43 protein-coding genes (2 of these 43 cut by a window edge) are annotated in these 57,671 nt (G+C 69.4%); 20 read left to right on the top strand and 23 right to left on the bottom strand.

The annotated features are described in order from the left end of the window. Nucleotides 1–1,002, top strand: the 3' portion of a protein-coding gene (locus OG257_RS09305; RefSeq protein ID WP_329206420.1) for an MFS transporter. It extends 255 nt beyond the left edge of the window; only the last 1,002 of its 1,257 coding nucleotides appear in the window; the start codon falls outside the window, past its left edge; it ends in the stop codon at nucleotides 1,000–1,002. Between the two features lie 37 nt (nucleotides 1,003–1,039). Then, nucleotides 1,040–1,807 (top strand): SDR family NAD(P)-dependent oxidoreductase, encoded by a 768-nt coding sequence (locus OG257_RS09300; RefSeq protein WP_329206418.1) that lies wholly within the window; start codon nucleotides 1,040–1,042, stop codon nucleotides 1,805–1,807. A gap of 88 nt (nucleotides 1,808–1,895) precedes the next feature. Here OG257_RS09300 and OG257_RS09295 read toward each other — a convergent pair whose 3' ends face one another. Next, entirely contained in the window at nucleotides 1,896–2,942 is a 1,047-nt protein-coding gene (locus tag OG257_RS09295; protein WP_329206416.1) for an NUDIX domain-containing protein, read from the bottom strand. Nucleotides 2,943–3,116: 174 nt separating this feature from the next. Between OG257_RS09295 and OG257_RS09290 the strand changes: the two genes are divergently transcribed. Beyond that, on the top strand, nucleotides 3,117–3,269 hold the full coding sequence (locus tag OG257_RS09290) for a hypothetical protein (protein ID WP_329206415.1): 153 nt from the start codon (nucleotides 3,117–3,119) through the stop codon (nucleotides 3,267–3,269). A 19-nt stretch (nucleotides 3,270–3,288) separates the two neighbouring features. Here the strand turns inward: OG257_RS09290 and OG257_RS09285 are convergent, their stop codons facing one another. Continuing rightward, a complete protein-coding gene (locus tag OG257_RS09285) occupies nucleotides 3,289–4,233 on the bottom strand; it encodes an NUDIX hydrolase (protein WP_329206413.1) in 945 nt (314 codons plus the stop codon). 643 nt (nucleotides 4,234–4,876) lie between these two features. On the opposite strand from OG257_RS09285, the gene OG257_RS09280 reads away from it, so the two are divergent. Then, nucleotides 4,877–6,577 (top strand): serine/threonine-protein kinase, encoded by a 1,701-nt coding sequence (locus tag OG257_RS09280; RefSeq protein WP_329206412.1) that lies wholly within the window; start codon nucleotides 4,877–4,879, stop codon nucleotides 6,575–6,577. Continuing rightward, nucleotides 6,574–8,274 carry a serine/threonine-protein kinase gene (locus OG257_RS09275; protein WP_329206411.1) on the top strand — a complete coding sequence of 567 codons (1,701 nt, stop codon included), beginning with the start codon at nucleotides 6,574–6,576 and terminating at the stop codon, nucleotides 8,272–8,274. The genes OG257_RS09280 and OG257_RS09275 overlap by 4 nt, the downstream gene beginning before the upstream one ends. Before the next feature lie 412 nt (nucleotides 8,275–8,686). On the opposite strand, the gene OG257_RS09270 is transcribed toward OG257_RS09275, so the two are convergent. The 8 genes from OG257_RS09270 to OG257_RS09235 are packed head-to-tail and all read right to left on the bottom strand — an operon-like array spanning nucleotide 8,687 to nucleotide 19,201. After that, nucleotides 8,687–10,429, bottom strand: coding sequence for an ABC transporter ATP-binding protein (locus tag OG257_RS09270; protein WP_329206409.1), 1,743 nt, complete (start codon nucleotides 10,427–10,429; stop codon nucleotides 8,687–8,689). Further along, nucleotides 10,426–12,186, bottom strand: coding sequence for an ABC transporter ATP-binding protein (locus tag OG257_RS09265; protein ID WP_329206408.1), 1,761 nt, complete (start codon nucleotides 12,184–12,186; stop codon nucleotides 10,426–10,428). The genes OG257_RS09270 and OG257_RS09265 overlap by 4 nt, the downstream gene beginning before the upstream one ends. Continuing rightward, a complete protein-coding gene (locus OG257_RS09260; RefSeq protein WP_329206406.1) occupies nucleotides 12,183–13,379 on the bottom strand; it encodes an alpha/beta hydrolase in 1,197 nt (398 codons plus the stop codon). Before OG257_RS09260 ends, OG257_RS09265 begins: the two co-directional genes overlap by 4 nt. Beyond that, nucleotides 13,372–14,226 carry an ABC transporter ATP-binding protein gene (locus tag OG257_RS09255; protein ID WP_329206404.1) on the bottom strand — a complete coding sequence of 285 codons (855 nt, stop codon included), beginning with the start codon at nucleotides 14,224–14,226 and terminating at the stop codon, nucleotides 13,372–13,374. Before OG257_RS09255 ends, OG257_RS09260 begins: the two co-directional genes overlap by 8 nt. Beyond that, on the bottom strand, nucleotides 14,223–15,281 hold the full coding sequence (locus OG257_RS09250; RefSeq protein ID WP_329206403.1) for a FecCD family ABC transporter permease: 1,059 nt from the start codon (nucleotides 15,279–15,281) through the stop codon (nucleotides 14,223–14,225). The genes OG257_RS09255 and OG257_RS09250 overlap by 4 nt, the downstream gene beginning before the upstream one ends. Continuing rightward, a complete protein-coding gene (locus OG257_RS09245) occupies nucleotides 15,278–16,321 on the bottom strand; it encodes a FecCD family ABC transporter permease (RefSeq protein ID WP_329206402.1) in 1,044 nt (347 codons plus the stop codon). The genes OG257_RS09250 and OG257_RS09245 overlap by 4 nt, the downstream gene beginning before the upstream one ends. Continuing rightward, a complete protein-coding gene (locus OG257_RS09240) occupies nucleotides 16,318–17,304 on the bottom strand; it encodes an ABC transporter substrate-binding protein (protein WP_329206400.1) in 987 nt (328 codons plus the stop codon). The genes OG257_RS09245 and OG257_RS09240 overlap by 4 nt, the downstream gene beginning before the upstream one ends. A 31-nt stretch (nucleotides 17,305–17,335) precedes the next feature. Then, entirely contained in the window at nucleotides 17,336–19,201 is a 1,866-nt protein-coding gene (locus tag OG257_RS09235) for a siderophore-interacting protein (RefSeq protein ID WP_329206398.1), read from the bottom strand. A 129-nt stretch (nucleotides 19,202–19,330) separates the two neighbouring features. Here OG257_RS09235 and OG257_RS09230 point away from each other — a divergent pair, with 129 nt between their 5' ends. Further along, nucleotides 19,331–20,938 carry an AraC family transcriptional regulator gene (locus tag OG257_RS09230; protein WP_329206396.1) on the top strand — a complete coding sequence of 536 codons (1,608 nt, stop codon included), beginning with the start codon at nucleotides 19,331–19,333 and terminating at the stop codon, nucleotides 20,936–20,938. A 413-nt stretch (nucleotides 20,939–21,351) separates the two neighbouring features. On the opposite strand, the gene OG257_RS09225 is transcribed toward OG257_RS09230, so the two are convergent. After that, nucleotides 21,352–22,881 (bottom strand): helix-turn-helix domain-containing protein, encoded by a 1,530-nt coding sequence (locus OG257_RS09225; RefSeq protein WP_329206395.1) that lies wholly within the window; start codon nucleotides 22,879–22,881, stop codon nucleotides 21,352–21,354. Nucleotides 22,882–23,099: 218 nt separating this feature from the next. Continuing rightward, on the bottom strand, nucleotides 23,100–23,297 hold the full coding sequence (locus OG257_RS09220) for a DUF4236 domain-containing protein (RefSeq protein WP_329206393.1): 198 nt from the start codon (nucleotides 23,295–23,297) through the stop codon (nucleotides 23,100–23,102). A gap of 478 nt (nucleotides 23,298–23,775) precedes the next feature. Between OG257_RS09220 and acnA the strand changes: the two genes are divergently transcribed. Continuing rightward, nucleotides 23,776–26,490: an aconitate hydratase AcnA gene (gene acnA / locus OG257_RS09215; protein ID WP_329206392.1), complete on the top strand. Its 2,715-nt coding sequence runs from the start codon at nucleotides 23,776–23,778 to the stop codon at nucleotides 26,488–26,490. Nucleotides 26,491–26,561: 71 nt separating this feature from the next. On the opposite strand, the gene OG257_RS09210 is transcribed toward acnA, so the two are convergent. Beyond that, nucleotides 26,562–26,942 (bottom strand): nuclear transport factor 2 family protein, encoded by a 381-nt coding sequence (locus OG257_RS09210; RefSeq protein ID WP_329206391.1) that lies wholly within the window; start codon nucleotides 26,940–26,942, stop codon nucleotides 26,562–26,564. Beyond that, a complete protein-coding gene (locus OG257_RS09205) occupies nucleotides 26,939–28,342 on the bottom strand; it encodes an MFS transporter (protein WP_329206389.1) in 1,404 nt (467 codons plus the stop codon). The genes OG257_RS09210 and OG257_RS09205 overlap by 4 nt, the downstream gene beginning before the upstream one ends. A 127-nt stretch (nucleotides 28,343–28,469) precedes the next feature. Between OG257_RS09205 and OG257_RS09200 the strand changes: the two genes are divergently transcribed. From OG257_RS09200 to OG257_RS09190, 3 genes are all read left to right on the top strand, one after another. Further along, nucleotides 28,470–29,030 carry a TetR/AcrR family transcriptional regulator gene (locus OG257_RS09200; protein WP_329206388.1) on the top strand — a complete coding sequence of 187 codons (561 nt, stop codon included), beginning with the start codon at nucleotides 28,470–28,472 and terminating at the stop codon, nucleotides 29,028–29,030. A gap of 13 nt (nucleotides 29,031–29,043) precedes the next feature. Next, on the top strand, nucleotides 29,044–30,273 hold the full coding sequence (locus OG257_RS09195; RefSeq protein ID WP_329206387.1) for an ROK family protein: 1,230 nt from the start codon (nucleotides 29,044–29,046) through the stop codon (nucleotides 30,271–30,273). Between the two features lie 178 nt (nucleotides 30,274–30,451). Further along, complete coding sequence (locus OG257_RS09190; RefSeq protein ID WP_329206386.1) at nucleotides 30,452–31,816, top strand: alpha/beta hydrolase domain-containing protein; 1,365 nt, start codon at nucleotides 30,452–30,454, stop codon at nucleotides 31,814–31,816. A gap of 93 nt (nucleotides 31,817–31,909) precedes the next feature. Here OG257_RS09190 and OG257_RS09185 read toward each other — a convergent pair whose 3' ends face one another. From OG257_RS09185 to xylA, 5 genes are all read right to left on the bottom strand, one after another. Then, nucleotides 31,910–33,289: a GH1 family beta-glucosidase gene (locus tag OG257_RS09185; RefSeq protein ID WP_329206384.1), complete on the bottom strand. Its 1,380-nt coding sequence runs from the start codon at nucleotides 33,287–33,289 to the stop codon at nucleotides 31,910–31,912. A gap of 8 nt (nucleotides 33,290–33,297) precedes the next feature. After that, on the bottom strand, nucleotides 33,298–34,152 hold the full coding sequence (locus OG257_RS09180) for a carbohydrate ABC transporter permease (protein WP_329206383.1): 855 nt from the start codon (nucleotides 34,150–34,152) through the stop codon (nucleotides 33,298–33,300). A 5-nt stretch (nucleotides 34,153–34,157) separates the two neighbouring features. Next, the gene (locus OG257_RS09175) at nucleotides 34,158–35,129 is read right to left on the bottom strand and encodes a carbohydrate ABC transporter permease (protein WP_329206382.1); all 972 of its coding nucleotides are present in this window, start codon (nucleotides 35,127–35,129) and stop codon (nucleotides 34,158–34,160) included. An 11-nt stretch (nucleotides 35,130–35,140) separates the two neighbouring features. Then, nucleotides 35,141–36,403, bottom strand: a complete 1,263-nt coding sequence (locus tag OG257_RS09170) for an ABC transporter substrate-binding protein (protein WP_329206381.1) — start codon at nucleotides 36,401–36,403, stop codon at nucleotides 35,141–35,143. A 138-nt stretch (nucleotides 36,404–36,541) separates the two neighbouring features. Continuing rightward, a complete protein-coding gene (gene xylA / locus OG257_RS09165) occupies nucleotides 36,542–37,711 on the bottom strand; it encodes a xylose isomerase (RefSeq protein ID WP_329206380.1) in 1,170 nt (389 codons plus the stop codon). A gap of 326 nt (nucleotides 37,712–38,037) precedes the next feature. Between xylA and yicI the strand changes: the two genes are divergently transcribed. Then, the gene (yicI, locus tag OG257_RS09160; RefSeq protein WP_329206378.1) at nucleotides 38,038–40,266 is read left to right on the top strand and encodes an alpha-xylosidase; all 2,229 of its coding nucleotides are present in this window, start codon (nucleotides 38,038–38,040) and stop codon (nucleotides 40,264–40,266) included. A 54-nt stretch (nucleotides 40,267–40,320) separates the two neighbouring features. Then, entirely contained in the window at nucleotides 40,321–40,947 is a 627-nt protein-coding gene (locus tag OG257_RS09155; RefSeq protein ID WP_329206377.1) for a histidine phosphatase family protein, read from the top strand. Nucleotides 40,948–40,963: 16 nt separating this feature from the next. Here the strand turns inward: OG257_RS09155 and OG257_RS09150 are convergent, their stop codons facing one another. Next, complete coding sequence (locus OG257_RS09150; protein ID WP_329206375.1) at nucleotides 40,964–41,899, bottom strand: LysR family transcriptional regulator; 936 nt, start codon at nucleotides 41,897–41,899, stop codon at nucleotides 40,964–40,966. Between the two features lie 134 nt (nucleotides 41,900–42,033). Here OG257_RS09150 and OG257_RS09145 point away from each other — a divergent pair, with 134 nt between their 5' ends. After that, nucleotides 42,034–43,284 carry an MFS transporter gene (locus OG257_RS09145; protein WP_329206374.1) on the top strand — a complete coding sequence of 417 codons (1,251 nt, stop codon included), beginning with the start codon at nucleotides 42,034–42,036 and terminating at the stop codon, nucleotides 43,282–43,284. 19 nt (nucleotides 43,285–43,303) lie between these two features. Here OG257_RS09145 and OG257_RS09140 read toward each other — a convergent pair whose 3' ends face one another. Both OG257_RS09140 and OG257_RS09135 read right to left on the bottom strand, forming a co-directional pair. Continuing rightward, nucleotides 43,304–43,510, bottom strand: coding sequence for a DUF397 domain-containing protein (locus tag OG257_RS09140; protein ID WP_329206373.1), 207 nt, complete (start codon nucleotides 43,508–43,510; stop codon nucleotides 43,304–43,306). Beyond that, on the bottom strand, nucleotides 43,507–44,337 hold the full coding sequence (locus OG257_RS09135; RefSeq protein WP_329206372.1) for a helix-turn-helix domain-containing protein: 831 nt from the start codon (nucleotides 44,335–44,337) through the stop codon (nucleotides 43,507–43,509). Before OG257_RS09135 ends, OG257_RS09140 begins: the two co-directional genes overlap by 4 nt. Nucleotides 44,338–44,536: 199 nt before the next feature. On the opposite strand from OG257_RS09135, the gene OG257_RS09130 reads away from it, so the two are divergent. Beyond that, on the top strand, nucleotides 44,537–46,234 hold the full coding sequence (locus tag OG257_RS09130) for an LCP family protein (RefSeq protein WP_329206371.1): 1,698 nt from the start codon (nucleotides 44,537–44,539) through the stop codon (nucleotides 46,232–46,234). Between the two features lie 133 nt (nucleotides 46,235–46,367). On the opposite strand, the gene OG257_RS09125 is transcribed toward OG257_RS09130, so the two are convergent. Then, nucleotides 46,368–50,216, bottom strand: a complete 3,849-nt coding sequence (locus OG257_RS09125; RefSeq protein WP_329206370.1) for a GH92 family glycosyl hydrolase — start codon at nucleotides 50,214–50,216, stop codon at nucleotides 46,368–46,370. Nucleotides 50,217–51,008: 792 nt separating this feature from the next. Here OG257_RS09125 and ngcE point away from each other — a divergent pair. From ngcE to OG257_RS09095, 6 genes are all read left to right on the top strand, one after another. Further along, nucleotides 51,009–52,415 carry an N-acetylglucosamine/diacetylchitobiose ABC transporter substrate-binding protein gene (ngcE, locus tag OG257_RS09120; RefSeq protein ID WP_329206369.1) on the top strand — a complete coding sequence of 469 codons (1,407 nt, stop codon included), beginning with the start codon at nucleotides 51,009–51,011 and terminating at the stop codon, nucleotides 52,413–52,415. Between the two features lie 7 nt (nucleotides 52,416–52,422). Then, nucleotides 52,423–53,478 carry a carbohydrate ABC transporter permease gene (locus tag OG257_RS09115; protein ID WP_329206368.1) on the top strand — a complete coding sequence of 352 codons (1,056 nt, stop codon included), beginning with the start codon at nucleotides 52,423–52,425 and terminating at the stop codon, nucleotides 53,476–53,478. After that, complete coding sequence (locus OG257_RS09110; RefSeq protein ID WP_329206367.1) at nucleotides 53,475–54,347, top strand: carbohydrate ABC transporter permease; 873 nt, start codon at nucleotides 53,475–53,477, stop codon at nucleotides 54,345–54,347. Before OG257_RS09115 ends, OG257_RS09110 begins: the two co-directional genes overlap by 4 nt. Nucleotides 54,348–54,584: 237 nt before the next feature. Then, nucleotides 54,585–55,784, top strand: a complete 1,200-nt coding sequence (locus tag OG257_RS09105; protein WP_329206366.1) for an ROK family transcriptional regulator — start codon at nucleotides 54,585–54,587, stop codon at nucleotides 55,782–55,784. Nucleotides 55,785–55,903: 119 nt separating this feature from the next. Beyond that, entirely contained in the window at nucleotides 55,904–57,016 is a 1,113-nt protein-coding gene (locus OG257_RS09100) for a sugar ABC transporter substrate-binding protein (RefSeq protein ID WP_329206365.1), read from the top strand. A 192-nt stretch (nucleotides 57,017–57,208) separates the two neighbouring features. After that, on the top strand, nucleotides 57,209–57,671 hold the 5' portion of the coding sequence (locus tag OG257_RS09095) for an ATP-binding cassette domain-containing protein (RefSeq protein WP_329206364.1). The gene runs 326 nt beyond the window's last position; the window shows 463 of its 789 coding nt (coding positions 1–463); its start codon is at nucleotides 57,209–57,211; its stop codon lies off the right edge, out of view.

Genomic DNA, 57,671 nt, shown 5'->3' with positions numbered 1-57,671 from the left:
CTTGCCGTCTTCGCCCTCGGGCACGCGATCGCGGCCTTGAGCACCTCCTTCACCGTGGTGCTGAGCGCCCGGGTGGTGACCGCTCTGGCCACCGGCGCGTTCTGGGCCGTCGGCTTCGTGATCGCCACCACCGCAGCGGGCCCGGCGCGGTCCACGCGGGCGGTCGGCGTCATGATGGGCGGCCTCACCCTGGCCAACGTGATCGGTGTGCCGATCGGCTCGTTCGTCGGCCACTACACCGGCTGGCGCGGCCCGTTCTGGGCGCTCGCCGCCCTCGCCGTGCTGGCCGCCGCGTTCGTCGGCCGGTTCATCCCCCGCACCGAGCAGCGGGCCGAGGTCTCGGTGCGCGCCGAGGTCCGGACCCTTCGCCAGGGGCGGCTGTGGCTGGCGCTCGGCGCGGCCGTGCTGATCATGGGCGGGGTTCTGGCGACGTACACGTACATCACGCCGCTGCTGACCGACCGGGCGGGCATCCCGGCCGGTGCCGTGCCGCTGGTGCTGATCGCCTTCGGGATCGGTGCGCTGGGCGGCACCGCGATCGGTGGCCGTCTCGGGGACCACCGCCCGATGGTTACGACGATCACCGCGTCGGCGGCGACCTCCCTCATCCTGCTGGCCCTGATCCCCGCCTCCGACAGCCCGGTGGCCGCTGTGGTCCTGGTGTTCGGTATGGCGCTGGCCGGGTTCACCGTCAACCCGGTCGTCACCTCCCTCGCCGTCCGCTTCGCAGGCGACGCCCCCACCCTCGCCTCTGCACTGACCACCTCCGGCTACAACACCGGCATCGCCGTCGGCTCCCTCGCAGCGGGCCACGCGCTGGACTCCTCGCTCGGCCTGACCGGCCCGGCCCTGGTCGGCGCGGTCTTCGCCGCGCTCACCCTGCTGCCCCTGATCGCCCTTGCACTGCGCGGCACCACCGGCCCCTCCCGGATCGTCGCCCACCACACCACCGACACCGAACACCCGCGAACCGCGGACGCCACCGCGACGTCCGCGCGCTGAACTTCACGCCCGTACACCTTCGTTGGGAGCCACCGTCATGAACCCCACGTACGACTTCACCGGCCAGGTCGCCTTCGTCACCGGCGCCTCCTCCGGCATGGGCCTGGCCACCGCCCGCGCCTTCGCCGAAGCCGGGGCCGCCGTCGCCCTCGCCGACATCAACGAGGACGCCGTCAACGCCGCCGTCAAGCAGCTCACCGACGACGGGCACCAGGTCCTCGCCCTGGTCTGCGATGTCACCGACGAGGACCAGGTCGCCGCCGCCGTCGACCGCACCGTGGAGACGTTCGGGCGGCTCGACATGGCCTACAACAACGCCGGGATCATGCCCCCGCCCACCGACGCCGCCGACGAGAGCGCCGAGCAGTTCGACCGCGTCCAGGGCATCAACCTCCGGGGCATCTGGGCAAGCGTGAAGCACGAACTGCGCCACATGCGCACCCAGGGCAGCGGCACGATCGTCAACTGCTCCTCCCTCGGCGGCCTCGTCGGCAACCCCGGCCGCGCCGCCTACCACGCGTCCAAACACGGCGTCATCGGCCTCACCAAGAGCGTCGCCCTCGAATACGGCTCCCGCGGCGTCCGGATCAACGCCGTCTGCCCCGGCACCATCAGTACCCCCATGGTCGACGCCATGGTCGAAGGCGGGGAACTCGACCGCCACCAGGCCGAAGCAGGCCAGGCCATCGACCGGCTCGGCACCGCCGACGAGATCGCCCAGGCCGTCCTCTGGCTCTGCAGCGACGGCGCCAGCTACGTCACCGGCATCGCCCTGCCCGTCGACGGCGGCTACGTCGCCCAATAGCCACCCCGCCATCCCGCCGCATGCCCCGCAGCCGACTACCTCGTTGAACAAGGCAGGGCGACAGCCTCAATCCCGACAAGTGACTTGCCTAATGAAGGAGTTGGAAGTCGCCGTGGGTCTCCACCCACTCCAGTGGTGGCAGGTCCGCCACCCGCCGTACGAGCTCGCGGACGAAGGCCTCGTCACCGGACACGAGATGAGGTCGCGCCGCGGCGAGGTGCCGATCGGCCTTCACAACAGCCGGCCCACTGCCTACAGGAGCGTTGCGCGACGGAGCGCTCTCATGAATGCGACGGGCGAGCGCGCCGATCCGACGAAACACCAGGGGGCGTCCGGGCACCGCAGTGAGCACGACGGCCCGCAGCCCTTCATCGGCTGCCACCAGACGGGGTACGGCACGGCCCAGCGACGAGGCCCAGGTCCGGTACGCCCGGACCTCCCTCTGGTGGAAGCGATCGTTCTGGTGGACCTTGACGAACCACGCACCTCCCTCGGCGCCGTGCGCCCGCCACACCCGGCTGCTCTCCCGCGACCAGGAGACGTCTGTCCAGGCGGCGATGTGCCCGACGGCCTGCTCGGTGAACTCCCGCAGCCGTGTGTCCGGTCCGGACGTGCCGACCGCCGGCACGGGGCGACGCCGGTCGAGGGCAGCGTCGTAGGCGATCGGGTCGGTGGGCTCCTGGAAGTGCACGGCCATCATCTGGCCGGACCGGTAGGTGTCCAGCCCGGCCCGGCAGTACGCGACCATCGGATTCGGCAGGGCTTCCAGCGGAAACCAGCCCATCGCGTCGCACACCTCCGGCTCACGGACGCCGGGCGTGCCCTGCCAGGTGAGCACCTCGAAGAACATCCCGGTCCTGGACCGGCCACCGGGGCCGCGGTGGTGCACGGCGACCGCGAAGCGAACCTCCGCCGCGTCGATGCACACGCCGGCCTCTTCCGACGCCTCGCGGATCAGGGCGCCGACGACGTCCTTATGCGGTCCGTCGAGATGTCCGGAGACCAGGTGCCAATGGCCGGAGGCGTAGACGTCTCCGGCGCGGCGGGACAATAGGACCTCCGCGCCGGCTTCCCCGTCGCGGCGCAGAATCAGGTGGACGTCGATCGGTTCCCGGTGCCGCTGCTGCCCGCTCACGCTGCGCTCCTGAGCCTGCGGGCCAGCAGCACGGTGAACACCGCTCCCTCTCGCAGCACTCCGTCCCCGCTGTGGACGAGGCCGAGCCACTCCTCCCGGTCGTCCGCATGGGAACCCGTCGGGCAGGCGCCATTCGATCGGCTCGGTCTCCGGGCCGCTGGTTCGGACGTAGGCGTGTGGCAGCAGGACTTCCCGGCGCACGACCAGGAGGGCCTCGCGCAGTCGGGGGTCGGTGAGCACACCGTCACCTTCGAGGTGGGCGACCATCTCCTGCCGGGCGTTCCCGATCCGGTCACCGAGCGACTCACTGGGCCCGGAGTGGACTGAGGGTGGGGGGAGGGCCATGTCAGCGGGTCCTCCGCGCCACCGGGGTACTCAAGTCGTCCCACCCGAGTTCGGTGTACGTGGTGCCGGCGCGGATGCCGTCGATCGCGGCACGGGTGTAGGCGACCGTCACCTCCGGCAGGCTGTCCAGCGGCCACCATGTCCAGGCCGTGCACTTGTCGGGCTCCAGGACCTCCGGTTCGCCCGTCCACCGGGATGGTGCGAAGAACAACTGGATGCGGGGCTCGGCGTCCTGGTGGTCGTCGAGCAGATGCACGGTGTGCACGAGCTGAAGGTCGGCCGGGTCGATCATGAGCCCCGCTTCCTCGTACGCCTCACGGACCAGGCACGCACGTACGCTTTCCCGTTCGACGTGCCCCGCGAGTGCGTGCCAGGCGCCGCCTGCGAACGCCACGTCAGGGTGCCGCCGACCGAGAAGGGTGATGCCGTCGCGCTCGAGGAACAGGTGTGCGCCGATCACGTTCTTCACCGCTCCGGCTCCACCGTGGCCGCCGGCCGGGCGCGGCACGGGTACGGGCGAAACGGGTCGTTCGGCGTGATGGGACTTGATCGCCGCGTGGGCCCACGGGCACATGGAGAGCTGGTCCATGGTGGCTAGGCCGAACCAGGCGAACATGATTCCTTCGGACACCGGCAGTGAACGGGCATCCCCGTCCCAGCAGGCCGTGTAGAGGTGGATGTTCCCCTCGGCGACGTATGGGCCGTGAGCCGTCGTGGTGGTGTACGGAGTTACTTCGGGAAGGGCGAGACCAGTCTCTTCGAGGATCTCGCGGGCCATCGCCTCGTCCAGGCTCTCGCCTTCCTCCGGGGCCCCTCCGACCAGCGACCAGGTACCCGCGTCGCAGATCGGTTTGTGCGCGTCGCGCAGATGCAGAAGGTACTGGCCACGGCTGTTGACGATGATCACGGCTGTGCTGGCTGTGCTGGTCGTTCGCGCAGTGGACAAAGGGCTCACCTTCAGTGGGTCGCAGAGATCGAGGAGTCAGCGGAGGAAGGGGGCGGGGCGAAGCGTTCCTGGGCGTCTCCGGCTGGCCAGCCGTGCAGCGTGCGGACGGGGGCGGACTCGTCCGTGACGATGGAGTCATGCAGCGTGTCGAGGACGTGTACCGGGATATATCCGCGCCCAGGGCCAGCTTCCTGCACGAGCCGTGTGAGTGTGCCGAGTTCAGTAGCTGTCATCCGTCCGCGTGATCCCGGGTGCTGCAGAAAGTGCCGAGCGGCGCCGACGTGCTGCTCGAGTTCCTCGGCAGCAGCCGGTGGTGTGGGCTCATCCCGGAGTTCGGCGAAGTGGTTCGGAACGGCTCGAAGAAGAGCTGCTTGCTCACGTCGAGACTGGGGCCGGCACAGTCCGGTCCCTCCCTGTGGCGATCCGTCAGATCGTGGCCGAACTGTCAACGGCTGGCCACGCTCCATGGACGGGCTCACCGTGCCAGGCGTTACTACGGCGATATGTGCGTTGTTCCGGTGGCGCGCCCGAAAGTGCTCGGGTTCTCTGCGCTGAGGTGCACATCCTGAGGAGAAACTGAGCGCACACAGAGCGGATCGCGCAGTCGTACTATCCTGATCGACGATCGGGGGGCTGTTCGGCCATGAGTTTTTCGGAACTGCTGGAACCGCAGCGGACAGGGCCGTTCAGAACGGTCGCCGTGCTCGGCGAGGGCGGGATGGGCCGGGTCCTTCTCGGTGTCTCGCCGGACGGACGGCTGGTCGCCGTCAAGCAGGTGCATGCCGATCTGGCCGACGACGACGGGTTCCGCGCCCGGTTCCGGCGCGAAGTGGCAGTCTCGCGCCGAGTGTCCGGCGCCTACACCGCGCCGGTCCTCGACGCCGATGCCGATGCCCCCGTCCCCTGGCTGGCCTCGGCCTTCGTACCGGGCCCCTCGCTGAGCCAGGCGCTGGAGGTGGTGAGGGCGCTACCCGTCCCGTCCGTACGGCAGTTGGCCGCGGGACTGGCGCAGGCACTGGCCGACATCCACCGCGCCGGGCTGATCCACCGCGATCTCAAGCCGTCGAACGTGCTGCTCGCCGAGGACGGCGTACGGGTCATCGACTTCGGCATCGCACGGGCGACCGAGGGTCAGACCGCACTCACCCACGCCGGAGCGGTGCTGGGGTCGCCGCCGTTCATGTCGCCGGAACAGGTGCACGGGCGCGCGCCGACGCCCGCGAGTGACGTCTTCTCGCTCGGTGCCACCCTGTTCACGGCTTGCACCGGACTGCCACCGTTCCACGCTGACTCGGTGCCCGGAATCCTCTACAAGGTCGCGCACTCCGAACCCGACCTGAGTGCCCTCCCGCCGGAGCTGCACAAGATCATCGCCCCGTGTCTGTCCAAGAACGAGGAGGACCGCCCGACCCCAGGAGAGCTGCTGGCGCTCATCGGCGCCGTCGCCCCGACGACGCGCCCCTGGCCCGCGGAGGTCCACCGGATCACCGCCGCGCAGCGGACCGAGATCGACAGGCTGTTCAGCCGGCCGGACACCACCACCAGCACCGCCCCGGCACCGCGCACCCCGCCGCCCCCGCCCAGCTTCACCCCTCCCGCCGTCCCGCCTGCCTCTCCCCTCGGCGCCGGACCCGCCGGGGAGCCCGGCTCGTCACGGCGCCGCCGAGTCCTCCGGCTCGTTGCCGGAGGCGTTCTGGTGGTGGCCGCCGTGACGGCGGCGGCGTTGCTGTTGCCGGAGGGGGAGGAACCGAAAGGGAAGCCCATCGCCTCGGCCACCGCCCCGGAGCAGAAGCCGGAACCGGACACGACCTGGGCTGTCCCGACTCCGGGTACCACGCCGCTGTCGAAGGTCCCGGACAAGCACCCGGCGGATCTGCCGAACTGCGCGAAGGGCAGCAGCCCGGTGCGGGCGCCCTCCCAGTTCGATGCCCCGGAAGGGCCGGACAATGCGGAAAGAATGGTCTCCTCCCGCGACGACGGATCCGAAGGCGCCGCCTCCTTGATGAGCTGGTGCACATGGCACTCCCGCAGTGGCGACGAGATCAACGTGTCCTGGAGGCGCTTCGGGTCCGACCCCGAGGACGGGACCGGGGCCGAGCAGGCCAAGACCTACTTCGAAGGCTTTTTCTACCCGGGCAGCGGTCGGCGTGAGGACGTGGGCATCGGCGAGGAAGCGCTGTGGGTGACCGACAACGGCACGGACGCGAGCTGTGTGCTCCACGTACGGGACGTCAACCTCGTAGTGATCGTTGACGTCTCGGGCAGCACCTACCCGTCGGGCACGTGCGAGGAAATGACCACCGACCTAGCGGGAGACGCGTTGAGCGCGGTGCCGTCCCGATGAAGCCTCTGAGTACCTCCGACCCTGGTGCGGCCGGCCCCTACCGACTGCACGCCGAGCTCGGCCGCGGCGGCATGGGCAGGGTGCTGCTCGGCACCGGGGCCGACGGCCGGATCGTCGCGGTCAAGCAGGTACATGCCCGCCTCGCGGCCGACGAGGGCTTCCGCACCCGGTTCCGGCGGGAGGTGGCCGCTTCCCGCAAGGTATCCGGCGCCTTCACTGCACCGGTCCTCGACGCCGACCCGGACGCGGCCACCCCCTGGCTCGCCTCGGCCTTCGTCGCCGGCCCGTCGCTTGGAGCGGCGGTGGTGGCGGCCGGGTCGCTGCCCCCGGAGGACGTGCGAAGGCTCGCTGCCGGTCTCGCGGCGGCGCTGACGGCAATCCACCGGGCGGGTCTCGTCCACCGCGACCTCAAACCGGAGAACGTCCTGCTGGCCGAGGACGGCGCGCGGGTCATCGACTTCGGGATCGCACGGGTCGTCGACGGCGTCGGCGGGACGGCCCTGACGCAGACGGACCTCGTCATCGGCTCGCCCCCGTTCATGTCGCCGGAGCAGGCCGAAGGCCGCGAACCGACCGCTTCGGGCGACGTGTTCTCCCTCGGCTCCGTGCTCGTGCTCGCGGCCACGGGAAGCAGCCCCTTCGCGGGCGCTTCGACGGCCCAGTCGTTGTACAACGTCGTCCACACGGAGCCCGATCTGACGGCCGTGCCGGCCGAGTTGCGGCGGATCATCGAGCTCTGCCTCGCCAAGGACCCGGCGGCCCGCCCCACCCCGGCACAGTTCCAGGAGTTCATCGGGCCCGTCGCGCACTCCGTCCGGCCGTGGCCTTCGGCCGTGCACCGCATGATCGAGGACCAGCGGGCGAGCATCGACCGGCTGCTGAACGGCCACGAGCGCACGGTGGTGTCCGCCCCTCTGCCGTCGAACGCTCTGGCCTCGGCGCCTACGCAGACCGCGGCACGGCCCGCCCCTCCTGCACCACCGCCGGGCCGGCCGGGCATCAAGGTCCTCGCGGCGCTCGTGACGGCCGGCGTGCTCGCCCTGGCCGGGGCTGGAGCCGGGGTGTACGCACTGACGTCCGGGGACGGCGAGACCTCCGATCGACGGGGCGGCTCTTCGTCGGACGCCGCTGAGGGCGGGGCTTCCCCGGCCGCCGATCCGGGGGACGGCGGCGAACCATCAACGGGCGCCGAGCAGCGGCCGGATACGTACACGAAGGTGCCGCTCTGCGCGGAGGCGGCCAAGAACCTTCCGCTGACGGGCCGGGACGAGGACTCGGACCGCTACCAGGAGTCCGGCGACCGGGCGTCGAACGCCTGCTGGTGGTACGGCAGTTACGAGGAGGGCGGCGCCCGCTACCGCGACGAATCGCCGCACGCCTTCGTGGAGTGGGACATCAAGAGGTCGTCGAGCAGTTCCTCCGGCCCCACCGACAACGGGACCTTCTTCCAGCGCCAGATCTTCGACACGAGGGCGAAGGAGGGCAAGCGCGAACCGGCGCTCGGCTTCGGCGACGCGGCCTACTGGCGCGACCTCAACAACCCCACCGAAGCCCCCGAAACCAACTGCTCGCTGATCGTCCTCAACGGCAACCTCTCGGTGCGAGTGGACCTAGGCGGTGACGAACACCCTCCGGCACGCTGCGAGGCGGACGCCAAGAAGATCGCCGCGGCCGCGATCGCTGCCATGCCCGATTGAGGAGGTACGCGGGGCGTGACTGTGCGGTCCTGCGGCCCACGCCCCGCCGGTGTGCCTGGTGGAGCGGATACGTGCGTTGCACAAGGTGCAGCAGAACAACAGTGATCAGTGGAGGGCTGTGATGGTAGGCATCCGCAGGTCAGCTGGCATGTTGTGGTGTCGTGCCCCCTTGTCCCCAAGGGGGCACGACACCACGCCGGTCAGATGTCGCGCAAGAGAGACCAGTGAACGGTGACCTGTCGCGATGCGTGACTTATGGGCGCTGACCTGTGCGAATGACCTTTCGGCTGTTTCACGTTCGTGCTGCTTGATGGGGCCGGAAGTCCCAGAAATGTCCCAGGGGACTTCCACGGCTGACGGGTGCCTTTCGTATCTATTCGGCTCGGCGAATCCTGGCCTGGTCATGCTGTTGTCACCGAGCGGCCTCCCAGGCGGTCCACAACCCGGCGTACACACCACCGGCATCAACCAGCTCCCCGTGGGTGCCGGTCTCGATGATCCGGCCGCGCTCCATCACCATGATCCGGTCGCAGGTTGCTGCTTGGGAGAGACGGTGCGCGACTACGACTGCGGTGCGCCCGGCGAGGACGGCATCAGCAGCGCGGTCGAGCAGTCCGGCGTAGGTGGAGCCGGCCTCGGCGGTCGCTTCGTCAAGGATCACCAGATCAGCGTCGGCGAGCAGCAGGCGGGCGAGGGCGAGTTGCTGCGCCTGTGCGTCGGTGAGCGGGTGTCCGCCGACACCCAGCAGGGTGTCCAACCGGTCGGGGAGGACATCGAGGATCGATGAGGCGCCGGTGGCTTCCAGCGCTGCATGGAGGTCGCGGTCGGTGGCCCCGGGCGCGGCGAGGGTGAGGTTGTCGCGCAGGGTGCCCGCGAAGACGTGGACCTCCTGGGTGATCATCGCGGTACGGCTGGGGCGAGTCACCCTCCCGGCATCAGGTAGGTGGGTGCCGGCGACCACGCCGGCGAGCGTGGTCTTGCCTGCCCCGGACACGCCGACGACGGCCACGCGCTGACCGGACGGGATGGTGAGGGTGATGGCGTCGAGCACCCGTGGCCCCTCGCCGTAACGGAATGAGACCTCGTCGAGCTGTATGGCGGTGCTCGCGGCCTGCGCTGGGACATCCGACGAGCTGAACGGAATCGTGACGACCCCGATCATGCGGCTCAGCGATGCGAGGGCGGACTGGAGGGTGTCGATGACCAGCAGCAGCTGGTTGACCGGTCCGAGCAGGCGTAGCACGAGCAGCATGGCGGTGGTGGCGCCGCCGACGGTCGATGCGTTGTGGTCGATGAGGACGAAGCCGACGACGAGTACAGCGGCCAGGCTCAGGCACTCCCCGAGGTTGAGCCGGGCATTGAGCATGCTCAGCACGGTGCGTGCGCGTAGCGACTGCCTCGCGACCCGCCAGGAGTCCGTCATCACAGCCCGGTGTCGTTGCTCGGCGAGCCCGAAGCCGAGCACGGTGGCGTAGCCGCGCTGGGACTCGAGGATCTGCTGGGCACGCGCGCTCATCGCCGTGCGCTCGGCGCGGTAGACCCCCAGTCCGATGCGCAGGTACCACCGCACGGCCAGCACGTAGACCGGCAGTACGACGGCGAAGGCGGCCGCGTAGGGCCATTCCAGTGCCGCGAGCCCGCCCAGCGACACGACGATGGTGAAGGCGGTGACGGTGAGCACCGGGATCACGGCGGGGGCGGCGTCGGCGACCGCGGTGACGTCGTCGCTGGACCGGGATATCAGGTCTCCGGTGCCGGCGCGCTCGACGAGGTGCTGTGGGAGCGTCATGGCGCGGCTCACGAGCTGCTCGCGCAGCGCGGCGAGGATGGAGTGGTAGACGCGGGTGGCGAGCACGATCGTCAGCGCGGTGCCCGCAGCACCGAGGACTGCCGAGAGCGCCATGACGACCGTGGCCGTCAGCACTGTGGCGAGGTCCGCGGTGCCGGCCTGCACGCGGTCGACGAGGAATCCGATCGCCACGGAAACGGTCAGGTCGACGCCGGTGCTGACGATCCCCAGCACCCCGGTCGCGGCGAGCCGGAGCCGGTACCCGCGGCTGAGCCGCCACAGCTCCCTGGCCGTCTCGCGGCCGCTCGCGACCGGCAGCCCGGCATCGGAAGCCGCGGACTCGGGTACGGCGTAAGTGCCGCTCACTGTGCCGTCCTTGAGGTCGCGGGTACGTTGTCAGGCAGCTCGACGACGCGGTCGCAGGCAGCGAGCAGCGCCGGGGTCGAGGCGATCAGCAGCGTCGAGCGGCCTGCCCGGACACCGCGCAGCCGGCCCGCGATCGTGTGCTCGGTGACCGAGTCGACCGCGGTGGTCGGGTCGTGCAGTACGAGCACCGGCGCGTCGCTCGCCAGGGCGCGGGCGAGCGCGAGCCGCTGGCGCTGGCCGCCCGAGAGCCGGTTGCCGCCCTCGCCGACCGGGACGTCGAGGTCGGCCGCGAAGTCGTCGCAAGCGGCGGCCCGCACCGCGGCGTCCACCCGCTCGGGCGCGCCCGCGAGCACGGCGATGTTGTCGCGAAGGGTACCGCTGAACAGCGTGGCGCGGTGCGGCGCGACGGTGACCCGGGAGCGGTACTCGACCGGGGAAAGTTCCCGCGCCTCGATCCCGTCGAGCCGCGCCTCGATCCCTCCCTCGGCCCGCGGGTCCAGCAGCGCCTCGACGACACGGGCGGCGGTCCGGTCGTCGGCGCGCACGCCCACGAGCTCGCCGGGCTCGACCCGGATCGTCACGCCGGGCCCGCAGATGCTTGGCACGACCACGTCCAGTTCCGGCAGCGCGGCAACCTCCCGCCGGGTCGCGTCATCGGGCCCGGCCGTCGACGTGGCGTTGTCCCGCAGCACGTCGAGGACACGCACGGACGAGGCGCGGGCGCCGGCGAGGTTGGGGACGGATGTGCTCGCGATCGCCTGGATCTGCGGCAGCAGTGCCTGGGCGAGGCCGACGGCGGTGATCAGCCCGCCGATGCTGAGCTGTCCGTCCACGGCGAACCAGCCCGCCAGTCCCACCACCGCGGCGACGAACGTGCCGCTGACCACGCCCGAGCCCACAAGGAACCTCCCCAACAGGCCCGCGTTGCGCCTGGCGCCGACAAGGGTCTCCTGGCTTGCCTGCCGGTACCGGCCGGTCGCCTCGGCCTCGGCACGCATCCCCTTGATCACCCGGTAGCCGGCGACCAGGTCCGTGGCCTTTCCGACCGTGGACGCCAGCAGCTCCTGGTACTCGCGGGTGTCCCGGGAGAGCCGCTCGCTGAGCACGCCCATCGACCAGACCGCGACCGGCGCCCCGAACAGCACTACGAGTCCGAGCAGCCAGTGCGTCGCGAGCAGCGACACCGCGATGAATCCGATGGCCGTGATCCTCGAGACCGGGATGATCGTCAGGATCACCGCGTTGGACAGGCGCGCGACGTCGCTCGTCATCACCGAGACCAACTTGCCGCCCGGCGCACGGGCGGTGCCGCCGACCGGGTGCAGCACGCCCGTGGAGAGGGTGCCGCGCAGTCGGTGCTGGAGTACCTGGACCGCATGGGCGGTCAGCCGCAGCGAGAGCCTCGCCGCCGACGTCAGCGCGACGTAGAGGGCCACCAGCACGCCGAGCCACAGGACCAGCTGTCCCTCGTCCCCGGTGGCAAGGGCCCGGTCGATCGCGAGTCCCATCACCACCGGGACCGCGGACTCGCCCACCTGCCAGACGATCGCGAGCAGCATCGCGGGAACGCTGATCCGCCTCACCGAGAAGATCACGCGCAGCAGGAACCGGCCCGGGGTGGTCCCCGGCCCGCACTCGAACGGCCGAACACCGAGCGGCTCGGCGGGAGCGAGCAGGAGCACCGGCAGCCGGCGGGTCAGCGGTCCTCGCCCCAGTCCCGCGGTGTCGGCGCCCGAGAAGCGCAAGGGGTTCCTCATGCCTGGCTCCGATCCCCGCTGGGGAGCGGGAAGCACCAGAGCAGGGCATCGGCGAACATTCCTCGCCACCATGCGTAGTCGTGTCCCCCGGCGAACTCTCTGTAGAGGGTGTCGTAGCCCTTCGAGGTGAGTACGTGGCCCAGCCAGCGGCTGTGGGTGTTCGAGCTCTCCAGCTCACCGACGTCGTGGAAGATGCGGACCGGTGCCGTTTCCGCGGCCAGGCAGTCGGCGATCAGTGTCGGTACGGGGGTGCGGCGCAGCAGCTCGCCCGCCCCGGTGCCCCACCTGAGGGCGGGGTGGTACCCGCACGACGGGGACTGGAGGATGGCGTTGCCGAACGCGGTCGGGTGGTGGAGCGCTGTCCAGCCGGCGCACAGACCGCCGAAGCTCTCGCCGGCCAGCGCGACGTCACCGGGGTCCCGCGAGAGCGGATACCGCTGGTGGAGCCACGGCAGCAGTTCCTGGACCAGCATCCGGGAGAACACCGGGTTGCAGAGCAGCTCCTTGTCGCGCTGCGGTGCGGGCTGGCCGACGAGGACCACCGCGCAGGGTCGGACCAGCCCCGCCCGGACCAGTGCGTCGCGAACGCTGGGCGCGCTGTGGTCCGGTGTCCCGTCCAGGTGGATCACGAAGGGCAGCGCGCTCTCGTCCGAGAACTCCCCCGGGGGCATCGAGACCCAGATGCGGCGTTCGTCCCCCAGGAACTCGCTCGCCAGCACGGCTGTCTCGACCGCCGGGGCGGGCCGTGCTTCGGCCTGGTCGAGCCAGGGCAACGGCAGCGCGTCGGGCAGCACTGCGACCGAGGCCCCGGAGAACCGCTCCACCGAGCACTCGGAGAACCTCGGTGGCGGGTTGAACGGGTCCGGGACCCGTGCGTCCTCACCCGTCGGACCACGTCGTGCGAACACGTACGAGAAGCGCAGGTCGGAACGCATCCGCAGGGTGAGGACGCGGAACGGCGTCCCCGCCACCGGGGCGAACTCCGTGCCGATCGGGTTGAAGCCGATCCGGGGGCCGATGACGACCGAGAGGGTGACCGTCGTGTCGTCTCCGGGCTCGTCGACGAACGTCACGTCCACCTCGTCCGCGGAGACCCGCTCAATCAGCGGTGCGCCCCTCTCCCGGAGGTGTCGTCGGAACCTCTCCGGGCTCCACTCACCGGTCGTCAGCTTCTCGACCAACGGATCAGGCATTTCTCGCACTTCCTGCGTCGGGGTTGCCGGCGGACCGTCGTCGCGTTCGTTCGCGGCCGAGGGGCACCACCTGGGGGCTACCGGCCACCGGATCGGGCACCACCAGGCAGCGCAGCCCGAACACCTCCTCGACCAGCTCGGCCGTGACGACCTCCTCCGGAGTGCCCTCGGCGACCACGGCGCCGTCCTTCATGGCGATCAGGTGGGTGCCGTACCGGGCGGCGTGGTTCAGGTCGTGCAGTACGGCGACCAGAGTGTGGCCGAGGTGGTGCAGGTCGGTGAACAGCTCCATCAGCTCGATCTGGTGGGTGATGTCGAGGAAGGTGGTCGGTTCATCGAGCAGCGTGATGTCGGTGTGCTGCGCGAGCGCCATCGCGACCCACACGCGCTGGCGCTGCCCGCCCGACAGCTCGTCCACCAGGCGCCCGGACAGGTCGGTGACCGAGGTCTGGTGCATCGCCCTGAGCACGGCCTGCTCGTCGTCCTCGGTCCACTGCCGGATGAACCCCTGGTGGGGGTACCGTCCCCGGGCCACGAGGTCGGCGACGGTGATCCCGTCCGGGGCGATCGAGGTCTGCGGCAGCACTCCGACCCGCCGCGCCACGTCTCTGGTCTTGTACGAGTGGATGTCGGCGCCGTCGAGGACGACCTGCCCGACCGACGGCTTCAGCAGTCGGGACAGGCTGCGCAGCAGGGTGGACTTGCCGCACGCGTTCGGGCCGACGACGACCGTGAACGACTCGTCGGGGATCGCCACCGAGAGGTGCTCGGAGATGGTCCGCCTGTCGTAGCCGATCGTCGCCGACTCCACGCGCAGGCGCGCGGTGCCGGGCGGGGTTGCGCTCACAGGCGTCTCCTGGCTTCGCTGAACAGCAGGTGTCCGAGGTAGCCGCCGCCGAGCACGACGGTGACGATGCCGACCGGCAGCGGGGTGGGGGCGACGTGCTGGGCGAGGTAGTCCGACGCCAGGCACAGCAGCGCCCCGACGAAGGCGGCGGGGGTGAGGGTGATCCCGGCGGTGCGGGCGAGCCGGCGTCCGATCTGCGGGGCGACCAGGGAGATGAACGCGATCGGCCCCGACGCGGCCGTGACCGTCGCGGTCAGTGCCACTGCCACCAGGATCAGGCCGAGGCGTACGGGCGCGACCCGTACCCCGTGCGAGGCGGCCGCGTCGTCACCCAGCTCCATCTGCCGCATCGGCCGGCTCAACATCCCGGCCAGCAGCAGGAGTACGGCGATGCAGGCGCCGCCGACGGCGACCTGGTCCCAGGACACGCCGTTGAGCGACCCGGCACCCCACGCTGCCGCGGACATCGCCTGGTCCAGGTCGGCCTTGAGGATCAGCCAGGTGTTGAGCGAGCTGAGCATCGCCGAGACGCCGATGCCGACGACGATCAGCCGGAACCCCTGCACCCCTCGCCGGTGCGCGAGCAGGTACACGGCCACGGCGGTGGCCATCCCGCCGAGCAACGCCCCGCCGACCAGCTGCACGTAGGTGCCGTTGACGACCAGGATCACGATCAGTGCGCCGGTGTAGGAGCCTTGGGAGAACCCGACGATGCCGGGGTCGGCGAGAGGGTTGCGCAACAGTGACTGGAAGACCGCCCCGCTCACACCCAGGGCCGCGCCGAACACCAGCGCCGCAACCACCCGCGGCAGCCGCCACTCGACCACGATGTCGCGGACGATGTCGGTCTCCCGGCCGGTCAGCGCGGAGAGCACCTGCCCGGGGCTCAGCGAGTACGAGCCGGTCATCAGCGCGAGGACCGCCGTGGCGGCGACCGCGAGCGCGAGCACCGCGCAGACGACGACCGAGCGCCACTGGAGACGTACCGCGATCCGCCGGCGCCTCAGCACCAGCACCCGCCGCCCGAGGTCCACCCGGGGGATGTGCGTGTTCATAGTCCGCTCGATTTCTTCCGACGCACCAGCGCGACGAGAACGGGGGCGCCGACGAAGGCGGTGACGACACCCACGGGGATCTCGCCGGGTCGCATCACGACGCGGCCGAGGATGTCGGAGACCAGCAGCAGGCTCGGGGCGAGGAGGATGCTGTAGGCGAAGATCCAGCGCTGGTCCGGGCCGACGATCCAGCGGGCCACGTGCGGCACCATGAGTCCGACGAATCCGATGGGTCCGGCGATCGCGGTGGCGCCGCCGGCGAGGAGGGTGAGCGCGGTCACCGCGAGCACACGGGTGCGTACCAGCCTGACCCCTTGGGCGACCGCCAACTCGTCGCCCAGAGCCAGGGCGTTGAGCGGGCCCGACACCGCGAAGGCCAGGACGAGTGCCACCGCGAGGAACGGCAGGATCGGCCACACGACGTCCAGCGGGCGACCCGCGATCGCCCCGGCGTTCCAGTTCCGCATCGCGTCGAAGGCGTCCGGGTCGGTCAACTGGAGCCCCTCCCTTGCGCCGCCGAACACGGCACCGACGCAGACCCCGGCGAGCACCATGACCACCGGTGAGTGGCCCTGCCGTGTCGACCCGAGGGCGAGCACCAGGAGCGTGACGACCAGCGCCCCCGCGAACGCGAACCACATGTAGCCCCGGACGTCGCGGACGCCGAGCAGGCCCACGGCGACCGTCACCGCGAAGGACGCACCGGCATGGACGCCAAGGACACCCGGTTCGGCCAGCGGGTTGCGGGTGAGCGCCTGGATCAACGCGCCCGACAGGCCGAGGGCGACGCCGACGACCAGACCCACGATCGTGCGCGGCAGCCGGAAGTCGCGGATCGCGAACTCGTCGATGTCGGCCGAGGAGTGGAACAGCGCGTCCCACACCGTTGACGGCGCGATCGACGTCGACCCGATCATGACGCTCAGCACCAGGAGGGCCGACAGCACCACCAGTGCGACGACCAGGCCGAGCAGGCGACGACGCGGTCCGGGCACCGTCTCGGTGCCCGGACCGTCCTGCCGAAGGGCGAGGGCTGTCACTGCTTGGCGGGGAGGGTCGCCAGTGCGCTGTCGAGCGAGTCAAGGTACTGGATGACGGGCCCGTACGAGTTGTTGCCGGGGCAGAAGACTCCCAGCGCTCGATCGGAGCGAACGGCGGGCAGCGCCTTCCAGGTGTTGGTCTTTACCACCGGCGCGAACGGCTCTGTCGGCCGGCCGTCCGCGTCCACGGGGTAGGTGACCACGTCGTACTTGGACAGTTCACCGATCTGCTCGAACGGCAGGGACTCGTAGGCCAGGGGGTCCTTGCCCTCGGCCGCCTCGGGGAGGTCCAGGCCGATGTCGTCCCGGGCGATCTCGGAGCAGCCGATGTCCGCGATGTAGAACGTTCCGGGATCGCTCCAGTCTCCGCGGGAGACGTCGACGAACGAGGTGTCCTTGATGATCTTGCCGTAGGTCTTCTGGATCTTGGCGACCTTGTTCTTGAACTCCGCCTTCTGCCGGCTGAGCGCGTCCGAGACGTTGCCGGCCTCCGCGATGGCGTCGGCGAAGGCCTTCCACTCGGTGTCGAGCCCCCAGTACACGGTCGGGGCGATCGCCCCGAGCTTCTTGCCGACCTTGTCCCAGTCATTCGAGTGGAACTGGACCAGGATGAGGTCCGGCTTGAGAGCGGCGAGCTTCTCGAGGTCCACCTCGCCACCGTTGCTGCCGATGATCTCGGCTGCCTCGTACGCGGTCCTCTGCTCCTTCGGCAGTACGTCGAGTTCGGAGTCGGACGCCTCGGTGACGCCCACCGGCTTGCCACCCAGATCGATGAACGGGAGGTTCGTGTTGCCGATGGTGACGATGCGCTCGGGGTCGGTCGGAACCTTGATGGTGCCGTTCTCGGCCTTGACGCTGCGGGTCTCGGCGGCCTTGTCGCCGGTGCCGTCGCCGTCACCGCCGCAGGCGGTGAGGACGAGCGACGCGCTCATCAGTGCGGCAGCAACGGCTGCGCCGCGTCTCATCAGGGGGGCGTTGCTCATGGGTGTTCTCTTCTTCTCGGTGTGGAGTGGTTCAGTCGGTGGTGGAGCGGAGGAGCTCATGGACGGTGGCGCCCAGACCGACGGTGTGCGCCGACCTGCGCGTGAGGCCGGCCCGGGCGATGACGGCGTCCAGCTCCGCTGCGGTGCGAAGGCCTGAGCCGTGGCAGACCAGGCCGATCAGGTCCGCCTCGCCGTCGTGCTCGTCGAGCTCGTCGGTGTCGAAGACCTCCTCGATCAGCAGCACCCGTCCGCCGGGGACGAGGTTCTCGGCTGCCCGGCGTAGTGCGTGAGCAGCGTCGGCGTCGGGCAGGGTCTTGAAGGCGCGGCTGATGAGCACGGTGTCGGCTGCTGGGCCGGGCTCGAAGACGGACTGCTCCAGCACGCTGACCCGCGTGCGTTGCTGCTCGTCGGGAATCGTGGCGGGCAGGTCGCGGCGCAGCCAGTCGGCCTGGGCGGGCAGGGCACAGATCGTCACGCGCAGCCTTTCGTGGGCTGCGACGTACTCACGGGCGTGGGCGCCGGCACCACCGGAGTGGATCACCAGGTGCTGGACTCCGGCGAGCAGGTCGGACGTGGCGATCGGTTCGGCCAGTGCGGGCTGGAACTTCGCCAGGCGCTCCAGGTGACGGTCCTCGTAGTCCTGCTCGGCTCGCACGTCGTCAAAGGTCTGGCCGGTGACCGAGGCGTAGGCGGGCCGGCCGGTGCGGACCGACTCCGTGAGGCCGTGGATCCCGAGTATCTCGCGACCGACCACCCCGGCGGAGTGGAGCCGGTCGGCGATGAACTCGAGAGTGAGGACGTCGCCGACCGGCGTCAGGGCGTAGTGACCCGGTTCTGTCTCGGTCACCACGTCCAGGGTGTGCAGGTAACGCAGCAGCTTGCCCAGAGCGCGCTCGTCGGCGCCGACCTTGGCGGCCAACTCGGTCACGCTGGTCACGCCGCGGGAGAGCAGATCGGGAACGCCCAGCTCGACGGCGGTGCGGATCGCGATCGGCGCGACGAGCTCGGTCAGGTCGTGGAGCTTCTGGAACGGGGTGACCGTCCTCTCCGGGTCGGGTACCGCCCCGTCGGTCTCCAGTGCGACGACCTCGGAGCGACGCCAGTAGCCGGCGAAGTCGATGTCCTCCTTGGGCATGCCGCGGTCCTCGACCAGGTGCCGACGGATGTCCCGGACGGCCGTGTGCTCGCCGGCCAGCCACGCGAACGCCTGGCCCGACCACCACTCCGCACCGCGGACGGTCTCGGTGAGCAGCGACACGGTCCCGGCCGTTGCGCCGGGGCGGACCAGCCACGTCACGTCGACCCCGGGCAGCTCGCGCAGCTCCTGGCGGTGGGCGTCCTCGGCGATCTCGATGAACACCTGCGCCCGGGCGTCGGGCGGGAGCTCGTCGAGCAGGCGGCCGATCGCGGGGAGTGCGGTGCCGTCGCCTGCCACGAGCAACCAGTCGGCGCCGGTCGGGAACGCCTTGGACGTGCTCGGGCCGCTGAGGTGGATCCGGTCACCCGGCTGGGTGCGACAGGCCCACGTCGTTCCCGCGCCAACCCCGTGCTTGACGAAGTCCACGTCCAGTTCGCCGGCCTCGGGGTCCCATCGGCGGACCGTGTAGGCCCTCGACAGCGGTCGAGGATCCTTGGGCACGATCAACTTGGCCTCGCTCTGGACCGGGAGCACCGGATCGCGCTGACCCGGGTACGGGAAGTAGAACGCGAGGTCGTCGTCGAAGCCCGGGGACTCGAAGGCCGGTCGCACGAGGCCGTCCGCAGTGGTGAACGCACGCAACTGTTCGCCGCTCAGTGTGATCCGCCGCATTCCCGGGGTGATGTCGACGGTCCGGACCACCTCGACCTCACGCAGGGTCGGCGGGCGCACAGTGAGTCGGCGCGAGGTTTTGGGCATGCGGGAACTGACCTTTCTGGTCGCTTCGAGGGCAGGAGTCGCGCACCGGCATCGGGGGAGGGCGCGCCTTGCTAAGGTTAGGCGAACCTTACCTGGAGTGGTGTGCGCAGACTGCCGTAGAGTTAGGACATGGCGGTTTCCCCCTCGTTCGCCGCAGGCGCCGGCGACCCGCCGCCGATTCCGGCCGCTCGGTTGGGTTCGGCAGATGCGCCCGTACGACCGCTGCTGCTCTGGGTTCGCACCGGCGTTGCGCAGGTGCGCCTCGACGGCGGGCCGGTGCTCCACCTCAAGGCCGGCGAAGGCGCCTGGATTCCCCCAGAGGGCTGGTCAGAGCGGGCGATCATCACTGAGCCGGGCACTGTCGCCTTCCCGCTGTGGCCCCACGCCGGCGTCGGCGCTTGGGGACCGTCGGAACTGACACGGTTCGACGTTCCCAGTGGCTGGCAGGACTGGTTGATCCAGCTCTTCAACCTGCAGGTCACCCCTTTCAGCGGCCACGGGTACTCCCCCGAGGCGATCGAGGAGCTCCTTTGGCGTCCTGGCTCGCGCTCGCCGGCGCCCGTAGAGGTCGGGCGAAATCCGAGCTCGGAGGGGTTCGCCTCGCCGGCGATGCCGCGAGCCCTCGGCGCCAGAGCGGTCGCGGAGGAACTGATGCGCGACCCCGCGCTCGACCTCACGGTCGAGCAATGGGCTTCGCGGGTGCTCGCCGGCGCGCGCAGCCTTCGCCGTGACTTCCTCGCCGACACCGGGCTCACGTTCGAGCAGTGGCGGCTGCTCTGCCGGCTCGGCGCTGCCGCGGAGCTCCTCGCTGCCGGTTACGACGTGGACCAGGTGGCCGCTCGAGTGGGCTTCGCCAGCCGCAACGGCCTCACGCGGGCCTTCAAGGGACGGTTCGGACTGACCCCCCACGAGTTCGGACGGGAGCTCTCCGCCCGACCTCGCGCCGGCGGGCTGACGCAACGGGCAGCGGCGGCACGGCAGAGCGACGACCTGATCCGGATGATGCGCAAGACGGACACTCCCGCTGCGCCTGAGATGCTGCCCGCGGCCAGCACGCCGTCGCACACCAACGACATCCACGTCCTCAGCTGGATGTATCGAGGCAGCGGGTACCTGGACATCGGCGACCAACGCTACGAGCGGGAGCGGGGGGTGGCGACCTGGATCCCCGCAGAAATGGAGCATGTCACCGGCCTCCGCGAGAACTCCGTCTCCCTGCCGCTGGGCAACGCGAGTACCGGCGACCTCCAACTGACAGTGCCGCTGCAGGTGCGGTTCTCCCCTGCGTGGGACGACTACTTGATGTTCTGCTCGATCAGCGCCCGGTCCGGACTGCGCCCTGACGACCACAACCCCCGCCACATCCTCGACCTGTTCGCGGAACAGGTCGCCGCGCAGCGAGCGCTGTCGGTGCCGATGCCCACCGATCCGCGCGCGCGTGCTGTCGCGATGGAGTACTTGCGTCGTATCGGCGAGTCCGGCGGGACGCATGATGTCGATGTCCGCGCTGAGATCCACCGTGCCTTCCGTGACGAGACAGGTATGACACTGGGTCGCTGGCGTTATGCCGCCCGCATGCGCATCGCTCGCGACCTGCTCGCCGGGGGCGCCCCGCCCAGCGCCGTCGCGCGCCGGACCGGGTACGCACACCTACCCACGTTCAGCGCCGCCTTCTCCCGCTTTCACGGACTGTCTCCGCGCGACTATCAGCGGCGCGAGTCCGAGCGGAATCGGTAGCACCGTTGCTGTCCTGTAAATCGACCCTGTCCGCCGCGATCAGAGGTCGTTGTGTCCGTCTGCGACAGAGGCCACGTCCGGGTCGGGCGAGGGTGCCTTGCCGGAAGGGTCGTCCGATTCGGCCGCGGATGATGCTGAGGGCGGACCGGGTCGCGGGCCAGGGCGTCGGCGTTCTTCGAAGGCGTCCGTTTCGTCAGAAGTAGCTTCTGACCCACCTACCTGGTCGGCCCGGTCCTGGGGCTCTCCGCCGCTCAACGGCGACCGGCGGTGTCGTCTTCGCTGTGCGAGCGGAGTGGTTCGAGTCGCGGGTCGAGACTTCCGTCCCCGCTTTCGCGAACGAAAGCGGGGACCTGCCTTCTCCTCATACTGAGGCGTCGCGCCCCTTGCCCCCAAGGGGCGCGACACCCCGCCGGTCAGATGTCGCGGAAGATCTCGATCTGCGCACCCACCGAGTTGAGCCGTTCCGCCAGCTCCTCGTACCCGCGGTTGATCACGTACACGTTGCGCAGTACGGACGTGCCCTCGGCCGCCATCATCGCCAGCAGCACCACCACGGCCGGCCGCAGCGCCGGCGGGCACATCATCTCTGCGGCGCGCCAGCGGGTCGGGCCCTCGACCAGGACCCGGTGCGGGTCCAGGAGTTGCAGTCGGCCGCCGAGGCGGTTGAGGTCCGTGAGGTAGATCGCGCGGTTGTCGTAGACCCAGTCGTGGATCAGGGTCTTGCCGTGCGCGGCGGCGGCGATGGCCGCGAAGAACGGCACGTTGTCGATGTTCAGCCCGGGGAACGGCATCGGGTGGATCTTGTCGATGGGCGCCTCCAGCTTGGAGGGCCGGACCGTGAGGTCCACGAGCCTGGTGCGGCCGTTGTCGGCGGCGTACTCCGTCGTGCGGTCGCAGTCGACGCCCATCTCCTCCAGGACCGCGAGCTCGATCTCCAGGAACTCGATCGGGACCCGGCGGATCGTCAGCTCGGACTCCGTGACCACGGCGGCGGCCAGCAGGCTCATCGCCTCGACCGGGTCCTCGGAGGGGGAGTAGTCGACATCGACGTCGATCTCCGGCAGACCGTGCACCGTGAGGGTCGTCGTCCCGACACCGTCCACGCGTACGCCGAGCGCCTCCAGGAAGAAGCACAGGTCCTGGACCATGTAGTTGGAGGAGGCGTTGCGGATGACGGTCGTGCCGTCGTGCCGGGCGGCGGCCAGCAGCGCGTTCTCGGTCACGGTGTCGCCGCGCTCGGTCAGCACGATGGGGCGGTCGGGCCGGACCTCGTGGTCGACCTGCGCGTGGTAGAGGCCGTCGGTCGCCGCGATGTCCAGGCCGAAGCGGCGCAGCGCGATCATGTGCGGCTCGATGGTCCGCGTACCGAGGTCGCAGCCGCCCGCGTACGGCAGCGTGAAGCGGTCCATGCGGTGCAGCAGCGGGCCGAGGAACATGATGATCGACCGGGTCCGGCGCGCGGCGTCCGCGTCGATGGCGTCCAGGTCGAGGCGTACGGGCGGCTGGATCTCGAGGTCTACGCCGTCGTTGACCCAACGGGCGCGCACGCCGATGGAGTTGAGTACCTCCAGGAGTCGGAAGACCTCCTCGATGCGGGCCACCCGGCGCAGTACGGTGCGGCCCTTGTTGAGCAGCGAGGCGCAGAGCAGTGCGACACAGGCGTTCTTGCTCGTCTTGACGTCGATGGAGCCGGAGAGCCGGCGTCCGCCGACGACCCGCAGGTGCATGGGCCCGGCGTAGCCGAGCGACACGATCTCGCTGTCGAGGGCCTCGCCGATGCGGGCGATCATCTCAAGGCTGATGTTCTGGTTGCCGCGCTCGATGCGGTTGACGGCGCTCTGGCTGGTGGCGAGCGCCTCGGCAAGCTGGGTCTGTGTCCAGCCGCGGTGCTGGCGGGCGTCACGGATGAGCTTGCCGATACGTGCGAGGTAGTCGTCTTCCATGGCTGCACGCTATCTCACATATGAGATGAAGCTCGTGCGGGGGGTGTGGGGTTGGAGTGGATGTCGGGTGCCGGGCGGGCGCGCCGGGCGGTTCCGGGCGGTGCGCCGTCGGGCCCGGTGGCGTGCCGGGCGGTGCCGGACCGCAGGCGGGCGCCCGTCTACACGGTCGTTCGCGCCATGCGGTCCGGCATGCGGGGCTCGGCCGAACGGGTGAGCGGTCAGCCGCGGCGGCGGGTAGTGGTCTTCCGCCAGCCGAAGGGGCCCGGCAGGTCCATCGACGTGGTGCGTCGGCCGGTGCTGCTGGTGGTGCGCTTCGGTCCGTGCCGGCCGCCGGTCGTGACGGACCATGAACGACGGTTGATGTTCAGCCGGACGCCCGGAAGGATCCGGAAGCTCTTGCGGAATGTGAGCGGCATCTGCGCCTCCTCTGTCAGGAGTACGGGTGTCCCGAAGTCGTCCGTCCATGCGTGGGAATGTGGCGCGCTCCGGTCGGGAGCCGGCTCGCCGTGCCGGGTCGGGCCCCGCGATGCGGATGCCCGGTGCATCAGGTGACGAGCGCGGGGTACCCGCACTCGTGCTTCGAGGAGATGTTCGACCCTTGCTGCGCCCTCGCCGTGCCTGTGCCGCACCTTCGGCCGGAATCGCTCGATCTTCACCGGTGGACGCGCCCCGTCGCGGAGTGGCGCCGGACACGGGCGCCCGGGCATGACCGCGCGGCGGCGATGTACTAGAGTTATCTCGACATCGAGATATCTGCCGAGGCGCACCGCAGTCGCCGCCGGTAAGGGTTACCTAACTAATCCTTACCTTAGCGGATGGTGGGGGCCGTAGGCGGCGCCGGCCGCACATGAGGCGCGGCGCGGTTGAACGCGCACATTGAAGAAGGAGACTGTCGTGTCGGCGAACAGCTTCGACGCCCGCAGCACGCTGCGCGTGGGCGACGAGTCGTACGAGATCTTCAAGCTGGACAAGGTCGAGGGCTCCGCGCGCCTCCCTTACAGCCTGAAGGTGCTGCTGGAGAACCTGCTCCGCACCGAGGACGGCGCGAACATCACCGCCGACCACATCCGGGCGCTCGGCGGATGGGACTCGCAGGCCCAGCCCAGCCAGGAGATCCAGTTCACGCCGGCCCGCGTGATCATGCAGGACTTCACCGGCGTTCCGTGTGTCGTCGACCTCGCCACCATGCGTGAGGCCGTGAAGGAGCTCGGCGGCGACCCGGCGAAGATCAACCCGCTGGCCCCGGCCGAGCTGGTCATCGACCACTCAGTCATCGCCGACAAGTTCGGCACCAACGACGCGTTCGCGCAGAACGTCGAGCTGGAGTACGGCCGCAACAAGGAGCGCTACCAGTTCCTGCGCTGGGGCCAGACCGCCTTCGACGAGTTCAAGGTCGTCCCCCCGGGCACCGGCATCGTCCACCAGGTCAACATCGAGCACCTGGCGCGCACGGTCATGGTCCGAGGCGGCCAGGCCTACCCCGACACCCTCGTCGGCACCGACTCGCACACCACGATGGTCAACGGCCTCGGCGTGCTGGGCTGGGGCGTCGGCGGCATCGAGGCCGAGGCCGCGATGCTCGGCCAGCCGGTCTCCATGCTCATCCCGCGCGTCGTCGGCTTCAAGCTGACCGGTGAGCTCCCGGCCGGCACCACCGCCACCGACCTCGTGCTGACCATCACCGAGATGCTCCGCAAGCACGGCGTCGTCGGCAAGTTCGTCGAGTTCTACGGTGAGGGCGTCGCCGCCACCTCCCTCGCGAACCGCGCCACCATCGGCAACATGTCGCCGGAGTTCGGCTCCACCGCCGCGATCTTCCCGATCGACGACGAGACGCTGAAGTACCTGCGCCTGACCGGCCGCGACGCGCAGCAGGTCGCGCTCGTCGAGGCGTACGCCAAGGAGCAGGGCCTCTGGCTGGACCCGGCCGCCGAGCCGGACTTCTCCGAGAAGCTGGAGCTCGACCTCTCCACGGTCGTCCCCTCCATCGCCGGCCCGAAGCGCCCGCAGGACCGCATCGTCCTCGCGAACGCCAAGGCGCAGTTCGCCCAGGACGTACGCAATTACGTCGCGGACGACGAGGAGGCGGGCAAGGAGTCCTTCCCGGCCTCCGACTCCCCGGCCACCGCCAACGGCGTCCCGTCGAACCCGGTCACCGTCACCGCCCCCGACGGCACGACGTACGAGATCGACCACGGCGCCGTCACCGTCGCCGCGATCACCTCCTGCACCAACACCTCGAACCCGTACGTCATGGTCGCCGCGGCGCTCGTGGCGAAGAAGGCGGTCGAGAAGGGCCTGACCCGCAAGCCGTGGGTCAAGACCACCCTCGCCCCGGGCTCCAAGGTCGTCACCGACTACTTCGACAAGGCGGGCCTGACCCCGTACCTCGACAAGGTCGGCTTCAACCTCGTCGGCTACGGCTGCACCACCTGCATCGGCAACTCCGGCCCGCTGCCGGAAGAGGTCTCCAAGGCGGTCAACGAGCACGACCTGGCCGTCACCTCGGTGCTCTCCGGCAACCGCAACTTCGAGGGCCGGATCAACCCCGACGTCAAGATGAACTACCTGGCGTCCCCGCCGCTGGTCGTCGCGTACGCCATCGCCGGTTCGATGAAGGTCGACATCACGAAGGACGCCCTCGGCGTCGACCAGGACGGCAAGCCCGTCTACCTCCAGGACATCTGGCCCTCCGAGGCCGAGGTGAACGACGTCGTCGCCAACTCCATCGGCGAGGACATGTTCAACAAGTCCTACCAGGACGTCTTCGCGGGCGACGCCCAGTGGCAGGCGCTGTCGATCCCGACCGGCAACACCTTCGAGTGGGACGCCGAGTCCACCTACGTGCGCAAGCCCCCGTACTTCGAGGGCATGACGATGGAGACGACCCCGGTCGAGGACATCACCGGCGCCCGTGTCCTGGCCAAGCTCGGCGACTCGGTCACCACCGACCACATCTCCCCGGCCGGTGCGATCAAGGCCGACACCCCGGCCGGCAAGTACCTCACGGAGCACGGCATCGAGCGCCGTGACTTCAACTCCTACGGCTCGCGCCGTGGTAACCACGAGATCATGATCCGTGGCACCTTCGCCAACATCCGTCTGCGCAACCAGATCGCGCCGGGCACCGAGGGCGGCTTCACCCGCGACTTCACCCAGCCCGACGCGCCGGTGTCGTTCATCTACGACGCCTCGCAGAACTACCAGGCCGCGGGCACCCCGCTCGCGATCCTGGCGGGCAAGGAGTACGGCTCCGGCTCGTCCCGCGACTGGGCCGCCAAGGGCACCGCGCTCCTCGGCGTCAAGGCCGTCATCGCCGAGTCCTACGAGCGCATCCACCGCTCGAACCTCATCGGCATGGGCGTCCTGCCGCTCCAGTTCCCGGAGGGCCAGACCGCGGAGAGCCTCGGCCTGACCGGCGAGGAGAGCTTCTCCTTCACCGGTGTGACCGAGCTGAACAACGGCACCACGCCGCGCACCGTCAAGGTCACCACCGACACCGGTGTGGAGTTCGACGGCGTCGTCCGCATCGACACCCCCGGCGAGGCGGACTACTACCGCAACGGCGGCATCCTGCAGTACGTGCTCCGCAGCCTGATCCGCAAGTAGGGTCGGCGTACGGACGAAAAGGGCCGCATCCCCGGCAACGGGGGTGCGGCCCTTGTCATGCGGCCCTTCGCTCACCGGTCGACGAACTGGTGATCACTGATGATCAGGCCGTCCTCGTCGAGCACGACGAAGTCGAAGCCCACTGCGGCGGTCCTGCCCGAACCCGTCTCCACCATCTCCCAGTTGAACCGGACGGTGCCGTGGTGCCCGTCGGCGCCGGGAACGAGCCGGAACACGTGCGTCCCTGGCTCGACCCATTGCTCGTACCCTTCGGTGACCCGGCTCCGGAGCGCGTGGTGTCCGTGGAACTCTCGGGTCGGGGTGTAGTGCGAACCGCCGGACGCGAACAACGCGTCCACGGTGGCGTGCCGCAACGCCGCGTCGGGCTCGTTCCACATGGCGACGTAGCGGCGCGCGAATTCGCTGAAGTCTCTGCTGTCGATCGCGTTCATGACTGAACTCCTTCTCGGGAAGCGCCGGAAGCGTGGGAAGAGGCGGAAGGGACGGAGGCCGCCCGGGGGAGCAGCTGTGCGAGCCCTGCGAGGACCAGCGCCACGGCGATCAGGTAGGTCAGTCCGTGCAGGAAGGCGGTGGACGAGCCCTCGGCGAGACTGCCGTAGTAGAGGATCCCGATCACACCGACCCCGAGCGCCCCGCCCACCTGCTGCACCGTGTTGAGGGCCCCGGAGGCGGCACCCGCATGGTGCGGGGGGATCCCGGCCAGAACGGTGGCCATGATCGGGGCAAGGGCCAGGCCCATTCCGACTCCGTCGACGAGGAGCGCGGACGCGAGCCATCCGATCGCGGCGTCCTGAGCCACCATGACGAACAGCAGGGCCAGACCTGCCACCCGGACCAGGGCGCCGACCGCGATCACCTGGCGCCCCAGGCGAAGCATCAGCCGGGGTGCCAACAGCGAGGCCGCCAGATAGCCCGCACCGATCGGTACGAAGAGGAGCCCGGCCTCCATGGCGTCGAGACCGCGCCCTTCCTGCGCGTACAGGGCGAGGACCAGGAAGTACGCGGCCATCCCCATCGTGAACGCCGTGTAGGTGAACAGGCCGACGGTGAAGCCTCGTTCACGTAACAGGGCAAGGTCGATCAAGGGCGATTCGCGGTGCCGTCGTGCGCGGTAGGCGCCGGCCAGTGCCACCGACCCGGCGAAGGACGCCCAGGTCCACAGGGGCCAGCGCTGCTCGCGGCCTTCGATCAACGGCAGCATGAGCGCCACCAGGGAAAGGCTCACGAGGGCGGCTCCGGGGAGGTCGAGCCGCACGGCGCCCGTGGCGCGGCTTTCCGGGATCACCCGCCGCGCGACGGCCAGCACGGCGATCCCGATCGGCACATTGATCAGGAAGCAGGCGCGCCAGCCGAGCCCGAACACATCGGCGTGAATGAGTGCGCCACCGATGAGCTGCCCGAACACGGCGGCGGAACCCATGGTCAGCGCATAGGCGTTGATGGCCCGGGCCCGCTCGTGCCCGGTGTAGACGGTGCGCACGATGGCCAGCACCTGTGGCGCGAGCAGGGCGGCCGACACCCCTTGTGCGATCCTCGCGGCGACCAGGGCCCCGGGGCCCGGAGCCAGCCCGCAGGCGATCGAGGCAAGGGTGAAGAACACCATGCCGACCGAGAACATGCGGCGGCGGCCATGGATGTCGCCGAGCCGGCCGCCGACGATGAGCATGGACCCGTAGGCGAGGGCGTACCCGGCCACCACCCACTCGACCGCCGCCGCATCGGCATGGAGGTCACGCTGGGCCGTCGGGACGGCCACATTGACGATGAAGAAGTCGAGAACGGTGACGAACAAGCCGGTCAGTACAGCCGGCAGGGTGCCCGCACGAGGCATGGCCACTCCCCACATGAGGTGGAACGGACAGAGAGGGAAAGGACGGGAGATAGAACGGTCGGTCTACGTGTGGTCATAGTAGATAGACCGGTTGTTCTACCGTCAAGCCCGTGTCAGAATCGGGCTCATGACGACGAGACCGGGCCCCCGCGAACGGCTGCTGGACGCAGCCCGAGACCTCACCTACACCCACGGGGTCCACGTCGGGGTGGACGCGATCCTCAAACAGGCCGGAGTGGCCCGGCGATCCCTCTACCAGCACTTCGGCGGCAAGGACGGCCTGATCGCCGAACTCCTGCGCAGCCACCCCGGCGACGCCCGCTACCGCCAGGTCATGGACGACGCGGGTGAGGACTCACGGCACCGGATCCTGGCGGTCTTCGACGAGCTGGAGGCGATCACCCAGCGCCCCGCGTTCCGAGGATGCCGCTACACCTCGGCCGATCTGGCCCTGACCGACCCGGCCCACCCGGCCCACGCGGAGGTGCGCGCCTTCAAGGACGGCCTCCACGACCTGTTCACCACGGAGCTCACCGGCCACGGTCACCCTGCCCCGGACCTCGGCGCGGACCAGCTCCTGGTCCTGGTCGACGGCACCCTGGCCCACGCCGTCACCCGCCCCGACGCCCACCCCGCACTCGCCGCCCGAGGGATGGCGGAACTCCTGCTGGACCAGGCCGGAAGCTAGGCTCGAAGCCCTGATGAAGAACCACCTCACCTCGCCTGCGGCCAAGGCCGGACACGAGTCCGTGCGGCGGCACAACCTGAGCCTGGTCCTGCGGACCGTGCGCGACGAGGGCGAGGTCACCCGGGCCAGGGTCGCGAGTCTCGTCGGGCTCACCAGGGCCGCCGTCTCCTCGCTCGTCGAGGAACTGCTCGCCCTGGACTGCCTCAGCGAGTCCGGCAAGACCTCCAGCGGGGCGGCCGGGCGCCCCGGCACCGTACTGAAGCTGTCCCGGACCGGTCCTGCGGGGCTCGGCGTGGAGATCAACATCGACTACGTGTCGGTGTGCGCCGTCGACCTCACCGGCACCGACCGGGTCCGCGTCACCGAGCACACCGACCACCGGGGCGTCCCCGCCGCAGACGTGCTGGCCCACGCGGCCAGGCTCACCAACCGGGTCATCGGCTCCACCCGCGAGCAGGAACTGCGCGTCGTCGGCGTCGAACTGGCCCTGCCCGGCCTGGTCTCCGGAGGCGTGGTCCGCCAGGCACCCAACCTCGGCTGGAACAGGGTCGCGGCCGAGGGCATCTTCGGACAGGCACTCAGCACGCTGCGCCCCGCCGGGCGGGCCCTGGCCGTCGGATCCGACAACGAGGCCAATCTCGCGGCCCTGGCCGAGCTCTGGTTCGGCGGGCTCGGCGGCGTACGCACCTTCCTCTATCTCACCGGTGAGATCGGAGTCGGCGGAGCCCTCGTGCTCAACGGCGAAATGCTGCGCGGCGCCCACGGGTTCGCGGGGGAGATCGGGCACATGGTCGTCGATCCGCAGGGCCCGCTCTGCCGGTGCGGGGCGCGCGGCTGCCTGGAGCAGTACGCGGGCCGGGCAGCGCTGCTGGAGGCGGCCGGGATCGACCCGGACACGGGGATCCGGGGGATCGGCGAGCTGGAGCAGCGGGCCGCGGCCGGGGAGGCGCGGGCCGTTCAGGCGCTGCGGACGGCGGGGGACCGGATGGGCGTGGTGCTGGCCGGTGCGGTGAACCTCTTCGACCCGGAGGCGGTCGTCCTGGGCGGGATCTACCGGAACCTGATGCCCTGGCTGGAGGAGTCGGCGGACGCCCAGCTCACCGCGCGGGTGGTGTCGGGCCGTTGGCACGAGAACGGCAGCCGGCTGCGGGCCTCCTCGGTCTCCGGCGACGCGGCACGGGGCGCGGCCGCCCGAGTGGTGCACGACGTCATGGCGAACCCGGGCGCGTACGCGGCGCGTTGACCCGTGATCGCGGGACCGGTCCGGCCGCGTAGGTCACCCGCGCCGGTTCACGAGGCCGGTGGTTTCGCCGGTGCGCGCTCGCGGGTCCCCCGGCACCGTCGTGGGGGAGGGCGGGCGGACGACCCGCCGGCAGCAGAGAGGCGTGCTCTTGACCAAGTGGCGCACAACCCTACGGCTGGTGGTGGTCTCCCTGGCCACCGTCCTTCTGGGCACGGGTGCGACGGCGACGGCCCTCCCCACCGAGGCGGCGGACCCTGCGGCCCACCGCGCCGGCACGGCGGAACCGCGCGTGAGCGGACCGGTCGCCGGCTCCGTCCCCGGGGACCCGAAGGCGGACGACGTGGACGGCACCTATCCCTGGCTCTCGGCGCCCGGTCTCGCCGGGGCCGGTTACGTCGAGGAGGAGTTCTACCTGTCGGGGCGGGCGGACGCCTACAGCCCCGAAGGGGAAAAGGTCGCGGACGACGTGCCGTACACGACCCGCATCGTCGTGCGGCGGCCGGGCAACCCGGCGCGGTTCAACGGCACGGTGCTGACGGAGTGGCAGAACGTCAGCGCCGGCTACGACCTGGACGCCCTGTGGGCGCCCGACCAGATCACCCGCGCCGGATACGCCTGGGTCGGCGTGTCGGCCCAGCGCGTCGGCGTCGACCAACTACGCGGATGGAGCCCCGCCCGCTACGGACACCTCGACGTGACGGGGCAGGGGCGCTTCACGGCCGACGAGATGTCGTACGACGTGTACGCCCAGGCGGCCGCGGCGCTGCGCGCGGGGACCGGCAAGGTGCTCGGCCCGCTCCGGGCGCGCACGCTGCTGGGCATCGGGGCGTCGCAGTCGGCGGGCCGCATGACGGTCTACTACGACCGGGTGCTGCCCCGGACAGAGCCGGTGTTCGACGGTTACGGCTTCGTCGTCGGCTCCGCACCCACCCGCAAGGGCGGCGAGCCGGTGTTCCACGTGCTGTCGGAGACCGACGTACGCACCCCCCTCCGGCGGGACGACGACAACGGCTACCGACGCTGGGAGGTGTCCGGGGCCGCGCACTCCGGCCGGTACGGGCAGGCCTACCGCGAGCCGCTGCTCACCCGTGACCTGGGTGCGGCGCCGACGTTCTCCTGCGCCCGGCCGCCGTACAGCGAGGTGCCGCTGCACCACGTGATCGCCGCTGCCTACACGCACCTGGAGCGCTGGGTCGAACACGGTGTGCTCCCGCCAGCCGCGCCTCCCCTGGAGTTCGCCCCCGACGGCACCAAGGCGCGGGACGCCCTCGGACTGGCCCGGGGCGGTATCAGGCTCTCGCAGGTCGGGGTTCCCACCGCCCTGAACACCGGGGACAACACGGGAGAGACGTTCTGCGTGTTGTTCGGGACCCACGTGCCGTTCACCGGGGAACAGCTGAACCGGATGTATCCCACGCACGCCGGCTACGCGGCCCGGGTCGCGGCGGCCGACGCCCGTGCGGTACGGGAGGGCCACCTCCTGCCGGCCGACGCGATCGTGAACCTGCGGGACGCGGTGTCCTCGGACGTGGGCCGGGACTGACGCCACGCGGGTGCGCCGGGGGTGCGCCACGCACACACGACCGGGGGCGTACGCGCTGTCCTGCGCGCGTACGCCCCCGGTGCGATGTGGTGATCAGGCCTTGTGCGCCGCGATCAGCTGCTGGTACCAGCGGTAGCTGTCCTTGGGCGTGCGCTCCAGGGTGTCGTAGTCGACCCGGATGATCCCGAACCGCTTCGCATAGCCCAGCGCCCACTCGAAGTTGTCCAGCAACGACCAGACGTAGTAGCCCTGTACGTCGACACCGGCGTCCATGGCCGCCCGCAGCGCCGTCAGGTGGTCGCGCAGGTACTCCACCCGGTCCGTGTCGTGGACGGAACCGTCCGCCTCGACGCTGTCGAACTCCGCCGAGCCGTTCTCCGTGATGTGCACCGGCGGCAGGGCGTTACCGTACGTCTGCTTCAGGACGGTCAGCAGATCGGTGAAGGACTGCGGGACGACCGGCCAGTTCATCGCCGTCCTGCGGACGTCCGGGTAGCTCCCCTCCGCGTACCGGTTGTCCGTGGCGACGCGCAGCGCCGGGTCCGGCTCGCGGTGCGGGGCGGCGGCGATCACGATCGGCCGGTAGTAGTTGATGCCCAGGAAGTCCATCGGCTGGGAGATCAGCTCCAGGTCGCCCTCGCGGCGGAAGTCCTGCCCGGTGATCAGCTCACCCCAGGTCTCCTCCTCGGTGGCCGGGTAGCGGCCCGCGAGGAGCGGTTCCGTCCACACCAGGTTGTGCTGGGTGTCGGCGCGCACGACGGCGGCGAGGTCGGCGTCCGACTCGGTGGCCGGGACATTGCGGTCCAGGTTGAGGGTGATGCCCGCCTCGCGGACCCCCGCCGCACGCAGCGCGTTCATCGCGTGGCCGTGGCCGACCAGCAGGTGGTGCGCGGCGGCCAGTGCCCCGCGCCCCTCCTGCGCGCCCGGCGCGTGCCGGCCCACGGAGTAGCCGAGGAACGCGCTGCACCACGGCTCGTTGAGGGTGATCCAGCGCGGCACCCGGTCGCCCAGGTGCTCGGCCATGATCGCGGTGTACTCGCCGAAGCGCTCCGCCGTCTCCCGTACCCGCCAGCCGCCCCGGTCCTCCAGGGCCTGCGGCAGGTCCCAGTGGTACAGGGTGGCGGCCGGCTCGATGCCCGCCTCCAGGAGCGAGTCGACGAGCCGGGAGTAGAAGTCCAGCCCCTTGGGGTTGACCGCCCCGCTGCCCTCGGCCTGGATGCGGGACCAGGCGATCGAGAAGCGGTACGAGTCCACGCCCAGCTCGCGCAGCAGCGCCACGTCCTGCGGGTAGCGGTGGTAGTGGTCGCAGGCGACGTCACCCGTGTCGCCGCCGTCGGTCCGGCCGGGCGTGTGGCTGTAGGTGTCCCAGATGGACGGGCCGCGGCCGTCTTCCTCCACGGCGCCCTCGATCTGGTACGAGGCCGTGGCCGCGCCGAAGACGAAGCCGGGCGGGAAGACCGGGAAGTCACTCATGGGAACCCTTACTTGACGGAGCCGCCGGTGATCCCGGCGGCGATGTACTTCTGGGACAGGACGAGGAGGACCGCAGCGGGCACCGCGGAGAGCACGGACGCGGCCATGACCGAACCCCAGTCGCCGACGTGGGCCCCGATGTACTGGTAGATGCCGAGCGTGATCGGCTTGACGTCGTCCGTCGTGTTCAGCGTGAGCGCGAACATGAAGTCGCTCCACGCGTACAGGAACGAGAACAGCCCCGCCGTGATCAGGGAGTTGCGGCTCATGGGCAGGACGACCTGGATGAACGTGCGGACGCGTCCCGCGCCGTCGACCTCGGCGGCCTCGACGACCTCGCGCGGGATGGACACCATGAACGAGCGCATCAGCACGATCGCGAACGGGATGCCCAGCGAGGCGTCCGCCAGCATCAGGCCGAAGTAGGAGTTGACCAGGCCGAGGTCCACGTACGCGCTGTACAGGGCGTTGGCGATGACGATGCCCGGCACCATCTGGGTGATGAGCGTGCCGAAGACGATCGTCCTGCTGCCGCGCAGCTTGAACTGCGCCAGCCCGTAGGCGGCGGGCGCCGAGATCGCCAGGCAGATGGCCACGGCGCCGAGCGCGACGGCCAGCGACGTCAGCAGGTTCGTGCCCTGGTCGGTGATGGCCGAGGTGAAGCCGGAGAAGTCGATGCCCGTGGGCACCGGGGCCACGTCGACCAGGCTCGCGTCCGGCTGGAGGGCGGTGTTGACCATCCAGTACAGCGGGAACAGCATGACGGCGAGGATGACGACGCCGAACACGGTCGCACCCCAGCGGCGCTTGGGCCGGTGGATGGCGGGAGCCGGGGCGGCGGGGATCTGGGTGGTGGTCGCCATGCCGGTCACTTCCCCTCGTTGCGGTTGACCCGCAGGTAGAACACCGCGAAGACGGCGGAGATCAGGATCAGGATGTTGCCGACCACGGCACCGGCCCCGAAGTCCATCTGGACGAAGGAGTTCTGGTACGTGAGCGTGCCGAGCGTCTGCGTGGAGTCGGCGGGGCCGCCGTCGGTGAGGGCGAGGACCAGGTCGAGGATCTTGACCGTCGACATGAAGCCGAGCACCAGCACCACCGTGATGACGGGCTTGAGCATCGGCAGTGTCACCGAGCGGAAGGTGCGCCAGGCGGAGGCGCCGTCGAGCGAGGCCGCCTCGTGCAGTTCCTTGGGGACTTCCTGGAGGCCGCCGTAGAGGATCACCATGTTGAACGGGATGCCGATCCAGATGTTCACCAGGATCACGGACACGAGCGCCATGCTCGTGCTGGTCAGCCAGGGCGTGTCGCCGCCGATGCCGATGGTGCCCAGGAAGGAGTTGAGGACGCCCGTGTCCTGGTCGAAGATGCGCCGCCAGACGATGCCGGAGACGACCATCGGGACCAGCCACGGCAGCAGGATCAGCGAGCGCAGGACCCCGTTCAGCGGGAAGCGGCGGCTGAAGAAGACCGCGAGGGCGAGACCGATGCAGAACTGGCCGACGAGCGATCCGACGGTGAAGAGGATCGTCTGCCACAGGGCCTTGCCGAACAGCCCGTCGTCGAAGACGTTGCTCCAGTTGTCCGTGCCGTTGAACGGCGCCTCACCGGTGAAGAACGTGGACGGTGAGTAGTCCTGGAAGCTCATCACGATGTTGCGGACGAGCGGGTAGCCGAAGAACAGCGCCATGAAGATCACCGCGGGGGCGATGAAGCCCCACTGGGCGAGCTGCCTGCGGCGCTTGGCGCGTCGCGGGCTCACGGGCTTCTTGGCCGCACCGGCCGCGGGCGCTTTCGGCTCGGTGTGCGGCACGGCGGCGGAGGCTGTGGTGGATGACATGGTTCGGTACCTCAGTTCCCGCTCGTGACCTGCTGCTGGGCACGCTTCAGAGCGGCCTCGCTGGACTCGCCGGTGAGGGCGGACTGGAAGGCGCTCTGCAGGGCGAGCGACACGGACGACCACTGCGCGCCGACCTTGGCGGTACGGGAACGGGCCGTCGAGACCTGGCCGGCCAGGGCCGCCAGCTCCGGGGCCTTCGTACGCCAGACCGCGGCGGCCTTGGTGTTCGCCGGGACCATCCAGCTGTTCAGGGCGTACGTGATCTGCTCCTGCTCGCCCGCCATGCAGCCGATGATCTTGGCGGCCGTCTTCTCGCGCTCACTGTCACCGGTGTTGGGCACGGTGAGCACACCGCCGCCCAGCGGACCGACCGAGTCGTCGCCCGCCTCGGGGACGGGGATCTCGGCGATGCCCCAGTTGAGACCCTTCTTGGCGTTCAGGGTCTCGACCTGCCACGGGCCGTTGATCATCATGGCGGCGTTGCCCGCCATGAACTGGTCGTTGACGTCGGCCTGGGTCCAGTTGACCGTGGACTTGGAGAGGGATCCGTCCTTCAGGAGCGCCTTCCAGTAGTCCAGCGCACCGGCGACCTCGGGGGTGTCGAGCTTCGACTCGTCGCCGCCGTTGGACCACATGAACGGGGTGAACTGGAAGACACCGTCCTCCGCGCCGCCCGCGCTGAGCGCCAGACCGTAACGCTTGCCCTGGGTCAGCTTCTTGGCCGTCGACTGCATCTCGGCCCAGGTGGTGGGCACCTTCAGGCCGGCCTTGTCGAGGGTGTCCTTGTTGTAGAACAGCGCCAGGGTGTTCACGGTGCGCGCGGCCCCGTAGTACTTCCCGTCGAACGAGCCGAAGTCGACGATCCCCTCGGGGATGTCCGTCGTGGTCAGTCCGAGATCCTTCAGCGGGATCAGCCCGCCGGCCTCGGCGAACGTCGGCATCTCGGAGGCATCCAGCTGGAGGACGTCCGGCAGTGACTTCGACGACGCCATGCGCAGCGCCTTCGTCATCACCTGCGCGGCCGGCACGCTCTGCTGCTCGATCGTGATCCCGAGCTGCTTGCTGCAGCGCGCGAGAGTGTCGCCGTCCCAGCGGTGGTACGACTCGTCGGTCGAGGAGTTCATGACGGTGTAGACGTCGTCGTCCCTCTGCTGACCGCACCCCGACAGAACGGCGCCGGTGAGGATCGCGGAGACGACGGTGAGGGGGACGACGATCCGCCTGGTGCGGCGGCTGGGGCGTCGGTCCGTTCCGTCCGGGGATATTTCTGTCACGGTGGTGCCCTTGCATGAGGGGGTGGCCGCCCCATGGGAACGCTCCCACGGGCTGATCGTCAAGACCGTGCGCGGATTCGGCGAGGCCGCACGCGGAAGGCCGGGTGCCCGGCGGCGGACCGCCGGGCACCCGGTGCGTCAGCGGACGCCGAGCAGGTGCTCCATCGCGAGCTGGTCGAGGGCCTCGAAGGCCATCGAACGCTCGGCGGCGGCGTTCACGTCGAACTCCTCGAACGCCGAGCGGTCCGCGAGCAGGCTCTTGAGCCCGTCGGCGGCGGTCGGCTGGGCCAGCTCGTCCAGGCGGGAGGCGGTCAGGGCCTCCTGCACGGCCGGGTCGGCGCGGAAGGCCGCGGCGCGCTCCTTGAGGATGAGGTAGTTGCGCATGCAGTTCTTCGCGGACTCCCAGACGCCGTCGATGCCGTCGGTGCGCACCGGCTTGAAGTCGAAGTGGAGCGGCCCCGCGTAGTCGGAGTTCTCCAGCAGGTCGACGAGCCAGAACGCCTGGCGCAGGTCGCCGGCGCCGAAGCGGAAGTCCTGGTCGTACTTGATGCCGGACTGGCCGTTGAGGTCGATGTGGAAGAGCTTGCCCGCCCACAGGGCCTGGGCGATGCCGTGCGGGAAGTTGAGGCCGGCCATCTGCTCGTGGCCGGTCTCCGGGTTGACGCCGACCAGCTCGGGGCGCTCCAGGCGCTCGATGAAGGCCAGCGCGTGCCCGATCGTGGGCAGGAGGATGTCGCCGCGGGGCTCGTTCGGCTTGGGCTCGATCGCGAAGCGGAGGTTGTAGCCCTGCTCGGTGACGTAGTCGCCCAGCAGGTCGAAGGCCTCCTTCATGCGGTCCAGCGCCACGCGGACGTCCTTGGCGGCGCCGGACTCGGCGCCCTCGCGGCCGCCCCAGGCGACATACGTCTCGGCGCCCAGCTCGGCGGCGAGGTCGATGTTGCGGATGACCTTGCGCAGCGCGTAACGGCGCACGTCGCGGTCGTTGGACGTGAAGCCGCCGTCCTTGAACACGGGGTGCGTGAAGAGGTTGGTGGTGGCCATCGGGACCTTGAGCCCGGTGCGCTCCAGCGCCTCCTTGAAGCGCGCGATGTGGGCGTCGCGCTCGCTGTCGGAGGAGCCGAACGGAATGAGGTCGTCGTCGTGGAACGTCACACCGTGGGCGCCGAGCTCGGCCAGGCGCTCGACCGACTCGACCGGGTCGAGCGCGGGACGGGTGGCGTCGCCGAACGGGTCGTTGCCGCGCCAGCCGACGGTCCAGAGACCGAAGGTGAACCTGTCCGCGGCGGTGGGGGTGAAGCGTTCCGACATTGATCAGCCTCTTGTCGACGAAGGCGCGGGCGGCGGATCAGCCGACCGACCAATTTGTTTGCTTGCAGTACTAATACCCCACCCTGCCGTTGGTTTCCATACCGTTTCCGTGACGTATCGGTCACGTGGCGGCAGCATGTCCGATCTGCGACCTTCGTCGGCGCGGCAGTTATTCGGGCATTCCGGGTGTTCCCGTTGTGTACGGGCCCTCGTGCGCATATTTGTTTTGTGTACGATCAAAATCGAGAGGACCCGTTGGCGCGCTCGCCGCAGACGCCCTGACGTCCCGCACTTTCGTACTTCCTGAACGGCTAAGGACCCCCCCCATGAAGTTCACCGACGGCTTCTGGCAGTTGCGCAGCGGTGTGCACGCCTCGTACGCCACCGAAGTCCGCGACGTCCGCCTCGACACCGACCGCCTCGCTGCCTACGCAGCCGTCAAGCGTGTCGAACGGCGCGGTGACACCCTCAACGCCCCGCTGATCACCGTGGAGGCCCACGCCCCCGCCGAGGGCGTCATCGCCGTACGGCTCACCCACCACGCGGGCAGGCGCCGCAAGGGCCCGGACTTCGAACTGGTGGGCGCCGCCGCGCAGTCCGCCGCCACGGCACGTGAACTGGGCGCCACCGCCGAGCTGACCAGCGGCCCCCTCACGCTGCGGCTGCCCACCGAGGGTGCCTTCGGTCTGGAGTTCCTCGACGGCGACGGCCAGATCCTGACCTCCGCCGGACGCAAGGGGAGCGCGTTCGCCACCCTCCCCGACGGCAGCCACCACATGCTTGCCCAGCTCGCTCTCGGCGTGGGCGAGACCGTCCACGGTCTCGGTGAGCGCTTCACGCCCTACGTGAAGAACGGTCAGACCGTCGACATCTGGCAGGCCGACGGTGGCACGAGCAGTGAACAGGCCTACAAGAACATCCCGTTCTACCTCTCCTCGCGCGGCTACGGCGTCTTCGTCAACCACCCCGGCAAGGTCTCCTTCGAGGTGGGCTCCGAGGCCGTCGGCCAGGTGCAGTTCAGCGTCGAGGACCAGACGCTCGAGTACTTCGTCATCGCCGGCCCCACGCCGAAGGACGTCCTCGCCCGCTACACCGCACTCACCGGCCGCCCGGCCCTGCCGCCGGCCTGGTCGTTCGGCCTCTGGCTGTCCACGTCGTTCACCACCTCCTACGACGAGAAGACCGTCAACTCCTTCGTCGACGGGATGGCCGAACGCGGAATCCCGCTCAGCGTCTTCCACTTCGACTGCTTCTGGATGCGCGAGTACCAGTGGTCGGACTTCGAGTGGGACCCGGCCGCCTTCCCCGACCCGGTGGGCCAGATCGCCCGGCTCAAGGACAAGGGACTGCGGATCTGCGTCTGGATCAACCCGTACATCGCGCAGAAGGGCGCGCTGTACGAGGAGGGCGCCCGCAAGGGCTACTTCGTCGAGACCGCCGACGGCGACATCTGGCAGTGGGACAAGTGGCAGGCCGGCATGGCGCTGGTCGACTTCACCAACCCCGAGGCCACCGCCTGGTTCCAGGGCAAGCTCAAGGGGCTCCTCGACCAGGGCGTCGACGCCTTCAAGACCGACTTCGGCGAGCGCATCCCCACGGACGTCGTCTGGCACGACGGCTCCGACCCGGAGCGCATGCACAACTACTACACGCACCTGTACAACAAGGCCGTCTTCGAACTCCTGGAGAAGGAGCGCGGCCAGGGCGAAGCCGTGCTCTTCGCCCGCTCGGCGACCGCCGGCGGCCAGCAGTTCCCGGTCCACTGGGGCGGCGACTGCTGGTCCTCCTTCGGCGCCATGGCCGAGTCGCTGCGCGGCGGCCTCTCGCTGAGCCTGTCCGGCTTCGGCTTCTGGAGCCACGACATCGGCGGCTTCGAGGGCACCCCCGACCCGGCGGTCTTCAAGCGCTGGCTCGCCTTCGGCCTGCTCTCCTCGCACAGCCGGCTGCACGGCTCCTCCTCCTACCGGGTGCCGTGGGAGTTCGGCGAGGAAGCGGTCGATGTGGCCCGGCAGTTCACCCGCCTCAAGCACCGGCTGATGCCCTACCTGTACGGGGCCGCCGTCGAGGCCCACCGCACGGGCGTCCCGACGATGCGCCCGATGCTGCTGGAGTTCCCCGACGACCCGACCGCCCGCACCGTGGACCGCCAGTACCTGCTCGGCCCGGACCTCCTGGTCGCGCCCGTCTTCAGCGAGGACGGCCAGGTCGAGTACTACGTCCCCGAGGGCACCTGGACCCACCTGCTGACCGGCGAGACGGTCACCGGCCCCGGGTGGCGCCGCGAGACCCACGGCTTCGACAGCCTGCCGGTCCTGGTCCGCCCGGGTGCGGTCCTGGCCCTGGGCGCGGACGATTCGCGCCCGGACGGGGAGTGGCTCGACAACCTGGAACTCCGCGTGTTCGCACCGGCCGGAACGGGCGACTTCACCCGCACGGTGACGGTCCCCGACCTCACGGGCGCACCCGCGGCGACGTACGAAGTGGTCCGCAAGGGCGGCGAGGTCCGGGTCGCGACGGACACGGACCAGCCGTACACCGTCACGGTCGTAGGCTGATCCTTTGAGCCGGCCCCGGCCCGGGGCCGGCTCCTCGGCGCGAAGGTGGAGTCCATGGGCGAGCTGATCCTGATCCGGCACGGCGAGACGGAATGGTCCCGCTCCGGACAGCACACGAGCCACACCGACCTGCCGCTCACGGACCTCGGCGAACGCCAGGCCCGCGCGCTGGTCCCCCTCCTGGCCGACCGGCACATCGGCCTCACCCTGGTCAGCCCGCTGATCCGCGCCCGGCGTACCGCGGAACTGGCGGGCCTGCGGACGCCCCGCGTCACACCGGATCTGCACGAGTGGGACTACGGGGCGTACGAGGGTGTGACCACGGTCGAGATCCACCGCACCCGGCCCGACTGGAACCTGTGGACCGACGGCGTCGCACCCGGCCCCGAAGGACACCCGGGCGAGACGCCGGCAGAGGTGGGCGCCCGCGCCGACCGGATCCTGGCAGAGGTACGGGCAGCCGCCTCACGCCTGGGCGACGCCGATATCGCGCTGGTCGCGCACTCCCACTTCCTGCGGGTCCTCACGGCCCGCTACCTGCGACTGACTCCGGCGAGCGGCGCCCTGTTCCAGCTCGCCACGGGCGCGGTCTCCCGCCTCGGCAAGGAACACGGCCTGCCGGTCGTCACGGCACTGAACCTCGCACTCCCGGAGAGCCTGTACGAGGCGGCGCGCGCCTGAGCACGCGGCCGGGGCGTCAGCGCGGAATCACCCAGCTCGGCGCCCAGGTCCCGGCCTCGTCGTCGCCGGTCGCCGTGGCGGCGAGGTGGGCGCGCAGGGTGGCCAGCGCCGGGTGCGGGTTGTCGCGGTGCCAGAGGAGCGAGTGCGGGTAGACGGGCGTCGGGTCGGTCACCGGGATGAGGCGCAGCCCGTGGCCGACGGGCCAGACGAGGCGGGTCCTCCCACCCATGAAGGTGGCCAGGGCTGGGGTGTCGGCGATGGTGTCCAGGAGGGCGTCGGAGCCGAAGTTGGGGCCGGTCGCCTCGATGGTGAGACCGAACTCGGCGACGAGGTCGTCGTAGTAGGCGGCCCACTCGGTACCCGGGACGATGCCCGGCATCCAGATCCGGTGCCCGGCGAGCCGGGCGAGGGGCACCGACCGGGCGCCCGCCAGCGCGTGTGCGGGGCCGGTGAGGAGCTGGAGCGGTTCGTCGAGCACCCGGACGGACTCGATGTCCTCGGGCAGTGGCCGGCCCGGCACGGCCACGGCGCGGAACGACGCGTCGATCTCACCGGACCGGATGGCGGCGACGGCCGTCTCGATGTCGAAGAGCCACACCACGTCGAGCTCGATCCCGGGATACGCGTCGTGGAAGCCGCGCATCAGGCCGGACGCCGCGCCGCGTGAGGCGATCACGTCGACCCGCAGCGGACGGTGGCCGGTGCGTACGGACGCGACCGCGCGCTCGGCGACACGCAGCAGCTCACGCGCGTGGGGCAGGAACGCCTGCCCGTCGATGGTCAGCTCGGCGCCGCGCGGCGTGCGGGTGAAGAGCCGCACACCGAGGCTGCGCTCCAGTGCGGCGATGCGCTTGGAGACGGCCTGCTGGGTGACCGCCAGTTCGGCGGCGGCCTCCTGGAACTGCCCCGCCTCGGCGGCGGCGACGAAGGTCCTGACGGTGTCGAGGTCCACGCCGACACCTTACGGCCACAACCATTGGTTGTGGACGGTCGGCACTTCGGTTGTTTGATCCCGCGGTGTCGTGCTCGCTTTGATGCTTCCGATCGCGGAACGGTTGTGCGGACGAGCGGAGAGGGGCGTCGGGCATGAGGAGCGGACACCGGCTCGGCAGGCCGTTCGGATGGCTGTGGGGAGCGTACGGGACCAGCGCGCTCGGCACGTGGCTCGCCTTCGGCGCGTTCCCGCTGATCGCCATCCAGGTGCTGCACGCGGGACCGGGCGAGGTCGCCGCGCTCTCCTCCGTGGGGGCCGCGGTGGGCGCGGTCGTGGCGGTGCCGCTCGGCCCGTGGGTGGAGTTCCGCCGCAAGCGGCCGGTGCTGATCGCGATGGACCTGGTGCGGTTCGCGGCGCTGCTGACGATCCCCGCCGCGTTCGCGCTCGGCGTTCTCACCTTCCTTCAGCTCCTGCTCGTCTCGGTCGTCGTCGCGGCGGCCGACATCACCTTCCGCGCAGCCTCGGGCGCCTACCTGAAAACGCTGCTGCCGCCCGAGGACCTGCTCGTGGCCAACGCCAGATTCGAGTCCACGGCCTGGACGACCACGATCATCGGACCGCCGCTCGGCGGCGCCGCGATCGGGCTCCTCGGCCCGGTCGCGACCCTGGTGGCCGACGCGGTCAGCTACCTGCTCTCGGCCCTGGGTATCCGCGCGATGGGCCGGCACGAACCCCGGCCCGAACCCCGGGAGGCCGCGCGCCTGCGGGCCCGGGACCTGCTCGACGGCTGGCGGTACATCCTCGCCGACGCGACGCTCCGCCCGCTGTTCATCAACACCGCCCTGTTCAACGGCCTGGTGATGGCCGCCTCGCCGCTGCTGGCCGTCCTGATGCTCGGCCGGCTCGGGTTCGCGCCGTGGCAGTACGGCCTGGCCTTCGCCCTGCCCTCGATCGGCGGGCTGCTCGGGTCGCGGCTGGCCCGGCCGCTCGCCACCCGGTTCGGGCAGCACCGGGTCCTGGTCGTGGCCGGGACGCTGCGCGCGTTCTGGCCCATCGGCCTGGCCTTCCTGGGGCCGGGCACCGGAGGACTGCTGCTGGTGATGGGCGTCGAGTTCGGGCTCATCCTCTGCTGCGGGGTCTTCAACCCCGTCTCCGCCACCTACCGCCTCCAGCGCACCGCGACCGACCGGGTCGCCCGCACGCTGTCCGCCTGGGCGGTGACGACCAAGGCCTCGACCGCGCTTCTGACGGCCGTCTGGGGCGTACTGGGCGGCCTGCTCGGCCCGCGTACCGCCATCGGCCTCGCCGGCGTGCTCCTGCTGGCGACCCCGCTGTTGCTCCCCCGCCGGGGAGCGGCGCCGCTCCCCGCGCCGGAGCCGGAGTCGGAACCGAGCCGCACCTGACGGGGAAAAGCAGGCACTGTCAGAGGGTGCCGTTCCTCAGGGCGTCGACGAACGGGGTCCAGCGCGAGGAGGTGAAGGAGAGCGCGGGTCCGGCCGGGGTCTTGCTGTCGCGGACGGGGACGAGACCGGGGAAGCCGTCGGCCACTTCGACACACTCTCCGCCGTCGCCGTTGCTGTAGGACGACTTGCGCCAGGCAGCTGTGCTCAGGTCTGGTGTGGTGCTCATGGCGTCACGAACTCCTTCGCCGCCGAGACGATCCGGTCCAGGGACGCCTCCGGCGACAGTGCGGCAGCCCTGGCCAGATCGTATGCGGAGCGGTACTGCTCCACCAGCAGTGGTTCTTCGACGAGTTGGCCGCTGTAGGCGCTCTCGGTGTACACAACTGCGGGAGCCTCGGTGAACTGCATCAGTGTCATCGACGCTTGCAGGACGGGGTGGGCTCCGGCTGAGAGCGGGAGCACCTGTGTGACGACGCGGGGGCGCGATGCGGCCTGCTCGGCCAGATAGGCGAGTTGCTCAGCCATCACGGCGTTTCCGCCCACAGGGACGAGCAGGGCGGCTTCGTGAATCACCATCCAAAGCACGGGCGCAGTAGGTGAGTCGAGGAGGCAGGCGCGCTCCATGCGGGTGTGGACGTGTCCCTCGATGACTTCTTTGGCGGCGAACGGGTGAGCGGACCGGGTGAGCGCCCGCGCGTAGGCCTCGGTCTGCAGAAGGCCAAGGACGACCGATGTGCAGCTTCCGATGAACGAAGCCTGTAGCTGGAGCTCCGCCGCGTCCGCGAAGTACCCCGCCACATTCGACTTCCGCGCCAGCAGACACAGCCGCTGCAGATGCTCGCCGCTCCCCAGCAGCTCGTCCAGCGCGCGCGACAGCTCCAACTGGGGCCGCCGTTCCGCTGCTTCGAACAGGCCGATGTACGTGCCGGAGCAGAACACCCGCTCGCCCAGCTGGTTCTGCGACAGGCCCGCCGTCTCCCGCAGGCGGCGCAACTCCGCACCGTAGAAGGTGCGCGGGTTCGCGTACGGGTCGAGCTCCTTGGGCTGCGGCATGGTGCGGAACCTAGTGGTCACCCCGCCCCCGTACAGGTGGATCCGCTCCCGATCACCCGGACGGGTCGGCCCGAAGCCGTGTCGTGCGAAGCGTCTACACAGACATGTCGCAGAAGCCTTTGAGCGGCACGCGGCCCCGATAGCATGTTGCGTCGAACAGTTGGGCGACTTGGTTGGCGCCCGGCGGAGACTGGGGGGCATGGGCGTGCAGACCTATGGAGGGGCGGACGAGGTCGATCCCGCGGATCAGTGGGTGGTCAACCCCGAGACCGGTGCGTACGAACTGCGCCTGGACGGTCATGGGGCAACTCAGTCCGGCAGCGACCCCCGCGTCGACTCCGCTTCCCGCGGCAGTACCGCCGATTCCGCACCCGCCCGGGTCCCCCGGCAGCGCAGCCGTCGCGAATCGACCGCTGCGGACACCCCGCCCAGGGCGCCCCGCCGCAAGCCCAAGCAGCGGGGCAGGAAGAAGGTGCTGATGTGGACCGGGGGCGCCCTCACCCTGGTCCTCGTAGGTACATCGGCGTACGCGTACTACTGGTACGACCGACTCGACGGGAACATCAGCACCGTCGACGTCGGCGACGTGGGGAGCGACACCGTCCTGGGGGACGGGCCGGTCAACATCCTGATCATCGGCAACGATGTACGTGTGGGCAAGGGCAACGAGGCTTACGGCAACCGGAGCAACGTCACCGGCCATGCCGACACGACCCTCCTCTTCCACATATCCGAGGACCGCTCCAACGCGACCGTGGTGAGCATCCCCCGGGACCTCATGATCAAGATCCCGGACTGTGAGACCAAGCAGCCCGACGGCTCCACCAAGGTCATCGCCGGCTCGACAGTGCCCACCAGGTTCAACGAATCCTTCGGAGTCAACGGCCGTGACCCGGGCTGCACGATGCGTACGGTCGAGGGCATCACGGACCTCGAGGTCGACCACTTCATGATGTTCGACTTCAACGCGGTCAAGACCGTGTCCACTGCCGTCGGTGGCGTCAAGGTGTGTCTGAAGGAGCCCATCAAGGACGTGGACGGCGGGACCGACCTCGACCTGCCGGCCGGGGAGAGCCGGATCGCGGGCGAGGACGCGCTGTCGTTCCTCCGGAACCGGCACGGTCTGAAGAACGAGAGCGACCTGGACCGGATCGAGATGCAGCAGCAGTTCGTCGCATCGATGATGCGCCAGCTGAAGGAAGACACACTGGGCAGTCCCACGAAGATGCTCGACATCGCCGAGGCGGCCACCAACGCCCTCACCGTGGACAAGGGGATAGGCAGCGCCGCCAAGCTCGTCACCCTTGCCAGGGAGTTCGGCAGGATCAACCTGAAGAACATCACCTTGATGACGGTGCCGGTGGTCGACAACCCGGACGAGCCCACCCCCGTCACCGTCGTCCTGAACCCGGTCGAGGCGCCGAAGGTCTTCAGCATGATGCAGAACGACGTGTCCTTCACCGAAGTGAAGAAGGAGCAGAAGGCGGCCAAGGACAAGCAGGCGGCGCTGCTCGAAGGTCCTCGGGCGGAGGCGTCGGCCGTGCGCGTGGACCTCTTCAACGGCGGCGCTCCGAGCGGATCGGCGAGTGCCGTCCTGGGCTGGCTGCAGAACTCCAAGGGCGTAGCGAAGTCCAGCAACGTGGGCAACGCCCCGAAGGACGTGGCCAGGACGACTCTGGAGTACGCGCCGAACCAGGCCGACCAGGCGCGTGAGCTCGCGGACCTCATGGGCCTGCCCGCCTCGGCGCTGAAGCCCGGTACCACGGACGCCGCTGCGGCGGAGCCGATGACGCTCGTCCTCGGGCCGGACTTCAAGAAGGCCGGAACGCCGCTCGCCCCGCCGAAGAAGGTGGACGTCAAGCAGTCCCGGGCCGACGAGAGCGCGTGCGGCGCGTAGCCGCGTCATGACGACGTCGGCCGAGTAGCCGGCCTTCTTGCCGAAGCGTCCGCCGCACGACAGGAGCCGGGGGCCGGCCACCCGCACGTGCGAGTGGCCGGCCCCCGGCTCCGTAACTCCGGTCAGCAGGTGGTCAGGAGATCAGCTCGATCTCCGCCAGCGTCGCCGCCGCCGTGCTCACGAGCCGGTACTTGGTGTACGAGCCCGGCGTGTGCACCGAGAACGCCCGGGTCTGCTTGTCCCAGGCGAACGTCTGGCCGGACCGCTTGTCGAGGTCCTTCCAGGTGGTGCCGTCCGAGGAGCCCTGCAGCACCCAGCCCGTCGGGGCCTTCGCCGCCGCGGAGGACGTCAGCGTGTACTGGATCGCCTTCGTCGCCGAGGCGACCGGCAGGTCCACCGACTCGACCGCGGCCGAGGTGGCCGAGGAGTTGTCGTACAGCGCGCCGTCGCCCTTGAGCACGTCGCCCTTCGGGGCGGGGACCTTGTCGTCCTGGGTGATGGAGACCGGGGCCGCGTCCTTGCCCGTGCCCCACGCCGAGGGCTTGGAGCCCATGTCGAACTCCAGCACGCCGCCCTTGGCCAGCAGGTCGTGCGGCAGCGAGGTGGACGTCCACTTCTTGCCGTTGACCTTCAGGCCCTGGACGTAGATGTTCTTCGCGCTGTTCTTCGGGGCCTTGACCACCAGGTCGCGGCCGTTCTCCAGGTGCACGGTCGTCTTCGTGAAGAGCGGCGAGCCGATCGCGTACTCACCACTGCCCATGACCAGCGGGTAGAAGCCGAGCGAGGAGAAGAGGAACCAGGCCGACTGCTCGCCGTTGTCCTCGTCGCCGTGGTAGCCCTGACCGATCTCGCTGCCCGTGTACAGGCGGCCGAGGACCTCGCGGACCTTCTCCTGCGTCTTCCAGGGCTGCGAGGCCGCGTCGTACATGTACGTGGCGTGGTGCGCGACCTGGTTGCTGTGGCCGTACTGGCCCATCCGTACGTCACGCGCCTCGGTCATCTCGTGGATGACGCCGCCGTACGAACCGACGAACTCGGGTCCGGCGGTCTCGGGGGTCGAGAAGTAGGTGTCCAGCTTCTTCGCCAGACCGTCGCGGCCGCCGTACAGGTTGGCCAGGCCCCGGCTGTCCTGCGGGGCGGTGAAGGCGTAGCCCCAGCCGTTGGTCTCCGTGTAGTCGTAGCCCCAGACGCGGGGGTCGAACTTGTCGGAGGGCAGGCGCCAGTCGCCGTTCGGCTTCTTGCCCTGGAAGAAGCCGGCCTTGTCGTCGAAGAGCTTGACGTAGTTCTGGGCGCGGTTGAGGAAGTACGCGGACTCCTCCTTGTAGCGCTCGTTCTTCGTCTTCTTGTAGAGGGCCTGGCCCATCTGCGCGATGCCGTAGTCGTTGAGGTAGCCCTCCAGCGACCAGGAGAGGCCCTCGTGCGTCTCGGTGTCGGCGTACCCGGTGAAGACGGAGGTCTCCATGCCCTTGCGGCCGACACCGGAGGACGGCGGGGCCACCGTGGCGTTCTTGACGGCCGCGTCGTACGCCGCTTCCGCGTCGAAGTCCACGCCCTTGACGTACGCGTCGGCGAAGGCCACGTCCGAGCTCGTGCCGGTCATGAGGTCGGAGTACCCGGGGGAGGACCAGCGGGAGATCCAGCCGCCGTCCTTGTACTGCTGGACGAAGCCGTCGACCATCTTCCCGGCCTGCTTCGGGGTGAGGAAGGAGTAGGCGGGCCAGGTCGTGCGGTAGGTGTCCCAGAAGCCGTTGTTGACGTACACCTCACCCTTGACGATCTTCGCGCCGGTGTGGGTCGGGGTGTTGGTGCCGGTCGGCGGCGAGAACGGGCTCGCGTAGGTGCTCTTCCCGTCGACCTGCTCGAAGCCGGAGTTCGGGTAGAGGTACAGCCGGTACAGGCTCGAGTAGAGCGTGGTCAGCTGGTCTGCGTTGGCGCCCTCGACCTCGACCTTGCCGAGGATCTTGTCCCAGGCCTTCTGCGCGTTCTTGCGTACCGTGTCGAAGGAGGTCTTCTCCGGCAGCTCCATGGCGAGGTTCTTCTTCGCCTGGTCGACGCTGATCAGCGAGGTGGCCAGGCGCAGGTTGACCGTGCGGTCCTTGCCCGCGTCGAAGCGGAAGAACCCGGTGACGTCGTCACCGCCGCCGCCCTTCAGCTTGCCGCTGTCGGTGACCGGCGCGTCGAAGGAGCCGTACACGAAGAGCCGGGTGGCACCGGTGGAGCCGCCGCTCTTCACGTCCGAGAAGCCGGTGAAGGAGCCGGTCTTCGCGTCGAGGGTGAGGCCGCCGTCGTTGGAGACGTTGTCGAAGACCATGCTGGCGTCGTCGGACGGGTAGGTGAACCGCATCCGCGCCGCGTGGTCCGTGGGCGTCATCTCGGCCTTGAGACCGTTCTCGAACGTCACCCCGTAGTAGTGGGGGTTCGCCGTCTCGTTCTCGTGGCGGAACGGCAGGCCGCGGGCCGTGCGGGAGGCGTCCGGGGTTCCGGAGGCCGCCGACGGCATCATCTGGAAGGTCTGGCGGTCGCCCATCCAGGGACTCGGCTCATGGCTGGCGCTGAAGGCCTGCAGCGTCGGCAGGTTGTCCGCGTTGTTGCCGCGCGAGTAGTCGTACAGCCAGCTCGTGGAGCCGGCGTTGGTGACCGGCGTCCAGAAGTTGAAGCCATGCGGGACCGCGGTGGCGGGGAAGTTGTTGCCGCGCGAGAAGCCGCCGCTGGAGTTCGTGCCGCGCACCGTCGACGCGTAGTCCGAGAGGTGCGCCTTGCGCTTCTCCGGGGCCTTCGGGGCGATCTTGATGTCGTCGAGCCAGCCCTGGAACTTCGCGGGGCCCTTGGGGGAGTCGTAGGCCACCAGGATCCGGTCGACGGTCTTGCCCGCCGCGACCGTGCCGATGCGCGAGGCGACCTTGTTCCACTGGTTCACGTACAGCCGCTTGGCGTCGGCCTGGCCCTGCGGGGTCAGCAGCCCGCCGTGGCTGTCGGTGGCCTTCAGCTCGCTCAGGTAGCTGCCGTCGGTGAAGGCGAGGTCGACCGCGACGTGGGTGGCCGGGTAGTTGAGATCCGTCTGGCCCATCTGGGGGTAGACCAGGTAGGAGAGCTCGGTGTCCTTGGTGACGGCCGTGTCGACGTCGAAGACCTTGTTGTACGAGTAGGCGTGGCCGTCCGGCTTGTGCGTGCCGGCGTAGCGCAGCGCCTTCTTTCCGGTGAATCCCGCACCCGCCTTGGCGGTGGGGGAGCCGGAGGGGCCGCGGTCGATCTGGCTGCGCATGTCGCCGGGCGCCGGCGGGGAGGTGTCGCCGTTGGAGAACTGGACGTCGGCGAGCTGGATCGCGTCCGTGGCGCCGTTGTTCTTCGTGATGTCCAGGCGGAAGTGCTTGTAAGCCGTATCCGTGGTGAAATCGTACGACTTGGTCTGGAAGCGCTCCGAGAAGGTCTGGCCGGTCCGGGTGTCCAGGTCCGTCCAGGTCTTGCCGTCGGCGGAACCCTTCAGGGTCCAGTCCTTGGGGTCGCGCTCGTCGTGGTCGTTGGCCGAAGTGAGTGCATATGTCACTACCTTCGTGGGTTCGACGAGATCGAACTCGACCCAGCCCGACGGCTGGAAGGCCAGCCACTTCGTGCCGGACTCCACGTCGACGAGGTTCTCCTTCCCCTCGCCGCCCCCCGAGTTCTCGCTGCTGGCCCGCACATCGGTGACCTGATCGGTGACATTGCCCGGTATTCCGGCGGAGAATCCGCCATCGATACCCGATGCCCTTTTCTTTCCGTCAGAGCCTTCTTCAACGGTATTGCGCCAGTCCGGCTGCTTTTCGTCCTCTTCGAAGGAAGAGCTGAACGAACGCTCGCCGGAAGGCTTTTGGGACGGTCCGGCCGGTTGTGCGAAGGCCGCGGTAGGGGCTGCCGCCACAAGGACGAGAGAGGCCGCGATGACCGCGGCGGAGGTGCTGTGTCTCTTGCGGGGGCCTTGCTGAAGACCACGTAGGGGCTGCATACGGAGCCGATCCTCCCGGGGGGCGTGCTTGGACAACGTTGTCATTACGGGACTCGGGTACCAGTAGGGAGCCAAGTGGCCGGATGTGTCAAGAGTGTTGCGAGGTGTCGGCCCGCCGAATCGGCCGCAATCCGGAAATGTGGGTTCCGGTGCGAGGGCGCACGGTGCCGAAGTATCCGCGAGGTCTCAACTCGGGAAAGACTGCCGCTCAAACCTGCATTCGATCTTGCTCAGTTGGCGACAAGTGGACTATACCTGTCGGCACCTGGACGGCCGTTCCACGCGTCACGGGCAAGGGGGACGGGGGACGTCTGCGGGGCCGCTGTCAGCGACTTCGCTGTAGCGGTCTCCCGAAATCCCGCACTGCACGGCAAAACTGCAATTCCGCATGACCCAAGCGCAACTGACCGCGGTGGCGGGACCCTTCGCCTGAGGCGATATCGACGGGTGACCGGTACACCGCCTGAGTCCTGGAGAAGGCGAGGACTTGAGCATGGGATCCACTCCCGGCGTAGGCCATTGCGGTCTGATCAAGCGGAGCGCGACTGTCGCTCGGGCCGCGGCTACGGCGACCGCTTTTCCGACATCGTTCAGGTGATCACCATCGGTGCCGCTGAGCGGCTCCGAGACGACGGCTGAACGACCCGATGTGCATCGCCGCCGACATCGCAGGCGGAAACCCACATCAGGACGCGCTCAAAGAGAAGTGCGGCAAGCACGGGGCCAACCCGGCCCGGCAGCCGAACACGCAGCAAACCCGTAGAGATCCAATTGATCAGTGAGGATGCAGAGATGACCATTCGTGCCGGCTCTCTTGACAGGCGAACGCTCCTGCGCGGGGCGATCGCGACGGCAGCCATGGGTTCGTTCGCGGTTGCGTGTGGCTCTCCCTCCAGCAACGACAACGGTGGCGGCGGCCCGAAGGGCGAGAAGGGTGCCAAGAACCCGTTCGGCGTCGCCAAGAACTCCAAGGTCGAGGCGGCCATCTTCGACGGCGGCTACGGCACCGACTACGTCCAGTTCGTCAACACGGTCATCGGGGCCCAGATCGCCGGCACCAAGGTCGACGTCAAGCCGGTCGTCGACATCGGCCCGGAGCTCCAGCCCCGCTTCGTCGGTGGCAACCCGCCGGACCTCATCGACAACTCCGGTGAGGACCAGATCGGCTTCCTGGGCATTCTCGACCAGCTCGAGGAGCTCGACGACGTCTTCGAGGCCAACACCTACGAGGGCAAGAAGATCGCCGACATCGTCTACCCCGGCGTCAAGGACCCCGGCACGTTCAAGGACAAGTTCGTCGCGCTCAACTACGTGATGACGGTGTACGGCGTCTGGTACTCCAAGACGCTGTTCGAGGCGAACGGCTGGACCCCGCCGAAGACGTGGGACGAGGCGCTCGACCTCGGCGCGGCGGCGAAGAAGAAGGGCAAGTACCTCTTCGTCCACGGCAAGGAAGCGGCGACCTACTACCGGACGCTCCTGATCGACTCGGCGATCAAGGAGGGCGGCGACGAGGTCCGGATCGCGCTGGGGAACCTGGAGAAGGGCTGCTGGTCGCACCCGGCGGTCCAGGGCGTCATCAAGATCATGGAGACCATGGTCAAGGAGAAGATGTTCGTCCCCGGCGGCTCCGGCACCCAGTTCCAGAAGGCGCAGGCGATCTGGAGCAACGACCAGAAGGCGCTGCTCTACCCGTCCGGTGGCTGGATCGAGAACGAGATGAAGGACGCCACCAAGGCCGACTTCCAGATGACCGGTGTTCCGGCGATGACGCTCACGGCCAAGCCGAAGATCCCCTACGAGGCGCTCCGTGCGGCCGCGGGCGAGCCGTTCATCGTTCCCAAGCAGGGCAAGAACCCGGCCGGCGGCAAGGAGGTCCTGCGGGCGATGCTGTCCGAGAAGGCGGCCGCCAACTTCTCCAAGACGAAGCTGGCCCCGACGATCGTCAAGGGCACCGTGCCCGCCGACGGTTACGGCTCCACGGCCCTCGTCTCGCAGACGAAGATGCTCGAGGCCGCGGGCGAGAACATCTTCAACTACACGTTCGTCGAGGCCTACGGCATGAACACCGACCAGCTGGTGCCGTGGAACTCGTTCCTCGCCGGCGACATCGACGCCAAGGGTCTGACCTCGGCTCTGCAGAAGATCTCCGACAAGATCCGGGAAGACGCCTCCATCGAGAAGATCAAGGTCAGCTAGTAGCGCGATGAGTGACACGATCACCAAACCCGAACCCACGAGCGGCCGGCTCAAGCCGGCCGCTCGCGGCGGGCGTCCCGGGCGCCGCAAACTCACCTTCGACCGGGTGACGTTCTTCCTCGCGTTCCTCGGTATCCCGCTGGCCGTCTTCATCCTTTTCGTCCTGATGCCGTTCGTCCAGGCGATCTATTGGGCGATGACGGACTGGCGCGGCTTCAGCCCGGACTACAACTTCGTCGGGCTGGACAACTTCATCAAGATGTTCGAGGACGACATCTTCCTGAAGGCGTTGCGCAACGTGGCGCTGCTGGCGGCCGTCGTACCGCTGGTGACGTTGACGCTCGCCCTCGGGGTCGCGGTCGCCATCACGCTGGGCGGGCCCAGCAAGGGCCCCGTCCGGGGGATCCGGGGTGCGTCGTTCTACCGGATCATCTCGTTCTTCCCCTACGTCGTGCCGGCGATCATCGTCGGCCTGATCTGGGCGCAGATGTTCGACCCGAACGCCGGCCTGGTCAACGGCTTCCTCACCAGGATCGGTCTTGACGGCTTCGTGGCGTTCGCCTGGCTGGGCGAGGTCTCGACCGCCATGCCGTCCCTGATATTCGTCTTCGTCTGGGGACTCGTCGGGTTCTACGCGGTGCTCTTCATCGCCGCGATCAAGGGAGTTCCCGCCGAGCTGTACGAGGCGGCCAGGATCGACGGGGCCGGACGGTTCCGGACCACGATCTCGATCACCCTGCCGGCGATCCGGGACAGTGTGCAGACGGCGTACATCTATCTCGGCATCGCCGCGCTGGACGCGTTCGTCTACGTACAGGCACTGTTGCCGAACGGCGGGCCGGCCAACTCGACCCTGACGATCAGCCAGCGGCTGTTCAACGTCGCCTTCGCGAAGCAGCAGTTCGGATACGCCACCGCGATGGGTGTCGTCCTCGCCGTCGTCACCCTGGTGTTCGCGGCGCTGGTGTTCACCGTCTTCCGCCTGACCGGCGGTGGCGAGGGTAAAGAGAATGCGCGTGGGTTCAAGGCTCGGCGTGCTGGAGCCAAGGGAGGTGCTCAGTGAGCGCCATAGCCGCCGACCGGAAACTGGTCAGAGTCACCGCGAGCGGCGACCGCAGGTTCGCCACGATCTCGCACGTCTTGCTGGTCATATGGTCCGTGATCGTGATCGTGCCCATGCTGTGGGTACTGATGTCGTCGTTCAAGTCGACCGGCGAGATCCTGTCGTCGCCGTTCTCGCTCCCGGACCACTGGAGGGTCGAGAACTACGCGAACGCGTGGACCGACGCGAACATCGGGAAGTACTTCCTGAATTCGGTGATCGTCGTTGTCTCTGCGTTGTTCCTGGTGATGTTGCTGGGTGCGATGTGCGCCTACATCCTGGCCAGGTTCCAGTTCCCCGGGCGCCGGCTGATCTACTACACGATGCTGGCCGGACTGACGTTCCCGGTCTTCCTGGCGATCGTGCCGCTGTTCTTCCAGTTGCAGAACTTCGGGTTGCTGAACACGCGTCTGGGACTGATCCTCACCTACGTCGCGTTCGCGCTGCCGTTCACGGTGTTCTTCCTCTATTCGTTCTTCCGGTCACTGCCGCATGACGTCTACGAGGCCGCGTTGATCGACGGTGCCGGTGACTGGCGAGCGTTCTTCCAGGTCATGCTGCCGATGGCCAGTCCGGGCATGTCCGCGGTGGCGATCTTCAACTTCCTGGGGCTGTGGAACCAGTTCCTGCTGCCGGTGGCGCTCAACACCGACCAGGACATGTGGGTCCTGACCCAGGGGATGGCCGCGTACGCGTCCTCGCAGGTCTACGACGTCGACTACGGTGCGCTGTTCGCGGCGATCGTGGTCACGGTGGTGCCTGTACTGGTCGTGTACGTCATCTTCCAGCGCCGGATTGCCGGTTCGGTGTCACAGGGCACCTTCCGCTGACGCCCACCGTGGCGCCGTACGGCCGGCGCCATCACGTAACCGCTGCTTCACCCGTTGCGCACAAGGGTCGGGCCCCGGAGAGACAGCTCTCCGGGGCCCGACCCTTTTGTAAGGGGCAGGAGCCGATTTCCGTCAAGGGGTTGACGGCATAGGTATCCTCAGCGGAGCTTTGGAGTTCATAACTTGTACAAGGTTCGGTCACCCAGGGTGACGCGGGCCACGGATAAGGGTGGGTCAATGGAGACTCCGGGGTCGCAGACATCTCTGCATCGCGCCAACCTCGAGCGGGTTGTGCGCGCCGTGCGTATGGCGGGTTCGCTCACCCAGGCGGAGATCGCCAGAAGCACCGGCCTCTCCGCGGCCACCGTCTCCAACATCGTTCGCGAACTGAAGGACGGCGGCACGGTCGAGGTGACCCCCACCTCGGCGGGCGGACGCCGCGCCCGGAGCGTCTCCCTCAGCGGGGACGCGGGCATTGTCATCGGGGTAGATTTCGGACATACTCACCTTCGCGTGGCCATCGGCAACCTTGCCCACCAGGTACTGGCCGAGGAATCCGAGCCGCTGGACGTCGACGCTTCGTCGGCGGAGGGCTTCGGCCGCGCGGAACAGCTGGTCAACCGCCTGATCGAGACCACCGGGATAAGCCCCGGGAAGGTGATCGGTGTCGGTCTGGGCGTACCGGGGCCGATCGATGTCGAGTCCGGCACGCTGGGCTCCACGTCGATCCTGCCGGGCTGGACGGGCATCAACCCCAGCCAGGAGCTCTCCGGCCGCCTCGGCGTGCCCGTCTACGTAGACAACGATGCCAACCTCGGGGCCTTGGGGGAGCTGGTCTGGGGCAGCGGCAGGGGTGTCAAGGACCTCGCGTACATCAAGGTCGCCAGCGGTGTCGGCGCCGGTCTGGTGATCGACGGGCACATCTACCGCGGGCCCGGCGGCACGGCCGGCGAGATCGGGCACATCACGCTCGACGAATCGGGCCCTGTGTGCCGCTGCGGCAACCGCGGCTGCCTGGAGACCTTCGCCGCCGCCCGGTACGTCCTGCCCCTTCTGCAGCCCAGTCACGGGCCCGAGCTCACCATGGAGCGGGTGGTCCAGCTGGCCCGTGAGGGCGATCCGGGGTGCCGCAGGGTGATCGGGGACGTGGGACGGCACATCGGGAGCGGTGTGGCCAACCTCTGCAACCTGCTGAACCCCAGCCGGGTGGTGCTCGGCGGATCCCTCGCCGAGGCGGGCGAGTTGGTGCTCGGACCCATCCGCGACTCGGTCTCCCGGTACGCGATCCCCAGTGCGGCACGGCAGCTCTCGGTGCTGCCCGGAGCGCTCGGGGGCAGGGCCGAAGTGCTGGGTGCGCTGGCCCTCGTTCTCAGCGAGATGGGTGATTCAACCCTTTTGGAGAGCACGGCCCCTGCCGGGACGCCTGCCTTCACTTAGATAACGAATGGCACCGTTGTCATCTCGTTAAGGATTTACTCCTTGACGCTGACGGCGCGGCCGAGTTGACTCCAACCCACCTCGGCCGCAACGTCGCGGCCTCGTCAGGGAGGTTCGAAATGAACACGCGTATGCGTCGTGCCGCCGTTGCCGTTGCCGCCACCACCATGGCCGTCTCGCTCGCTGCTTGCGGGAGTGCCAAGGAGTCCGGCGACAAGACCACGGACACCGGCTCCGCCAAGAAGGGCGACGCCCTCAAGATCGGTCTGCTCCTTCCGGAGAGCGAGACGGCTCGTTACGAGAAGTTCGACAAGCCGATCATCGAGAAGAAGGTCAGCGAGCTGACCGGTGGCAAGGGCGAGGTCGTCTACGCCAACGCCAAGCAGGACGCCACGCTGCAGGCGCAGCAGGTCGACACCATGATCACGAACAAGGTCGACGCGCTGATCGTCGACGCTGTCGACGCCAAGGCCATCGAGAACAGCGTCAAGAAGGCCAAGGACGCGGGCATCCCGATCGTCGCCTTCGACCGCCTCGCCGAGGGCCCGATCGACGCCTACACCTCCTTCGACAACGAAGAGGTCGGCCACGTGCAGGGCAAGGCCCTGCTGGAGGCCCTGGGCGACGTCGAGAAGCCGACCATCGTGATGATGAACGGTGCCATCACCGACCCGAACGCAGCGCTCTTCAAGAAGGGTGCGAAGGCCGAGCTGGACGGCAAGGTCACGTACGGCAAGGAGTACGACACCAAGGAGTGGAAGCCGACCAACGCCAACGCCAACATGGAGGCGGCGATCACGGCTCTCGGCAAGGACAAGATCGCCGGCGTCTACTCCGCGAACGACGGCATGGCGGGCGGCATCATCACCGCCCTCAAGGCCGCCGGTCTCTCCAAGCTCCCGCCGGTCACCGGTCAGGACGCCGAACTCGCCGGTGTGCAGCGCATCGTCACCGGTGAGCAGTTCATGAGCGTCTACAAGCCGTACCCGCAGGAGGGCGTCGTCGCCGCGGAGATGGCCGTCGCGCTCGCCAAGGGCGAGAAGCTCGACTCGATCGCCACGTCGAAGATCGACAGCGGCAGCGCGAAGGGCATTCCCACCGTCCTCGTCCCGGTCGTCTCGCTGACCAAGGCGAACATCAAGGACACCGTCCTCAAGGACGGCATCTACACGATCGACGAGATCTGCACGGCCAAGTACAAGGCCGCCTGCGACGCCGCCGGTCTGAAGTAGGCCCCACCGCGAGACCGCCCGCAGGGCGGTCCCGCGCGGTCTGCCCCCGAAGCCTGTCCGGCGCCCCGCCCACCAACTGTCCCGCTACCGGGCGGGGTGCCGGACGGAACGCTTCTTCTGTTCATACGCTTCTGCTCGACCACCGCGCCTCCCCCCAGGCGCGGCATCCCCGCCGGTCAGGCGGCGAAGGAGATGGTTCACGTGTCCGCTACGCCCGTGTTGGCGTTGCGAGGGGTCTCCAAGCGATTCGGTGCCGTCCAGGCGCTCACCGATGTTGAGCTTGAGGTCCACTCCGGCGAGGTGGTCGCCCTGGTGGGCGACAACGGCGCCGGTAAATCAACGCTGGTCAAGACGATCGCCGGAGTCCACCCCATCGATGACGGCGTCATCGAGTGGGAAGGCCGGCCGGTCAAGATCGACAAGCCGAACGACGCACAGACGCTGGGCATCGCGACCGTCTACCAGGACCTCGCGCTCTGCGACAACATCGACGTCGTCGGCAACCTCTACCTCGGCCGGGAGATCCGCAAGTTCGGAGTCCTGAACGAGGTCGAGATGGAGCGCCGCTCCCGCGAGCTCCTCAGCACGCTGTCGATCCGCATCCCCAGCGTCCGCATCCCGATCGCCTCGCTCTCCGGCGGTCAGCGCCAGACCG

This window comes from Streptomyces sp. NBC_00683, from assembly GCF_036226745.1.
Lineage (GTDB): Bacteria > Actinomycetota > Actinomycetes > Streptomycetales > Streptomycetaceae > Streptomyces.
This window is presented reverse-complemented; position numbering and strand designations above follow the sequence as displayed.

Coding starts and splice junctions, on each gene's coding strand:
- OG257_RS09300 (WP_329206418.1), top strand. CDS start 1,040: ATGAACCCCACGTACGACTTCACCGGCCAGGTCGCCTTCGTCACCGGC.
- OG257_RS09280 (WP_329206412.1), top strand. CDS start 4,877: ATGAGTTTTTCGGAACTGCTGGAACCGCAGCGGACAGGGCCGTTCAGA.
- OG257_RS09275 (WP_329206411.1), top strand. CDS start 6,574: ATGAAGCCTCTGAGTACCTCCGACCCTGGTGCGGCCGGCCCCTACCGA.
- OG257_RS09265 (WP_329206408.1), bottom strand. CDS start 12,186: ATGAGGAACCCCTTGCGCTTCTCGGGCGCCGACACCGCGGGACTGGGG.
- OG257_RS09260 (WP_329206406.1), bottom strand. CDS start 13,379: ATGCCTGATCCGTTGGTCGAGAAGCTGACGACCGGTGAGTGGAGCCCG.
- OG257_RS09250 (WP_329206403.1), bottom strand. CDS start 15,281: ATGAACACGCACATCCCCCGGGTGGACCTCGGGCGGCGGGTGCTGGTG.
- OG257_RS09240 (WP_329206400.1), bottom strand. CDS start 17,304: ATGAGCAACGCCCCCCTGATGAGACGCGGCGCAGCCGTTGCTGCCGCA.
- OG257_RS09235 (WP_329206398.1), bottom strand. CDS start 19,201: ATGCCCAAAACCTCGCGCCGACTCACTGTGCGCCCGCCGACCCTGCGT.
- OG257_RS09230 (WP_329206396.1), top strand. CDS start 19,331: ATGGCGGTTTCCCCCTCGTTCGCCGCAGGCGCCGGCGACCCGCCGCCG.
- OG257_RS09225 (WP_329206395.1), bottom strand. CDS start 22,881: ATGGAAGACGACTACCTCGCACGTATCGGCAAGCTCATCCGTGACGCC.
- OG257_RS09220 (WP_329206393.1), bottom strand. CDS start 23,297: ATGCCGCTCACATTCCGCAAGAGCTTCCGGATCCTTCCGGGCGTCCGG.
- OG257_RS09210 (WP_329206391.1), bottom strand. CDS start 26,942: ATGAACGCGATCGACAGCAGAGACTTCAGCGAATTCGCGCGCCGCTAC.
- OG257_RS09205 (WP_329206389.1), bottom strand. CDS start 28,342: ATGCCTCGTGCGGGCACCCTGCCGGCTGTACTGACCGGCTTGTTCGTC.
- OG257_RS09200 (WP_329206388.1), top strand. CDS start 28,470: ATGACGACGAGACCGGGCCCCCGCGAACGGCTGCTGGACGCAGCCCGA.
- OG257_RS09195 (WP_329206387.1), top strand. CDS start 29,044: ATGAAGAACCACCTCACCTCGCCTGCGGCCAAGGCCGGACACGAGTCC.
- OG257_RS09185 (WP_329206384.1), bottom strand. CDS start 33,289: ATGAGTGACTTCCCGGTCTTCCCGCCCGGCTTCGTCTTCGGCGCGGCC.
- OG257_RS09180 (WP_329206383.1), bottom strand. CDS start 34,152: ATGGCGACCACCACCCAGATCCCCGCCGCCCCGGCTCCCGCCATCCAC.
- OG257_RS09175 (WP_329206382.1), bottom strand. CDS start 35,129: ATGTCATCCACCACAGCCTCCGCCGCCGTGCCGCACACCGAGCCGAAA.
- xylA (WP_329206380.1), bottom strand. CDS start 37,711: ATGTCGGAACGCTTCACCCCCACCGCCGCGGACAGGTTCACCTTCGGT.
- yicI (WP_329206378.1), top strand. CDS start 38,038: ATGAAGTTCACCGACGGCTTCTGGCAGTTGCGCAGCGGTGTGCACGCC.
- OG257_RS09155 (WP_329206377.1), top strand. CDS start 40,321: ATGGGCGAGCTGATCCTGATCCGGCACGGCGAGACGGAATGGTCCCGC.
- OG257_RS09145 (WP_329206374.1), top strand. CDS start 42,034: ATGAGGAGCGGACACCGGCTCGGCAGGCCGTTCGGATGGCTGTGGGGA.
- OG257_RS09140 (WP_329206373.1), bottom strand. CDS start 43,510: ATGAGCACCACACCAGACCTGAGCACAGCTGCCTGGCGCAAGTCGTCC.
- OG257_RS09135 (WP_329206372.1), bottom strand. CDS start 44,337: ATGCCGCAGCCCAAGGAGCTCGACCCGTACGCGAACCCGCGCACCTTC.
- OG257_RS09130 (WP_329206371.1), top strand. CDS start 44,537: ATGGGCGTGCAGACCTATGGAGGGGCGGACGAGGTCGATCCCGCGGAT.
- OG257_RS09125 (WP_329206370.1), bottom strand. CDS start 50,216: ATGCAGCCCCTACGTGGTCTTCAGCAAGGCCCCCGCAAGAGACACAGC.
- ngcE (WP_329206369.1), top strand. CDS start 51,009: ATGACCATTCGTGCCGGCTCTCTTGACAGGCGAACGCTCCTGCGCGGG.
- OG257_RS09115 (WP_329206368.1), top strand. CDS start 52,423: ATGAGTGACACGATCACCAAACCCGAACCCACGAGCGGCCGGCTCAAG.
- OG257_RS09105 (WP_329206366.1), top strand. CDS start 54,585: ATGGAGACTCCGGGGTCGCAGACATCTCTGCATCGCGCCAACCTCGAG.
- OG257_RS09100 (WP_329206365.1), top strand. CDS start 55,904: ATGAACACGCGTATGCGTCGTGCCGCCGTTGCCGTTGCCGCCACCACC.